The sequence below is a fragment of the Paraburkholderia sp. J94 genome (assembly GCF_905220285.1).
GTDB lineage: Bacteria > Pseudomonadota > Gammaproteobacteria > Burkholderiales > Burkholderiaceae > Paraburkholderia > Paraburkholderia tropica_A.
Window position 1 is genome coordinate 1 of the sequence record NZ_CAJMZH010000029.1, and the last position, 40,672, is coordinate 40,672.

Annotated in this window: 39 protein-coding genes; 22 read left to right on the plus strand and 17 right to left on the minus strand. The window is 57.7% G+C overall.

Annotated elements, in window-relative coordinates; all coding sequences use genetic code 11:
- From U4Y88_RS36705 to U4Y88_RS36725, 5 genes are all read left to right on the plus strand, one after another.
- On the plus strand, nucleotides 1-1,161 hold a 1,161-nt coding region (locus U4Y88_RS36705), incomplete at its 5' end, for a DUF2254 domain-containing protein (RefSeq protein WP_321789883.1).
- A gap of 254 nt (nucleotides 1,162-1,415) precedes the next feature.
- Nucleotides 1,416-2,837: a DUF2252 domain-containing protein gene (locus U4Y88_RS36710; RefSeq protein WP_321789885.1), complete on the plus strand. Its 1,422-nt coding sequence runs from the start codon at nucleotides 1,416-1,418 to the stop codon at nucleotides 2,835-2,837.
- A 127-nt stretch (nucleotides 2,838-2,964) separates the two neighbouring features.
- Nucleotides 2,965-4,755: a SulP family inorganic anion transporter gene (locus U4Y88_RS36715; RefSeq protein ID WP_321789887.1), complete on the plus strand. Its 1,791-nt coding sequence runs from the start codon at nucleotides 2,965-2,967 to the stop codon at nucleotides 4,753-4,755.
- Between the two features lie 247 nt (nucleotides 4,756-5,002).
- Complete coding sequence (locus tag U4Y88_RS36720; RefSeq protein WP_321789952.1) at nucleotides 5,003-6,160, plus strand: AI-2E family transporter; 1,158 nt, start codon at nucleotides 5,003-5,005, stop codon at nucleotides 6,158-6,160.
- Nucleotides 6,161-6,588: 428 nt separating this feature from the next.
- Nucleotides 6,589-7,626 carry a zinc-dependent alcohol dehydrogenase family protein gene (locus U4Y88_RS36725; protein WP_321789889.1) on the plus strand — a complete coding sequence of 346 codons (1,038 nt, stop codon included), beginning with the start codon at nucleotides 6,589-6,591 and terminating at the stop codon, nucleotides 7,624-7,626.
- Between the two features lie 591 nt (nucleotides 7,627-8,217).
- Here the strand turns inward: U4Y88_RS36725 and U4Y88_RS36730 are convergent.
- Both U4Y88_RS36730 and U4Y88_RS36735 read right to left on the minus strand, forming a co-directional pair.
- On the minus strand, nucleotides 8,218-8,910 hold the full coding sequence (locus U4Y88_RS36730) for a potassium channel family protein (RefSeq protein ID WP_321789891.1): 693 nt from the start codon (nucleotides 8,908-8,910) through the stop codon (nucleotides 8,218-8,220).
- 1,016 nt (nucleotides 8,911-9,926) lie between these two features.
- On the minus strand, nucleotides 9,927-10,838 hold the full coding sequence (locus U4Y88_RS36735) for a universal stress protein (protein WP_321789893.1): 912 nt from the start codon (nucleotides 10,836-10,838) through the stop codon (nucleotides 9,927-9,929).
- Nucleotides 10,839-11,277: 439 nt separating this feature from the next.
- Between U4Y88_RS36735 and U4Y88_RS36740 the strand changes: the two genes are divergently transcribed.
- Nucleotides 11,278-11,802: a Spy/CpxP family protein refolding chaperone gene (locus U4Y88_RS36740; protein ID WP_321789895.1), complete on the plus strand. Its 525-nt coding sequence runs from the start codon at nucleotides 11,278-11,280 to the stop codon at nucleotides 11,800-11,802.
- Nucleotides 11,803-11,934: 132 nt separating this feature from the next.
- A complete protein-coding gene (locus U4Y88_RS36745) occupies nucleotides 11,935-12,228 on the plus strand; it encodes a phage tail protein (RefSeq protein WP_321789897.1) in 294 nt (97 codons plus the stop codon).
- 418 nt (nucleotides 12,229-12,646) lie between these two features.
- On the opposite strand, the gene U4Y88_RS36755 is transcribed toward U4Y88_RS36745, so the two are convergent.
- From U4Y88_RS36755 to U4Y88_RS36765, 3 genes are all read right to left on the minus strand, one after another.
- On the minus strand, nucleotides 12,647-13,309 hold the full coding sequence (locus U4Y88_RS36755; RefSeq protein ID WP_321789899.1) for a winged helix-turn-helix domain-containing protein: 663 nt from the start codon (nucleotides 13,307-13,309) through the stop codon (nucleotides 12,647-12,649).
- 191 nt (nucleotides 13,310-13,500) lie between these two features.
- On the minus strand, nucleotides 13,501-14,022 hold the full coding sequence (locus U4Y88_RS36760; protein ID WP_321789900.1) for a hypothetical protein: 522 nt from the start codon (nucleotides 14,020-14,022) through the stop codon (nucleotides 13,501-13,503).
- Between the two features lie 1,050 nt (nucleotides 14,023-15,072).
- Nucleotides 15,073-16,767, minus strand: a complete 1,695-nt coding sequence (locus tag U4Y88_RS36765; protein WP_321789902.1) for a mechanosensitive ion channel family protein — start codon at nucleotides 16,765-16,767, stop codon at nucleotides 15,073-15,075.
- 555 nt (nucleotides 16,768-17,322) lie between these two features.
- Between U4Y88_RS36765 and U4Y88_RS36770 the strand changes: the two genes are divergently transcribed.
- The 6 genes from U4Y88_RS36770 (at nucleotide 17,323) to arsH (ending at nucleotide 20,822) form a co-directional block, all read left to right on the plus strand.
- Nucleotides 17,323-17,733 (plus strand): helix-turn-helix domain-containing protein, encoded by a 411-nt coding sequence (locus U4Y88_RS36770; RefSeq protein ID WP_321789904.1) that lies wholly within the window; start codon nucleotides 17,323-17,325, stop codon nucleotides 17,731-17,733.
- Nucleotides 17,734-17,796: 63 nt separating this feature from the next.
- Entirely contained in the window at nucleotides 17,797-18,144 is a 348-nt protein-coding gene (locus tag U4Y88_RS36775) for a hypothetical protein (protein ID WP_321789906.1), read from the plus strand.
- A 113-nt stretch (nucleotides 18,145-18,257) separates the two neighbouring features.
- Nucleotides 18,258-18,581 (plus strand): metalloregulator ArsR/SmtB family transcription factor, encoded by a 324-nt coding sequence (locus U4Y88_RS36780; RefSeq protein ID WP_321789953.1) that lies wholly within the window; start codon nucleotides 18,258-18,260, stop codon nucleotides 18,579-18,581.
- Entirely contained in the window at nucleotides 18,575-19,654 is a 1,080-nt protein-coding gene (gene arsB / locus U4Y88_RS36785) for an ACR3 family arsenite efflux transporter (protein ID WP_321789908.1), read from the plus strand. Before U4Y88_RS36780 ends, arsB begins: the two co-directional genes overlap by 7 nt.
- An 18-nt stretch (nucleotides 19,655-19,672) precedes the next feature.
- Complete coding sequence (gene arsC, locus U4Y88_RS36790; RefSeq protein ID WP_321789910.1) at nucleotides 19,673-20,107, plus strand: arsenate reductase (glutaredoxin); 435 nt, start codon at nucleotides 19,673-19,675, stop codon at nucleotides 20,105-20,107.
- Nucleotides 20,073-20,822: an arsenical resistance protein ArsH gene (arsH, locus tag U4Y88_RS36795; RefSeq protein ID WP_321789912.1), complete on the plus strand. Its 750-nt coding sequence runs from the start codon at nucleotides 20,073-20,075 to the stop codon at nucleotides 20,820-20,822. Before arsC ends, arsH begins: the two co-directional genes overlap by 35 nt.
- 154 nt (nucleotides 20,823-20,976) lie before the next feature.
- Here arsH and U4Y88_RS36800 read toward each other — a convergent pair whose 3' ends face one another.
- Nucleotides 20,977-21,804 carry a class I SAM-dependent methyltransferase gene (locus U4Y88_RS36800; protein WP_321789914.1) on the minus strand — a complete coding sequence of 276 codons (828 nt, stop codon included), beginning with the start codon at nucleotides 21,802-21,804 and terminating at the stop codon, nucleotides 20,977-20,979.
- Between the two features lie 201 nt (nucleotides 21,805-22,005).
- Nucleotides 22,006-22,914, minus strand: coding sequence for an ammonia-dependent NAD(+) synthetase (gene nadE, locus U4Y88_RS36805; protein ID WP_321789916.1), 909 nt, complete (start codon nucleotides 22,912-22,914; stop codon nucleotides 22,006-22,008).
- Between the two features lie 384 nt (nucleotides 22,915-23,298).
- Here nadE and U4Y88_RS36810 point away from each other — a divergent pair, with 384 nt between their 5' ends.
- Entirely contained in the window at nucleotides 23,299-24,252 is a 954-nt protein-coding gene (locus U4Y88_RS36810; RefSeq protein WP_321789918.1) for an energy transducer TonB, read from the plus strand.
- Between the two features lie 243 nt (nucleotides 24,253-24,495).
- Here U4Y88_RS36810 and U4Y88_RS36815 read toward each other — a convergent pair whose 3' ends face one another.
- Nucleotides 24,496-24,819: a hypothetical protein gene (locus U4Y88_RS36815; protein WP_321789920.1), complete on the minus strand. Its 324-nt coding sequence runs from the start codon at nucleotides 24,817-24,819 to the stop codon at nucleotides 24,496-24,498.
- 398 nt (nucleotides 24,820-25,217) lie between these two features.
- On the opposite strand from U4Y88_RS36815, the gene U4Y88_RS36820 reads away from it, so the two are divergent.
- The 4 genes from U4Y88_RS36820 to U4Y88_RS36835 all read left to right on the plus strand — a co-directional run bounded on the left by U4Y88_RS36820 (nucleotide 25,218) and on the right by U4Y88_RS36835 (nucleotide 29,370).
- Nucleotides 25,218-26,252 carry a LysR family transcriptional regulator gene (locus U4Y88_RS36820; protein ID WP_321789921.1) on the plus strand — a complete coding sequence of 345 codons (1,035 nt, stop codon included), beginning with the start codon at nucleotides 25,218-25,220 and terminating at the stop codon, nucleotides 26,250-26,252.
- A 161-nt stretch (nucleotides 26,253-26,413) separates the two neighbouring features.
- Nucleotides 26,414-26,788: a response regulator transcription factor gene (locus tag U4Y88_RS36825; protein ID WP_321789923.1), complete on the plus strand. Its 375-nt coding sequence runs from the start codon at nucleotides 26,414-26,416 to the stop codon at nucleotides 26,786-26,788.
- Between the two features lie 162 nt (nucleotides 26,789-26,950).
- Nucleotides 26,951-28,729 (plus strand): PAS domain S-box protein, encoded by a 1,779-nt coding sequence (locus U4Y88_RS36830; protein ID WP_321789925.1) that lies wholly within the window; start codon nucleotides 26,951-26,953, stop codon nucleotides 28,727-28,729.
- The gene (locus U4Y88_RS36835; protein WP_321789926.1) at nucleotides 28,726-29,370 is read left to right on the plus strand and encodes a response regulator transcription factor; all 645 of its coding nucleotides are present in this window, start codon (nucleotides 28,726-28,728) and stop codon (nucleotides 29,368-29,370) included. The genes U4Y88_RS36830 and U4Y88_RS36835 overlap by 4 nt, the downstream gene beginning before the upstream one ends.
- 84 nt (nucleotides 29,371-29,454) lie before the next feature.
- On the opposite strand, the gene U4Y88_RS36840 is transcribed toward U4Y88_RS36835, so the two are convergent.
- The 7 genes from U4Y88_RS36840 to U4Y88_RS36865 form a co-directional block, all read right to left on the minus strand.
- Entirely contained in the window at nucleotides 29,455-30,780 is a 1,326-nt protein-coding gene (locus U4Y88_RS36840) for an MFS transporter (protein WP_415774556.1), read from the minus strand.
- A gap of 142 nt (nucleotides 30,781-30,922) precedes the next feature.
- Nucleotides 30,923-31,573, minus strand: a complete 651-nt coding sequence (locus U4Y88_RS36845) for a response regulator transcription factor (RefSeq protein ID WP_321789930.1) — start codon at nucleotides 31,571-31,573, stop codon at nucleotides 30,923-30,925.
- A gap of 243 nt (nucleotides 31,574-31,816) precedes the next feature.
- Entirely contained in the window at nucleotides 31,817-32,353 is a 537-nt protein-coding gene (locus U4Y88_RS36850) for a carboxymuconolactone decarboxylase family protein (RefSeq protein WP_321789932.1), read from the minus strand.
- A gap of 93 nt (nucleotides 32,354-32,446) precedes the next feature.
- The gene (locus U4Y88_RS36855; protein ID WP_321789934.1) at nucleotides 32,447-33,475 is read right to left on the minus strand and encodes an alpha/beta hydrolase; all 1,029 of its coding nucleotides are present in this window, start codon (nucleotides 33,473-33,475) and stop codon (nucleotides 32,447-32,449) included.
- Between the two features lie 75 nt (nucleotides 33,476-33,550).
- Nucleotides 33,551-33,961, minus strand: a complete 411-nt coding sequence (locus tag U4Y88_RS37830) for a DUF3331 domain-containing protein (protein ID WP_408583375.1) — start codon at nucleotides 33,959-33,961, stop codon at nucleotides 33,551-33,553.
- A 41-nt stretch (nucleotides 33,962-34,002) separates the two neighbouring features.
- A complete protein-coding gene (locus U4Y88_RS36860) occupies nucleotides 34,003-35,028 on the minus strand; it encodes a LysR family transcriptional regulator (RefSeq protein ID WP_321789936.1) in 1,026 nt (341 codons plus the stop codon).
- 194 nt (nucleotides 35,029-35,222) lie between these two features.
- A complete protein-coding gene (locus U4Y88_RS36865) occupies nucleotides 35,223-35,582 on the minus strand; it encodes a response regulator transcription factor (protein WP_321789937.1) in 360 nt (119 codons plus the stop codon).
- A 214-nt stretch (nucleotides 35,583-35,796) separates the two neighbouring features.
- On the opposite strand from U4Y88_RS36865, the gene U4Y88_RS36870 reads away from it, so the two are divergent.
- Nucleotides 35,797-37,053 (plus strand): sensor histidine kinase, encoded by a 1,257-nt coding sequence (locus U4Y88_RS36870; protein WP_321789940.1) that lies wholly within the window; start codon nucleotides 35,797-35,799, stop codon nucleotides 37,051-37,053.
- Nucleotides 37,054-37,101: 48 nt separating this feature from the next.
- On the opposite strand, the gene U4Y88_RS36875 is transcribed toward U4Y88_RS36870, so the two are convergent.
- Both U4Y88_RS36875 and U4Y88_RS36880 read right to left on the minus strand, forming a co-directional pair.
- Nucleotides 37,102-37,512 carry a hypothetical protein gene (locus tag U4Y88_RS36875; RefSeq protein WP_321789942.1) on the minus strand — a complete coding sequence of 137 codons (411 nt, stop codon included), beginning with the start codon at nucleotides 37,510-37,512 and terminating at the stop codon, nucleotides 37,102-37,104.
- Nucleotides 37,513-37,604: 92 nt separating this feature from the next.
- Nucleotides 37,605-37,973: a BON domain-containing protein gene (locus U4Y88_RS36880; RefSeq protein ID WP_321789944.1), complete on the minus strand. Its 369-nt coding sequence runs from the start codon at nucleotides 37,971-37,973 to the stop codon at nucleotides 37,605-37,607.
- Between the two features lie 440 nt (nucleotides 37,974-38,413).
- On the opposite strand from U4Y88_RS36880, the gene U4Y88_RS36885 reads away from it, so the two are divergent.
- From U4Y88_RS36885 to U4Y88_RS36895, 3 genes are all read left to right on the plus strand, one after another.
- A complete protein-coding gene (locus tag U4Y88_RS36885; RefSeq protein WP_321789946.1) occupies nucleotides 38,414-39,214 on the plus strand; it encodes an SDR family oxidoreductase in 801 nt (266 codons plus the stop codon).
- 237 nt (nucleotides 39,215-39,451) lie between these two features.
- Entirely contained in the window at nucleotides 39,452-40,288 is an 837-nt protein-coding gene (locus U4Y88_RS36890) for an alpha/beta hydrolase (protein ID WP_321789948.1), read from the plus strand.
- Nucleotides 40,289-40,354: 66 nt separating this feature from the next.
- Nucleotides 40,355-40,672: catalase (locus U4Y88_RS36895; protein WP_321789950.1), on the plus strand; the 318-nt coding region annotated here is incomplete at its 3' end.

The window sequence follows — 40,672 nt, forward strand, 5'->3', positions numbered from 1 at the left end:
GTGTTTACGTTCAGTTCCTTACTCGTAGCGATCCAGATCGCGGGCGGGCAATATACGCCACGGATCATTGCGACAACGCTGCTTCGCAATAACGTGATCCGCTGGGTTGTGGGGCTCTTCGTTTTCTCGATGCTCTGGACCCACAGAACGATGACCGAACTCGGGCAGAGCGCCGTCATACCGCAACTGCAGGTCGCGCTCGCGACGGCGATCGGACTCGCTTCACTCGTCGCATTCATTCTTCTGATCGACTATTCGGCACGGCTTTTGAGACCCGTCAGTCTTGTCGGCCGGGTCGCGGAGCAAGGATTCGCCGTGATCCGCAACGTATATCCTGGTCAGCCAGCAGATCGGGGAGACTTCGTTTGCCTGGACGATGCTGTAATGGCTGAAGTGAGCACGATTCGGGCGAGGTGTGAGCCGGCCGATCGTGTGGTGTCTCTCCACAGTAAATCTGGCGTCGTGCTGGCGGTTAATCTGCCGCGGCTTGTGCATGAAGCGCATCGTGCCGACTGCTTTATCGAATTTGCGGTCCAGGTCGGCGATTTTGTGGCAACCGATGAACCGCTTTTTTACTTGTACGGCGACTCCCGGGCGTTAAGCGATCGTCGGCTGCGGAGCCTCGTCGCGCTCGGTTCGGAGCGGACGATGGAGCAGGATCCCATGTTTGCATTCCGCATCGAGGTGGACATAGCGCTGAAAGCGCTTTCGCCTGCCATCAATGACCCGACGACTGCTGTGCTGGCGATCGATCAGTTGCACAGGCTGTTACGCATGGTCGGAAAGCGATCGCTGGCGAATCGTGAGATCTACGACGAGGAGGGACAACCCCGCGTGGCCTTTTATACGCCCGACTGGGAAGACTATGTACATATCTGCTTCAGCGAAATCCGCATGGCTGGAGTCCGGAGCATCCAGATCGACAGACGCCTTCGCGCCATGATCGACAACCTCACGATGACACTGCCAGCGTCACATCATGCTGCGTTGCGCAGCGAACTGGCGTTGCTCGATGCAGCGATCGAGTGCGAGAACTTCATGAAGGAAGACGCGTTACTGGCGCGTATCGGAGACACGCAGGGGATCGGAGGGGGCTATCGAGGCCAGAGGCCGGTCGTCATGGGCGGTCAGCATTCGTCCCAAACGGCGGTCGGGCGTTAGCCGTGATTGTGGACCAGCGGGATACACCGAATAGGTCTGGCACAGGTAGGGCCGGTTGATCTGCGTCAATCCAGTGAGTGCGCTCCCGACTATCGTGAGTCAAATCACCCATCTGTTCGGGTTGATCGTCGCCTGATTCCCTGAACGCAATCAGGGGCTCGGCGAATGGCATGGCAGCGCTTCGGGACCGATGGAGCGTGTGCCATTTGTGCAAGGCACCGTGCGATAGCGATGCGAAGCAACGAGGTGGTGACATGGACAAAGCCGTTTCACGCAGGGCGACAGGCGCATCAGCAGAAAGCGAAGGGACTTACCGCACGCCAGATGAGCGCGCTGCGGACGGCAGGATCATCCGCGATCGGGTTCCGCGTTCATCGCAGGCGGGCTGGGTGGCGCCAGCGAATCGCCGCAATATCCTCGACATTCTGAATGAATCCAGTGAAGGGCGAATTCCCCATTTGATACCGATTCGCCACGGCCGGATGGCGGAGTCACCGTTCGCCTTCTATCGGGGCGCCGCAGCGATCATGGCTGGCGATCTGGCCACGGCGCCCACGAGCGGCATACGTGTCCAGGCATGTGGCGACGCGCACCTGATGAACTTCGGTGGTTTCGCGACGCCTGAGCGCAACGTGATCTTCGATATCAATGATCTCGACGAGACGCTTCCCGCTCCGTTCGAATGGGATCTGAAGCGCCTCGCGGCGAGTGTCGCGATTGCCGGCCAGCATCTGGAATTGCCGTCCAGCGATACCGTACGTATCGTCGTGGATCTTGTACGGGAGTATCGGGAACGGATGAACGACTATGCGTCCATGCGTGCGCTCGACGTCTGGTATGACCGGATCGACCTGCAAAAGTACCAGGATCGTACGGGAGACCCGGAAATCGTCGAGGCGGCGCGCAAACGTATTGCCCAGCGCATCGAAACCGAACGCCAAAAGAGCATTCCTGACCATCTGTATCCGAAGCTCGTCTCGGAAGAGGGCCAACATCCGCGCATCAAGGACGAGCCGCCCCTCATGTTTCATCCCTCTGAAGATGTAGCTCCTGGCCTGCAGTCGGGTTACATGGAGGCCATTGCATCCTATCGGCAGAGCCTCCCCGAACACGTGCGCATCCTGTTCGACCGTTTTCGATACGTCGATCTGGCCATGAAGGTTGTGGGGGTAGGGAGCGTCGGCACGATGTGCGGCGTCGGTCTGTTCATGGCGTCCGACAACGATCCTCTGTTCCTGCAGGTGAAGGAAGCACGCGCATCGGTGCTCGAGCCGTACGCAGGCAAGAGCCTGCATGCGAATCACGGCGAGCGCGTCGTCGCCGGACAGCGAATCATGCAGTCCGCAAGCGATGTTTTCCTCGGCTGGACACGCGGAAAGAACGGGCGGGACTTTTACATCCGGCAGCTTCGTGACATGAAACTCTCCGTCGTTATCGAGGCGCTCGATTCCGGCATGCTCCGCCAGTATGCACGCATGTGCGCGCATGCCCTCGCGCGTGCCCATGCGCGCTCGGGCGATGCGGCGACGATGGCCGGCTATATGGGTTCGGGCCAGACCTTTGATGATGCGATCGGTGAATTCGCCATCGAGTACCGCGCACAAAACCGGCTCGACTACCGCACGTTCATCCAGGCAATCCGGGAAAGCCGGATTCAGGCGGCCACCGACGCATAGCCGGACGCTGGCCTGTTAAACACGCCAGCGCAGGTGGCGGATTCATGACCTGCGGAGAGCCCGCATAGGGCGCACGAGCAATAGAGAGCAGTATCCCATCCGGTCAGATACCGGAGAGGAGAGCGTGATGGATGAGAACCCTGTCCCCATGGATGGAAAGCCGGTAAGAGTCCCCGCCAAAGGTTGGCGCGCGATAGTCGGACCCGCGCAATGGCTGCCGAGCTACAGGATGCAGTGGCTTTCGTCCGATATCGTTGCCGGGGTGACGCTGGCTGCCTATGGCATACCGGTCTCGCTCGCGTACGCGACGCTCGCTGGTCTGCCGGCGCAATACGGCATTTATTGTTATCTGGTCGGCGGACTCTTCTACGCACTGTTTGGTACATCGCGCCAACTGGCCATTGGGCCGACGTCGGCCATTTCGATGCTCGTGGGGGTCACAGTCGTGGACATGGCTGGCGGCGACCCTGAGCGATTCGCTTCCATCGCCGCGTTGACGGCGGTCCTTATTGCAGTGATGTGCTTGCTGGGCTGGATTCTGCGGCTAAGCTCGCTCGTCAACTTCATCAGTGAAACGATCCTGCTTGGCTTCAAGGCAGGCGCTGCGCTGACTATTGCGCTGACCCAGTTGCCCAAGCTTTTCGGGGTGAAGGGAGGCGGGGAACAGTTCTTTGAACGGATCTCGGTACTGGCCGGACAGCTTCCCGACACTCAGCTTGTCGTGCTGGCTTTCGGAATTGGCGCTATCGTCCTCCTGATGCTCGGCGAAAAATACTTGCCGGGGCGCCCGGTCGCGTTGTTTGTGGTCGCACTCTCTATCGTCCTGTTGTCGCTGACACCATTGGGCGCGATGGGGTTCAAGGTCGTAGGCGCATTGCCGCGGGGACTGCCGGTTCTCCACCTGCCCTTGTTGCGGGTCCGGGACGTGGACGGCATCGTCCCGTTGGCGTTCGCCTGTCTGCTGCTGTCTTATGTGGAGAGCGTGTCGGCCGCTCGCGCGATCGCCAAGAAGAACGGCTACGCAATCGATGCGCGTCAGGAACTGCTCGGGCTTGGTGCGGCAAATCTGGCCGCGGGACTGTTCCAGGGGTATCCCGTTGCCGGCGGCTTGTCGCAGTCGTCGGTCAACGACAAGGCGGGCGCGAAGACTCCGCTCGCGTTGATTTTTGCCTCTGTCACGATCGGGCTGTGCCTGATGTTTCTTACGGGACTGCTGACCAACCTGCCCAATGTGGTACTCGCGGCCATCGTACTGGTGGCCGTGAAGGGACTCATCGATATTCGCGAGTTGCGCCATTTATGGAAAGTCAGTCGCTATGAATTCATGGTATCGATGGTCGCGTTCGTTGCCGTCCTGCTGCTGGGTATTCTCAAAGGCGTGATCTTCGCCGTACTGGCATCCATGCTCGTACTCATCAGGCGCGCCGCACATCCGCACGTGGCCATACTCGGACGCATTCCTGGCACGCGTCGCTATTCGGATATAGAACGCCACGCCGACAATGAGCAAATTCCGGGCGTGCTGATGTTCCGCGTTGAGGCGTCGCTGCTTTACTTTAATGCCGACCATGTGCGCTCGGCGATCACAGATAGAATCGTGGCGACCGCTTCTCCCATCAATCTGGTGATACTGGATCTCTCGAACGCCCCCGCCGTGGACATCGCAGGCGCGAGAATGCTCGCCTCGTTGCACGCGGAACTTGTCGGTAGGGGAGCTCTGCTGCGCGTCGTTGCTGCGCATGGCAACGCCCGCGATATTTTGCGCGCTGAAGGCGTAGAGCAACTCGTTGGCGATATCGGCCGCAAGGCCTCGGTGGATGCTTCGATCGAAGCATATTTGCGAGAGGCCGGCGCGATCGCCATCGATGCCGGTGATCTCGCACCGGGAACTCAACCGGGCTTCGGAGAGACGGTTTAACGCCAGAGTATGTCCGCAAGACTAATCGGGCCTTGCAGCCTGGTCAGCGCGAACTATTCGGTCGGGCCTCCCTGAGGCTCGCCCGATCCTTGCGGGTCGGCTGCGTCCACCCGGTTGCGGGCGCTCCTCGATTCAGTGCCGCATCTGGCGCATGCGGTTGGCTCTTTACACCCTGCAATTGCCAAATTGCAGACTTCGCGTAATGCAATGCGCCGTTGATTACCGTGCGCAGTATTGGGGCAATGTGATGTCAACAATCGTCACTTCAGAAGCGACTTCTCAAGGTTCGCTCTCCAGACAACTGCTCGACGCGTTGATTCGCGCCGGGTTGATCGCGGTCCTGGCCGCCTTCTGTTATCGCGTCTGCGCACCCTTCATCAACCTTATGATGTGGGCGCTCATTCTCGCGGTCACGCTCTATCCATTGCACGCGCGTGTGCAACTTCGTTTTCCTGAGCGACGTGGCACGATTGCGGCACTCATCATCCTGATTGTGTTTGCCGCCATTCTGGGACCGATGGCGCTGTTGGGTTTTGCCTTCAACGACTCCATTCAGCACGCGATGGAGGCCCTTCGCGGTGGGGGAATTCACATTCCGCCACCGGACGAATCAGTGAGCCGATGGCCGGCGGTGGGTCCGCGCGTCTACGGATTCTGGCAGGAAGCCTCAACCGACGTGAATGGCCTCATGCAGAAGTTCGCGCCGAATCTCAAGCAAGCCGGCCTTGCGCTTCTTGGCTTACTGACTGGCTTCGGTAAAGACGTGCTGATATTTTTCGGGGCGATCGTGATTGCGGGCGTGATTATGGCGCATGGAGAGCGTGGTCACGCTAGCGCGCTTCAGATTGCGTCGCGCATTTCCGGACCGGCTGTCGGCCTGCAAATCACGGATCTTTGCACCGCGACGGTTCGCGCAGTCGCGTTGGGCGTCGTTGGCGTCGCGTTTATCCAGATGATACTGATCAGTATAGGCTTTGTGGTCATGGGCGTCCCGGCGTCGGGTCTGCTTGCCGTGGCTATCTTGCTCATCGGAATCATGCAATTGCCCGCTACGCTGATCACCGTTCCAGTAATCGTATTCATGATGGTGACCCGCGGTTTCGGTACGGCGACCATCGTTTTCTCGATCTACGTGTTTGTCGCTGGACTAGTCGATAATCTGATCAAGCCTTTTTTGCTCGGCCGCGGCGTCGCGGTTCCAATGCCCGTGGTCTTGTTTGGCGCGCTCGGTGGCATGGTGTCGGCAGGTGTCATCGGGCTGTTCATGGGGCCGGTGATTCTCGCGGTGGGCTACCAGATATTCTGGCGTTGGGTGAGGGATCAGCCGATGATCGACAGGCTGGTTGCAAACGTCGATGCGAAAGAAAGCCGGTCAGCGCAGACCGGCGCCGAACGAATTCCCTGATATGGCAGAGGAAAGGACGGCCGTTCGCGCTTAAGGCAAATCGAGTCCGAGCGCCACCACGATCGATGTTCACGTTGTGCCCACTTGGGTCGAGCGAGACCTTCACAGCTTCCGCGAGCGCGGTGACGCTATCTACCAGGCTCTGGCGCGCGGCCTGATGGAATACGAGGGACTTGCCGGTCAGGATGCGCCTCGCTGTCGGTGAGCCGTTGTAATGCGGCGAGGCGCAACGCCGTGCGCCCTTGCCCGCGTGTGCGTCTCCAATTGCTTAACGTCGCGACGTTTGGGGCTTGGCCTGAATCAATCGGGATTGAGCAGGGCGCTTTTGATCGAAGTCAATCGTGCCTGGCATCGGCGGCGCATGATGAGAGCCCGCTCGCGCTGGCGCGTACGTCGCCAGCTCAGTTCCGAACACCGATGGGGGAATCATGAAAGCACTCGTCTACAACGGTCCGGGCCATTTCGCAGTCGAAACGCGCCCGAAACCCGAATTGCAGGCGCCCGGCGACGCCATCGTCATGATGTCGAAGACAACGATCTGCGGCACAGATTTGCACATCCTCAAGGGCGACGTGCCGACCTGCACGCCGGGGCGCATTCTCGGTCACGAAGGCGTGGGCGTCGTGCAGCAGGTTGGTGGCGGCGTGAGCACGCTTAAGCCCGGTGACCACGTGCTGGTGTCCTGCATATCGAGTTGCGGGCAATGCGAATACTGCCGCCGTGGCATGTACTCGCACTGCAAGTCGGGCGGTTGGGTCCTCGGCAACCGCATCGACGGCACCCAGGCCGAATACGTGCGCACGCCCCATGCTCAAACGAGCCTTTACAAGATTCCCGCAGGCCTCGACGAAGCGGCACTCGTGATGCTCTCGGATATCCTGCCCACGGGTTTCGAGTGCGGCGTGCTCAACGGCAAGGTCGAGCCGGGCAGCACGATTGCCATCGTCGGCGCGGGCCCGATCGGGTTGGCGGCGCTCTTGACCGCACAGTTCTACTCGCCCGCGCAGATCATCATGATCGACATGGACGCAAACCGCCTCGAATGCGCGAAGCGCTTCGGCGCCACGGCGTGCGTCGATCCGCGAGCCTCGGATGCGCACGACGCGGTCATGAGCCTCACGGACGGCGTGGGCGTGGATTGCGCCATCGAGGCGGTCGGCGTGCCAGCGACGTTCGAGCTGTGCGAGCAACTCGTGGCGCCGGGCGGTACGATCGCGAACATCGGCGTGCATGGCGTGAGCGCGTCGATCTTCCTCGACAAGCTCTGGGACCGCAATGTGTCGATCACGACGCGCCTCGTCGACACGGTGAGCACGCCCATGCTGCTCAAGACCGTATGCGCGGGTCGGATCGATCCGACCCGGCTCATCACGCATCGTTTCGCCTTCGGCGACGTGCTCAAGGCTTACGAGACGTTTTCGCACGCGCCCAGCACCCAGGCGCTGAAAGTCATCATTGAAATGTGACTGGAGTCGGCGCGGTGGACTTCGAGGTTGTCCACCGCTGCGCTTTAACCGGGATCGACGGTTTGACGAAGTCGGTGTTGGGGCGCAGTGAAGCAGTTGTTCGAGCGGTCGAGTCATGAGTTCGCCTCGGACCGTGAAGATGAGCAATCGTGCAGCGAATAGGGAAGCGCACGCCGATATCATGCGCGCAGCCGTCGTGGGGATGTGCGGGGGGCGCGCGCATTCAGTCGCAGCGGCCAGAAGAGCCGACGAGGCAGTAGGGGCGCGCCGCCGGCAACGACAGCCGCTGCAGCGCGCCGCGGCTCGCGACAAGAGCCGCGGCGGCGGCGCTCACGACGGTCGAAGTCGTTTTCTACAAGGAGACTCTCGATCATCGCGGGTTTCCCCGCCGGTGTGAACTGATGCGCGTGACCGGCGAGTCCGTTGAACGCGACGACGCTATTGCGCGTGCCATCTTCGAATTCGAAAAACAGACACAATGTGTGAGCCACTGGAACATCGCGGCGGATGGCTACTAGGTTAAAAATCGATCCTCCGTTAGCTCGCTGCCAAAGTCGCCAAATGCCAAGGCGGCGCACGCGGTGGCTGAATTCAAGCCTTGTCGGCACCGGAATTCGCAAGGTGCAACGAAACAAGGCGTGCCAGCACGATAGCCGGATAAAGCTGGCCAATGAGTCCTTCCAGATTCGCAATTGATCTCGCCTGGCGAGCAATGGGCACGATGTCGCCATATCCTGCGGTCGTCAAAGTGACGAAACTGAAATATATCCACGTTGACGGATTCTCCTTATCCGTGCCGATCGTGACACCAGAAAACGCATTGGGAACCCGTAAATTAATGAGCTGATAAGCGTAGGCGCAAATCATGCCAATCAGGATGTAAAGGGCGATTGCTCCGTCTATCCGGCCAAATGTGACTTTCCCCGGGCCGAATACAGTCATTCCAATCGTCGTGCCGATCAGCGCGACTGCCGCGAGTGCGGTTTCGTCACGTATCGCCAGCGTGTAATCCCCTGGAAACAGCCAACTCGCGCAGCGCACCGCGATGGCAGTGAACGCACCGAATGCGATCAGCGGAAAGGAGCCAGGTCGTTCTGTCGAAGTCACGACTCCGGCCATCAGAATCAACGAAAAGAGAGCGTCCTGCGTTACTCGGCCAGCGAAACTGCCTGGTTCGGTGAGGAGCGGGACCCCGAATACGGACATAACGAGGAGCCCTAAAAGCGCTGCCAGGCTGCCCTTGCGTAGCCATGCGAAACAGTCTGCTATTTGCAAGTACGACATAGCTTCTTCCATCAGGCAAAAATTGGTGCAGGGGCCGGTCAGTAGAGTGCAAACGCATCAAGCGAACTTAATGGTGCAGTGCATTGAGACTAGCCCCATATCGGGTGGTTGGTGCAGCCGGCTGACTTTGTGATTATCCGCTTGTGAGGGTATTTCTCCACGCCATTCGGTCCATAGCTCGCCGGCCGATGCCAGCCAACCAATCAGCGTCCTCCGACGTCGTTGCCAACGCCCCCAACAATTGCCATGGGGCCAACCACTGTGACACAAGGCGGCGCGTGACTTGATACTTTCTGGCGCGAGAACATGATCCGCAATGCCAAGAAAGCCGCTCCTTCGCGATATCACACACTGGTGTCTCTGGCGGGAGTTGACACAAGTCAACGAGACACGCCGTGCGCGGCCGGCCAGCTATACCGTCGCAGTTCACATTCCGATGTTCGCAGCCACTTTGCGTTCCGTACTCGTCGGCTGGCCTCTGATGCTCGCGCCGCTCCGTACCGTCCTTCTGCGCAGCTGATCGATCCCGTCAGCCCGGTTGTGTTCGATAACGAACCCGAACGGGGGAACGTCATGCGTGCGCCACCACGCCCCATCCGCGCGCGGCTGCTATCGAACCGCTCACTCGCACAGGGGGAGCGTAGCCGGTACTTTCACCGCATTGGCAGTGCAGGGCGTCTACGCTGGCCGTCTGAGCGTGCCCTAGCAACAGCCGCTCGCCCTTACGCTTGCCTTTGTGACACCCGTTCTGGGTGACGTAGTATTGGTCTTTGTCATCCGCGCGTTGCCCCAACCGGAAAGGGTGTTCCGTACTCAACACCGGAATCGCTATCCCTGGATTGTTATCGGCGTAACCGGCGTGGTGCTTCTGGTGTCAATGACATTTTCCGCCGTACCTCGGCTGTTTCGGCGGGTAGCGGTGTTTGGCTTTAACGCGGACGTATAAGACGCGAAGCTGTTGCCATCGGTATTCATAGTTTCCACAGCTCCAGGTGGCCAAGTTTAACCGCAAGCATTCAGGAACCCTCCCTATTGACGAGCAGGATCGGTGTTCTAGTGGTGAGTAGAACTCGGTGCGCGACACTGCCAAACGCGAAACGTTTAAGGCCGTGCCGGGTGTGCGTGCCCATGACGAGCAGGTCCGCATCCCACTTGACAGCTTCGCAAACCAGGGCATCTGCGATGTCTGCCGCTGTTTCCGATGGACCGATCGTGCTCGTTGTCGTGCATGTGCCTGCGCCCAGCAACTCCCTTGCGGCCTCCAATGCCATCGCGCCTTCGTCTTGTTGTCCGTCCCTCCGTTCGCCGGGCCACCAAACGCTTCGGCCAATGACGTACACCGCTCGAAAACGGGATGCGGCGGTTGCGAAGCGGACGCCCAATCGCACGCACCTCTGCGTGTCGGCGACGGAACCCACAGCAAAAAGAATCCGATATGGACCATGGGCCATATCGGCGCTACGTTGCGGCACTATCAGTATCGGCAGTGCGCAAAGTTTGACCAGCGGCTCCGACACATTGCGTTTCAGATAGCGAAGTAGCGAGTGACGCTGGTGTGCTCCAACGACGACGATGTCTGCATTCCACGATGCGGCGGCGTCGACAATTGCATGAACCACATCGCGACGCTTCACGGAAAGTGCAATCGTGGCGGTTTCAGGTTCAAAGCCTGCTCGTATGAAGAGTGCATTGGCGGAGGAGAGCGCTTGCGCGGCACTCCGTGTTGAATCTTCGTTTGTCGTCGAGGCGTGTCCAGAAGGAGCAATCGATTGCGTGAGCGGAACGACACTTACGATACGGATAACACTGTCTGGTGGGGCAAGTTCGCACGCGAATCTCACAGCACAAAGCGACGCCTCCGAATGATCCGCGGCGATGAGTATCTTGAGTGGACTGTTCGCGCTTCGTCCTGATTTCGAGTTTTCCATAACGATATCTTCCCGTTCAGCGCTTCGTTCAGGTTGCACGCTTGCGCTCTCTGACTTTCCGTGTTGGGGAAAAATTCTGATGACTCTACATTCGTCGGAATCTCTCCGACGAAAACCTATCTCGGATCTCGCATTCGCTGGGCAAGGCGAGATGCGCGGCTGCAAAAATACCAGTATCGGACACCTGCTTGATGTCGTTACCCGTTTAGCGCAATTTCAAGGTCATCTCTGACATCACAGTAGGCAAGGACGCTTGTGAACGCTTGATATGTGTCAATCACGAACCTGCACGAAATCGCGTCGTGATAGGCCTTTTCCGGCTTGCAGTTAAGAGCATTTCGTTCGTCGTGAGTTGACACAAGTCAACGGGCCTTATCCGACGTCATTTAGGCTAAGTTTGCAGCTATTTGGAGTACTTTTCGATTGGTTGGCGAGGAACATGATGAACCCCAGGACTTCTTTTTTGCGTTCGTTGCGGTATTACATCGTGGCGATGCTCGTCGTTTCCCCTATCGCATTCTCCTTTGCGCAGCAGAGGGATGCATTGCCTTTAGAAGGCAACGGATCATACCGAGGCCACACCGGTATGATGGCCGATTGCGACGAAGATTGCATGGGCGAAGGGATGGGTGGCACGCACATGATGAGCGGTTACGGATGTGGCGCCGAGCATGTCGGCTGGGACCCTGGATTGAAACTGTCACACGACCAGCAAATCCGCATGAACGCGATCGTCGAAAAGTCGCGTAAGGCCCTTTGGCAGTTGATGGGCAAGATTCTCGATGAACAGTCGACACTTCGCTCACTTTATGCGTCTTCAACGCACGATCAGACAGCCATCGATACCAGTTACGCCGCTATGCGCGACCTTCGCAAGCAGATGCGTGGGATCTCTTTGGATGAACACAAGCGCATCAATGAACTGTTGACCCGCGAACAGCGGGAGCGGTTGCGCGACTACTAACGCAATGTGGCGCCGTGCGCGTAAATTCGCCGTTGGCGCATGTGCTCGCATCCCAGTCGCTGCTCGGTGGGTGCTGGTTGCGCGGAGCAGATCGACAAAACATTGACGTGGCGAGCGGAGTAATAGAACAGGTTGCAGAAATTTCCCGGACCCTTGGCGCTCTTGCGCTCTTGCGCTCTTGCGCGCTTCGCACAAGCTGTCGATATCGTGCTGATCCTGCGCTGGGTCCGTCAGGTACACGATGTGGAGACGCGCCCGAAAAATCTCACCGTATTCATCGACTCGGGACTGTTCGCCGCCGCTGTCGGCCGATCGCGGTCGTTTGAATACCACTACACGCTGATTGTGCTGCTGCTTGACGCGCAAACGCGGACCTCGCGAACCGCGCGGACATGTTTGCGAAGCTGCGGACGGCTCGATGCATGACGCCCGAAGCAACGCGGGACCGCCTTGCGTTCGGCTTAGCTGGCTGCGTCGTGCGAATCGCGCGCGTTCACCGGATCGGCGAGTACAGGCGCGCTGCGGTGCCATCAATCTAACGGTGTCCGCGTGTCCTGAGTTACAAGGGCAACTCCACGCTGGAATCGATGCCGTCGGCGCAACCTCGGTCAGCGCTGCATCGATCTTTACGGGGAGTAGAGCAACGGGATCGTATTCACCCGCGTGCAGCGCACGGCGCCATTTGAACACCGGGTTAGTGTTCAGTCCGTGTTCCATGCCAGGCGCGCGACCGAAATCCCGAGCTCACAGGGGATTGGGGTGTTTGGGGTAGCGACGGGAAATTTCGAGCCTGCTGAGCTGAACTCCCACTGAGCGCTCGGGAGTAAGTTGAGTTCGCCGGACATTAGTGGCGTCGCGCCAGCTTGTATCCCTTGCCTCGCACAGTTATGAGCCTTTCGGAGCCGATTTTTCGGCGCAAATTTGAGATGTGCGATTCAATCGTGTTGCTGCCAACTTTATCGCGCGCGCCATATAGTTTGTATTCAAGAGCCAAACGGGAGAACACGTGGCCCGGCGCTTCGATCAATGTATGGAGCAGGCGAAATTCTTTTGGCGGAAGGAGCAACGGCTCATTGCCGAGCGTTACCTCATGGCGGACAGGGTTTAGCGTGAGGTCCTCGAATGTGTACACCAGGTTTAGCTTCCCGCCTTGGCGGCGTAGAAGCGCGCGAACTCGCGCAGCCATTTCATCAATGTGGAACGGCTTGACCAGACAGTCGTCGGCGCCAGCGTCTAGCGCAGCAATTCTGTCTTCTACAGAGGTTCGGGGCATTAGGGTGACCACTGACGCGCTACCTCCACGTTGGCGGTAGCCCAGTAGTAGGTCGAGACCTTGCGCGTTTGGAGTGCCCAAACTCAACAAGATTAGGTCATAGTTATCGCATTGAACTGACGACTCAAACTCGCGCTCATTACGGGCCCAATCGACCGAATAACCTGCCTGCCACATCTCCTCAAGGACGGTGACGCTGGCGAGTTCATCGTCCTCAACTAACAGCAAGCGCATGACGGAAAACTCCGCGTCATTGTTGTGCGAATGCTGCCTTGTGACGTCATTGCATTTCGTCAGGCATAGCGAGACCGCGAACTCGTTGCCGTGGCAGCATCGGGGACTAGTCGCTGTCGGTCGGACTGTTGTAGGGACGGTGAGTTGGTGGGGAGTATGTCCGTACGCCGCCTGGAGATTGACGGAAGGGGTCATGGCGCGCTGACGACTCGATCTACCATTTGTGACAGGATGCCCGTTTGTAGCATTCGATTTTTTACCGGGGCTTCGTGGTAATGCGCGGTGGCAACGATTCGTCCGTATTGCATCGTGTCTAGATTAATAATAGACCAGTAAATTGCGGGATTGTTAGTGCCCGATTTATTGGCATACTCGACAACGACGTTATACAAAAGGCGCGTTTCGCAGACGCCGGGAGCTGATCCTGGGCTATAAACTTCAGAAACGACACCGCGATTTTGCAATGCTTGTCGTAGGGATGGAAGGAAGCGATCATCGGCGACCTTCGTGTTCAGGTCAATACATACATAATGCGTCACTGCGCGAGGACCATTAATGTAGATCAGCGGGATCTGCACGGCCGTGCACCCGGTCACTGCGGTGAGCGCGACGGCAGCAGTCGCTAGCATGGAGGTTTTGAGGCCGGATCGAAAGCGACGACCGATCTGCGGGGTGCGTATGAACTGACGGAGATTCACGCGGTGGGCGGGCATACAGAACTCAGACGCACTATCGCACTGGGAGCGTTCGCTCACGGTTGTGGGTCACGCGTGCGCTTGAAGATGTCGGGGACAAAGCGGCAGGGATTTTAGCGATTTGTCCTTGGCTGTAGCTTAAGCGCTACTTGCATTGAGCCAACAAATATTTCCGACTATTTCATCGTGCGCATATTATTAATAATGATTCGCAGTACCCAAACAATCTATGTGTAGGCGGTGCGCAAGGTTGGGCGCACATGGAGGCAGGTTTCACCGATTAAAAAAGGCCGGGTTAAATCGGCCAGAAACACATGCGTCGGTTTAGAAGTGCCGCCGCACCTTGCGTATAGTTTACGTCAACGGGAATTTTAAATTCATAATATAAATTCATAAAGTCGGAGTTAGGTGAAGTAGGCCGGTTCGTTTGCAGGCGGATGCCTGGAAAGGCTTGGGGAGTTCGCCGTGGTTTGCTGCTCACGTTTGATTGCCGTGACGCCCATCTGGTCTTGCATGAGCTGGCCTTCGAGGCGTTTAAGGCGTAATGCCGCGATGGCCCAGGGCGGAATCGCCGTTTCGCCATCGAGCTAGCGTTGGACGGTACGCTCATGCCGGTTGAGCATCCGGCAGAGATGCTTCGCAGGGATGCCGGGGGCCCTTTGATTTCCGAGCGATTTTCCGGCTACCCCGCGCTAGGGCTGGAGAGGTCTCTTCTTTCGGGCCTATATAAATCTTCTTTCTAATCAGATATCTGCTGAGTCCCTCTCTCGGACAGCCATACCCTTGGCGCCGGCGAGTTCGCTGCAGCGCCGTGCCTTCGTTTAGGGTGGGCGCAGGCGCAGTTCTGGTCGGTAAGGCGAGAGTCGTTTCATGAGCGGCCGCGGATGAGGCGAGAGGCCCATTCGACCCACTGCTGCCGGTCGTGCCGTACGAGATTGAAGGGCAGCTATCAAAAGTCGAGCAGTCACTTGGTGCGCTGGATCAAAGACGAATGGTCGGCCGGAATACGATCGGCTGCGCAGGGTTGGCCTTCGTTACATCTGCATTCTTTGCGCCTGTGCGCCGCTATCACGCGCCTTTATGCGTGTTCTCCGTTATGGGACGATGGTTAGCCGTCACCCCGCCCTCCTTTTGATCGGACGATGCCGGTGCCGCATACCAATGCGCCTGCGGCACAACCTTCGGTTCGTCGGGGTCGCCCTCGTAAGCAGGAGTCATGATCTGCACGCCGTACTCGTTGAAAACATCGAGGATGTGCCGGTGCAGGTCCGCATTGATCCCGGCGATCACATGCGGGTCACGGATATAGACATTCAGTTCGTAGGTGACCGCGAAGTCCCCCAGCTTGATCAGCAGGATGAATGGCTGCGGCTCCCGTAGCACTGCCGAAGTTCGTTCTGCGGCCACGCGCAGCATCGCCTCCACCTGTCGCCAAGGGGTCTCGTACCCGATTCCAACCGTGGTGTGGAGGATCAGTCCCCGGGTACCGGCCATGGAGCTGAAGTTTGTTACGTCGCCGTTCAGGATCTGGGAATTGGGAATTGTGACCTCTTCATTCTTGACGGTCCGCAGGTGGGTCACCTGGAGGCGGATGGAGATCACCTCGCCGGTCACGTCCCCCACCTTCACCCGGTCTCCGACCTTGAACACCCTTCGATAAGTCATCAGGTAGCCGGCAATAAGATTGGAAATCGCTGTCGAAGAGCCGAGAGAGAGCACCAGACCGATGAAGATGGAAATCCCTTTGAAGGCGCCGGACTCGGAGCCGGGGATGTACGGGTACGCGACAATAAGCGCGAAGGCCAGGATCAAAACCCGGACAAGCTTGTACGTCGGGAGGGCCCATTCCGGCTCGAATTGGGTAAAGGCGACCCGCTTCTGTTCCACTGCGTCGAAGAAGTACCGGATCCGACCCAGGACGAACCGGGACAGGTAGTAGATGACGGCCAGAACAAGAATGTCGGGGATCGTGGCCCCCACGGATTTCCCCATATGCTCAACTGCGTCAGAGGCGAGGGCGAACAGGCCGTTGGAGATGGATCGGGTCCAGGGAAACAGCGCAAGTACGTAGTGCAGGTAGGCATACACTGATGCAACAATCGTCGCGACGCCAATCACACGCATCAGGCCATGAAATACCCTCCAGATCGTCTCGGAACGGAGGATCTCAAAAGACTGGATGCCGATGGCGTGGACACGACTCTTCAGAAGTTGGGAGAGCGCTTTGTCCAACCACTTGTTGAGCATGAGCAGAACTGCGATCACCAGCGCTAGCAGGACCGTAGCTCCAGCGCCATACATCACAGCTTTGAGCAGGACGTCGCTTCTACGGGACTGCCGGTATTCGTCGATGGCCCGGCGGATGCGCATCATAATTAATGTGACGAGATGGTCGCGGCTCGTGTGTTCCAACTGGGCGTCCGCTTCGCTCACAATCATTAGCGTGGCTTGCCCCGCCATGATCATCGTGACGTTCTCTACAACTTCAGCGCTCAAACCGTCGCTCGGGAATGAGGGGTCCGCCGCAACCTTTTCTATTCGTCCCCTGATAGCCTCCGCGCGCTCCGAGGCGGGAAGAGCCGAAACCCCCCGGACCCTGAACAGGAGCTGGCCGTCGATCTCAATCGGGGCCGTTTCCAGCGCCGACTCAAGGACGAGGGGCGTTTCCGGTCGCGCTTCCTCACTTGCAGCCTGAAGCGGAGCGGCCAGTATCATGAGCAACACCGCCAACACCGCCGCGAGAACGGGAAATCGGAAGGTCATTGTTCCCTCTTCTGCCAAAAAAAGCCGTCATCGGCCGTGTCTGATTCAGAGGCTCCTCGCCGGTCTTCAATCTCACTTGATGTGCGTCAATCGCTTCTTGCGCTACGCTCAGGGTTTGTACTGTGGCGGTGGAGATTTAAGTGGCGGCCACTAAACGGAACGGCCGCTTGTCGCTGCAAATGCGACGCCAAAGTGACCTACCCGCGGTGCGAGCGAATGACGCAACGTGGCCGGCTACCGACTCATGCGTAGCGCAGGAGCGCGCTGCGGCGGCGGACCGGCTACTCAGCGCGACCCGTTGCCGTCCTTCGCACTCTTGACGCGAACGTCTGCTAATTGCGCCGAAACTGCCGTTGGATCGCGCTCGCAAAATCGGTCGGTTGAGCTTCCGCTTTGAAGTCGTGCTGCAGGGTCCAAGGGAGGCGGTGAAGCTAGATGGCCTCGACTTCCCGGGCACGCGTGAACTCGCGTGGTTACCTCAGATTCGGTCCGATCCCGATAGCGCGGTCATTGGGAATGGTGAATCATTAGGGGAGGTTCAGGGAGAGAGCGACGATGAGCGCCAACAACATTATGAACGGCCCGCGGTGGTCGGGCCGCCGCGCGCGTGCTGCGCGAATGCTCGCGGCAGGAGTTAACATGACGCGTGTCGCCGCCGCGCTCGGGCTGAGCCCGGCGACGGCACGACGCTACGAAAGCGTTTTTGCGGCGGGTGGGGTGGATGCATTGCTGGCGCTTGGCGACGTCGGACGGCAGCGCCGCCTCGGAATGGATAGCCTCGCGCGGCTTATTTGTTCCGTCAGGCAGACGCCGGCCAGCGTAGGGCTCGCGGGAGAGTCCTGGACGAACTCGCTCGTTCAGCAGTTTATTGAGCGGGAGTTCAGTGTGACCTACTCGCTTTCCCACATCAATCGCCTGATTCGCGACAATGGGCTACAGCACTGGCTACGTCAAAGCCCGAAGTGAAGCAGTGAGCGCGTTGGGCATGGAAACTACGCAGGCGTGCAGAACTGCGGAGGAGCGGGTTCTATGGATGGGGAAGCGAAAGCCGAGCTGCTTACGTTCCTTGTCGTTGGTCAGTTGCTTGCGCGTGTGCGAAGCGGTGAGTGGTTGCGAACCGATCATCTGATCGAATCCTGTCAGATCTGGCTGTCGTCGAACGGAGCACGTTGCGACTGGCTGGAGCGGGCAAAACTGGTGGAGGCTTCCAGGCACCTCGCCGACGAAGCATACGCTTCGCCGTTTCCTCGTGATGAAGCGGACCTGGTCAAACTCTTCAATCTGGATGGTGGTTGGTTTCTCGACTACAGATCCTGCGTCGTACGGGAAATGCACGGTTTGTGCGTCGCATATCTTGGACTCGCTAACAGCCGATGACCGAGTGTGACCCTGGGCGGCCACTTGAGCTGGATTCCCTGTTGACTGCTCCCAAGTTGGGAGGTGGGCTGAGCTATCTTGCCGCGCTCCATTATTTCGAATATATTGGAAATATGGAAGAAAAAGATATCGTTCGTGCCCTGGCGGCGCTCGCCCATGACATGCGCCTGCGCGTGTTCCGGATGCTGGTCGTCGCCGGTCCAGAAGGGCTGACGCCCGGCACCATCGCTGCGCAGCTCGACGTGCCCAATGCGACACTCTCCTTTCACCTCAAGGAGCTAATGAACGCAGGGCTGGTCACGCAGGAGCGTGATGGGCGCACGCTGATCTATCGGGCCGCCTACGACCAGATGAATGCCGTCCTCGGTTTCCTCACCGAGAACTGTTGCAAGGGCCAGCCCTGCCTGAGCCCGGGCGCAGGTTCGTGCCAATGCTGAACGAGAACGCCCCCAGCATCGCCACTGCGCGCCAAAGCGCGTCAAAACCGGCCATCGGCTTCTTCGAGCGCTACCTGACCGTCTGGGTCGCGTTGTGCATCGTCGCGGGTATCCTGCTCGGCCAGACGCTGCCGGGTGCTTTTCAGGCGATCGGCCGCATGCAATATGCTCAGGTCAATCTGCCGGTCGGATTGCTGATCTGGGTGATGATCGTGCCGATGCTCGTGAAGGTCGATTTCGGCGCGCTGCATGAGGTGCGTCAGCACATCAAGGGCATCGGCGTCACGCTCGTTGTCAACTGGCTCGTCAAGCCGTTCACGATGGCGTTCCTCGCTTGGCTTTTCATCAAACACCTGTTCGCACCGATGCTGCCCGCCGCGCAACTCGACAGCTATGTGGCCGGGCTGATCCTGCTGGCCGCTGCGCCCTGCACGGCAATGGTGTTCGTCTGGAGCCGCCTGACCGGCGGCGATCCGCTCTTTACGCTGTCGCAGGTGGCGCTCAACGACAGCATCATGGTGGTCGCATTTGCGCCGCTGGTTGGCTTTCTGCTCGGCATCTCGGCGATCACCGTGCCGTGGGCGACGTTGCTGACCTCGGTCGCGCTGTACATCGTCATCCCCGTGATCCTTGCGCAGATCCTGCGCAAGATGCTGCTTGCGCGCGGTGCGGCGGCATTCGAAGCGGCAATGGCGAAGATCGGCCCGTGGTCGATCACTGCGCTGCTCGCCACGCTGGTGCTGCTGTTTGCCTTCCAGGGCGAGGCCATCCTGAAGCAGCCGCTCGTGATCGTGCTGCTCGCCGTGCCGATCCTGATCCAGGTGTTCTTCAATTCGGCGCTGGCTTACTGGCTCAATCGCGCGGTCGGCGAGAAGCACAGCATCGCCTGTCCATCCGCGCTGATCGGCGCGTCGAACTTCTTCGAGCTGGCCGTCGCAACCGCAATCGGCCTGTTCGGTTTCAACTCCGGCGCGGCGCTCGCGACGGTCGTGGGCGTGCTGATCGAAGTGCCGGTCATGCTGCTTGTGGTGCGTATCGTCAACCGTTCGAAGAACTGGTACGAGTGCGCCTGAACGTTTGGGAAACATGCAATGAGCGAAGTTACCATCTACCACAACCCGGACTGCGGCACCTCGCGTAACGCGCTTGCGATGATCCGTAACGCGGGTATCGAACCCGTCGTCATCGATTATCTTAAGAACCCGCCGTCGCGCGAGAAGCTCGTTGAACTGATCGCGAAATCGGGGCTGAGCGTGCGTGACGTGCTGCGCGAGAAAGGCACGCCGTACGCCGACCTGCATCTGGACAACCCGGCGCTGACCGACGACCAGTTGCTCGACGCGATGATGGCGCATCCCATTCTCATCAACCGTCCCTTCGTGGCGACGTCGATAGGCGTGCGCCTGTGCCGTCCGTCCGAAGTCGTGCTCGAGATCCTGCCCGACGCGCAACGCGGCGCGTTCGCGAAGGAAGACGGCGAAGTGGTGATCGATGCGGAGGGCAAACGTGTCCGCTCCGGTAACTGATCTCGCCACTGAGCTTCCGCAAGTCGATGCGGCGCTGTTTCGCGTACCCGATATCCAGCGCCTTCAGGCAACGAAGGCCTCCGCGCAGGCGCCCCGTATCCTTCTGCTTTACGGTTCGCTACGCGAGCGCTCGTTCAGCAGGCTGCTGAGCGAAGAGGCGGCGCGTCTGCTCACGGCCATGGGCGCCGAAGTCCGCACCTTCAATCCGAGCGGCCTGCCGCTGCCCGACGACGCACCCGACACGCATCCCAAGGTGGCTGAACTGCGCGAACGGGTGCTATGGTCCGAAGGCATGGTCTGGTGCTCGCCGGAGCGTCACGGCGCGATGACTGGCATCATGAAATCGCAGATCGACTGGATTCCGCTTTCGGTGGGCGCAGTGCGGCCGACGCAGGGCAAGACGCTCGCGGTGATGCAGGTGAGCGGCGGCTCGCAGTCATTCAACGCCGTCAACCAGATGCGCGTGCTCGGGCGCTGGATGCGCATGCTGACCATCCCGAACCAGTCGTCGGTGGCCAAGGCGTTCATGGAGTTCGATGAAGCCGGCCGCATGAAGCCTTCGGCCTATTTCGATCGTGTCGTGGATGTGATGGAAGAGCTGGTGAAGTTCACCTTACTCACGCGCGATATCGGTCCGTATCTGGTCGATCGCTACAGCGAGCGCAAGGAAAGCGCGGAAGAACTAATGAAGCGCGTGAACCAGTCCGGTATCTGAGCCGCGCCATTGGCCGCGATCGAGTACGGAGCGGTCATTGAGCGTTGCGATGTCGATGTCCGGAATTGGCCGGCTACCGACTCATACGACGCAGACGCGAGCTGCGGCGGCTGCTCGTTCAATGTGACCTCGACGCCGTCCTTTAATCTCGCAGCTAAGCAGCAGTGGCCTGGACAAGGCGCAGCCCCCATCCTGTCTGCAACTTGCCGTCTTCGCCTTGCATCGGCGCAAACGCCGCCAATAGCTCGCTCTTGAACTGCGTGCGTGCCGTCTCCGGCAGCCGGTCAGCATCGTAGGTGTCCAACATGTCTAACCAGAGCTGCTCGGGTGTGGGCGTCCAGCTGATTTCGATGTCTTCAAAAGCGACATCAACAAAGTCAGCCTTTAGTAACTCTTGCCAACCCACTTCACTGCGTGTACGCACGTCACCGAGTCGTAACTGTTCGAGCTGTGTCTGCGCAATCGGCTTGAATATATCCGAAAAGACCTCCCCGACCTTTCCAGTCAAAAAGGTCCTCCCGACGATAGCAGCAAAGCTGCCGCCATCACTCAAGACGCGGCGAATCTCTCGAACAACTTGTTCAATATCATCCATCAGCATGAGAGCCATGTGCGACAGCACGTAGTCCACCGAGCCGCATTCGAGCGATATTTCCTGCGCACGCTCATTGAGCAATCGTATTTCGCGCGGCAATATTCTCCGAGCCGAGCTCAACTCCCCATCGCTCATGTCTATGCCGATCAGCCTCGTTGCCGAATGGCCTCTGTCGTTCAGAATCTTCAGCAGTGGTCCATCACCACATGCCAGGTCCAGAACGGTTCGCGACATCGCGTCATTCGGCACACGATTCGCCAGTGCGTGATAGGAGGAGGGGTATGCTGCCTGCACGGATCGTGCGGGCTGATTGCCAAAAGCTCGACGCGTTGCTCCTGCCCGACGCCGGTGAAAATCTTTCAAATAGATTTCTGCGTGCGAGGTCATTCTTGCGCCATTTGATAGTTAGTTGGTTGGTGCACTCGTGACGTTCGTATCCCGAACCCGACGGGGATTGTCGACGAACTAGACCACTATGTCGAATGTCTCAAAATGGCCGCGCACGGACTCATGCGGTTTGTATCGATATGTCAGCGCCGGCCGACCGGCTCAACGCGACTCGGCGGTCCGGGTGCTCATTCGCTCGTCTCAAGACGAAGGGCGCGTCTGAACCGCATCGGTCGGCTTGCCACAGTGCAAAGCCTTCTCTGGCCAATCAAATGGGGTATAGGGCAAGGCTCGCTTGTGTCGTGTCGCTTCATGGAAGCGCAGCACCGTGTCGTAGATCGCAGTGCTCACAGGCTTGCATTCCAGGAAGTCGTCGATCGAGTCGTAGGGAATGCCGTAGGCATCCTCGTCTGGCCGTTGCGGGCGTAGCATCTCAAGATCAGCCGTCGGAACCTTGTGCGCGATTGCCTCGGTAGCGCCGAGGGCGATGGCGAGTGCGCGCACTCTTCGTTTGTTCAGGCCCGCGAGCGGCAAAACGTCGGCACCACCGTCGCCGAATTTGGTAAAAAATCCCATCACCGATTCAGCGGCGTGGTCAGTGCCGATCACCACGCCTTCGTGCGCACTCGCAATCGCGTACTGCGCGGTCATCCGTTGACGCGCCTTGATGTTTCCGTGGACGAAATCCTGGTGCTTCTCGTCGGTGAACACCGTGCCGCTTTTGACCAGCGATTCAAGCATTGCGTCGGCGGCGGGTTTGACATCAACAGTTAGCGTGTGATCGGCGCGTATGAATTTGAGTGCCTGTTGAGCATCTGCCTCGTCCCGTTGAACGCCGTAAGGCAGGCGTACGGCGATAAACCTCGCATCATAGCCATTGGAGCGAAGACGTTCGACCGCAAGTTGCGCGAGCCGACCCGCCGTCGTGGAGTCAACGCCACCGCTAATGCCGAGCACATAACTGCTCAGGCGATTTTCGCGCAAGAATTCCGTAAGAAACGAGACACGCTGCTCGATTTCCCGTTGCACATCGAAAAACTCTGCAACGTGTAGCGCGGCGGCTATACACCGTTGAACGTGGGCTCGATCAATGAGGTCGGGTTGGTCCATCGGCAGATCCTCCGCAAGGGATTGTATTCACTCGGCTTGCCGGATGATAGCGCGCAGAAAATCAGTGTGCGCAAGCAAAGAGTCGAGGTAACGGCGCCGTGATGCCTCTGGCACTCCCGATTGTCGACGATCGCCACTGCGACCTCGAACGTCTCAAATTGGTTGAATCCGCCGATTGTAAGCAGTCGCACGAGACAGCCACTTACGGCCGCTGGACGGCAAACGCTGAGTGCGCAAATGCGATGAGAGTCAAGATCCGTCAGTCGCTCCACGAAGGTGCGCCCGGCGCCCAGATAGCCGCGTACCGGAAGTGTTATCTTGACGAGGTCCGCGCATATTCCTCTGCGTGGATCGTCAGTGCCTGATGGGAACAGGGTGAATATCGTGAAACGAACGATCCTCGCAGCCGCGCTGGTGCTTGCTGTAGTGGCGACCCACGCTCAATCCGTCGTTACCCAGCACGGAAACCTCGTCTACGTGAGCGCATCCGGTGCGACCGAACTGCTCACAGAAACGGGCGCTGACGGTAGTCCGGTTATATCCCCGGATCGCACCCAAGTCGCTTTCACGCGCCTGCGTCCTCGCGAAAATACAGATTCGAATGATCTTAACAGCGGCTCTCTAAGCGACGTGTACGTGATTCGCATATCGGACCATGCGCTCACGAAGATCGTTACAGCGGCACATTCGGCGCATCCGGAGAACGAGCTATCTGGCATCAACTCACTTAAGTTTTCTCCGGATGGCTCGACGCTCTATTTCAGCACAGCAGCATGGGTGACATCTGGGGCGATTCACGCCGTCCCGGTTCAGGGCGGTCACGAGCGGTTCGTCACAAACGGCAATGGATTCGCGGTTGTCCAGCACGGCAAATACGCAGGCTATCTCGTGGCGAACCAACATCGATATATGGAAGGTCATGGATCGTGGGATCCCTACGTCTTGATAAGCCCAGAAGGCAAGGAAATCAAGGTGCTAGGGGAATTCGACGGCGACCAAACACGCGCCGAGATGGCGGCGCTTCAGAGCGTTGAGGGGAATAGTGCCGCACTTCGGCCGGCCGCAGATGCCGCAGGTTCTGGCTACTCGGAAAAGGTTCAGCGGCGCGTTCGCCCGAATATCGTCTGGGCCGGCGAAACGCAGAACCTCGAAACTATCCTGGAAGTCCATTGTGCGCCATCGGGCACGCTGCTTTCCGTAACGATCACGCGTAGCAGCGGCAATTCCAAGTGGGACGACGCTGCGTTGCGCGCCGTTAAGCGGTCGGACCCGATGCCACAAGATTCCTATGGAAAAACGCCTGCGAGTTTCACGATCATGCTTCGCCCGGCAGGCTAGGGCGTGGCCGCCCGGTGACGGCCATCGCGCTTCGCATGCTGAAAAATCACTGTTCGCAGTGCTGAGAGACTGGGCGCGACTGACCCGATCCGACCCTGTATAGCGGTCAGCCGAACAAACGCGTGGCAAATGACCGAAACGCCATTTAGAGCTGCCGTTGTGGTGTGGCATGCCCTCTGCCATGTCCACGTCTTGACGGTGTTGGCCGCCGGGACTAGACGTCTCAGATACTGGAGCGCTTTTTCAACCGCATTGCGCTAAAGAGGCAGCCGAGTAGCGCACGCCCCCACCAAGGCACAACGCCATGTGCGCTCCTGAGACGGGCCACCAGTGGAAGCACTGGGCGACCAGCCCCGCCCCAAGGGTCCGCCCCATCAGCCGGGAGATCGCGACGATGGCGCTGGCTCCGCCGCTGCGCGCCCCGGTCGCTCCGCTCATGATTTCGCGCATGTTCGGCGACTGAAACAACCCGAACGTGACCACGCGTTCTTTCAACGAAATCCAGCGGGCGTTCATTCCGGCGCAGGGGCGGTTTGTGGTCGAGGGGAGATTTTCTGCGAATTGCATATCCAAGTCGTGCAGCGGGCGAAGGCTGGTCGGTGGCACGTGATCCGACGGCGACCGCTCTACTTGCGATTTTGGTTAACCTCTTCTAGCCCTTCAACGGTCGTGCGGGTTATGACCTCTAGGCCGGCACAAGATGCAAACTGAGGAAGTTGCTTCTACAAAGCCAGCAGACTGGCATTGCAATTCATCCGCTCGCTTGCTGCTATCCGTTGGTTTTCACGGAATTGGAACCGTACGAAGTCTGGAAAGTCCTATCGTCGAAGAGGCTGGTCGACGGCTGCGCCTCATTGGCTAACACCATCGTATAGGGCGTGCTTCCGAGTATCTGATATTACGCGCCGAGTGACTTCATTAGACTGTTTCCGACATCTCTTCACGCTACGATCTCGGAGAACGCTATGGATCGCACTTTGCACGCTATGTCGGTGTTTAGCCACGTCGCACGTACTGGTAGCTTCACGGCCGCAGCAGAAACTCTCGGCATCAGTGCGGCTTCCGCCAGTACGCTTATACGGCAGCTGGAAGGGCACCTCGGTGTGACCCTGCTCCAGCGTTCGACGCGTTGCGTACGCACGACGACGGAAGGCGATGAGTATCAGGAACACTGTGAGCGAATCCTGGGCGAGATCGAAGAGATGGCGCAGCACCTCAACGGAGCTGGCAAGGTCGCACGGGGGCGACTAGCGGTTGACGTTGATCAGGAAGTTGCCGACAGCATCCTGCCTCTCATGCCCACATTCCGATCAGCTTATCCAGAGGTCGGGCTGCGGCTGGATGTCGGCGGTGAAGCAGAGGGTTTGATCGCGAATGGAGTTGATTGTGCAGTAGTGGTCGGTAATCTTTCAGATTCGTCGCTGCGTAGCCGGCGCGTGGGCGAGTTTCATGCCGTAACGGTCGCGAGTCCAGCATATCTGGCAACAGTCCAGCTTCCGAGAAAACCAGAGGATCTTCAACACCTCGAGGTTATCCATTACAGTCCGCGTCGCTTCGGACCTGCCCGCGAGTTTCGCTACTTGCAACACGGAGTTGAAACCAGAATCCGGCTGTCCGAGAAGATATCGGTTGCGGATGCGCGCTCTGCTGTGAGATATGCCGTCGAGGGTTTCGGCATTGCGCAGGTTTGCGAGAGGATGGTGGCAGAGGATCTTGCGGCTGGACGACTCATCAGCATTCTCGACAGCTACGCACCATCGCCGTTGCCAATTTCGGTGCTGTATGCCGATCGGCGACAAGTGCCGATGTCGATTCGCGCGTTCATTGACTGGATCCAGGGAAAGCTTCAACAGAGACAGGAGGCTGAAGTGCGTGTCGCCTCTGTAGTGGACGCACCGGGCATGGGCAAGCCGTACTGGAGCGCAGAAAGCCACCGTGTCTCAATGCGAGTGCCGTCGAGAGCACCGGAGCGCGTCAGCACGTTCGTCGCGAATGCGTAAGCCTGTGGACTATCGCCTAAACCTGACTCGCAGCATAGGTGTGCTTATACACAAGTATAGTTTTCGCGCGCACGTTGGGGGCATAGGATCGCGCTCGGACCTTGGCCTTGCACGCGCTCATGTTTGATATCGAAAGGACTATTGCTCAAGGACCGTGTTGTATGCCGAATCCAAGTGTTGTTTCGATTGTCGACGATGACCAGTCGTTGCGCAACGCTACTAGAAGCTTGCTCAGATCGTTGGGATGGGATGTTCGCGCCTACGAATCAGGAGAGGCGTTTCTGGACGCAGACACGGTCGTGGACGTTACCTGCATTGTTTCAGACGTGCAAATGGGAGGTATCACTGGGCTGGAGATGTATGAAATCCTTCTCCAGCGCGGTCCTGCCCCACCCATCATCTTCATAACGGCGTTTCCGTCTGAGGAAACGTTTAGACAGGCCCAAAAACTTGGCGCGATCTGCGTGTTCAGCAAGCCGATAGACCCCGCCAGGATTCAACAGTGTTTGGACGAACTCGTTTCGGACGACGACTGATGACTTGATAAACCAATTCGCCACCATTTACCAGGCTAGCCTATGGATGATGATCGTCAGCGGAGCCGTTTGCGCACACTGCGAGCCGGTGCCAATAGAGTGCAGTCCAATTGCGCCGATGATGGTCGCGTCATGTCCGTTAGCGTAACCGAGCGAGCGGCGATGAAACGACAACGACTGATCTATTCGATCGCAATCGTGCTTGGCGTCGTAGTGTTTGCGATCGACGTAACGATGCCTGTCAATGTTGAAGTCGCCGTCCTGTATGTCGTTGTAATATTGATGATTGCATCGGCAGCGTCACAGTTGTTGACGGTCGCAGCGGCTTGGACATGCGTTTCGCTCACGGTACTTGGATTTCTGCTGGCCCCAAGCGATCAGACTGCTCCTGCATCGCTCGCAAGGTGTGTGGTCAGCGTGCTTGCGATCATCACAGTGTCAGCGCTCGCGCTGCGCAATCAAAGCAGTAAGGGAACGCTGCAGAAGCAGATTGATCTTTTGAACCTTACTCACGACGCAATCGTTGCCTATGACCTTGAGGGTCGCATTACATTCTGGAGTCAGGGCGCACAGCGCCTGTATGGGTGGCATGAATCGGAAGTATTGGGAAAGGATATCCATGAGCTGACGCGGACTGATTCTGCGCTTCCCGTTGCGGAACTAGTGAAGGGCGCTCTGGAAAGCAGTGGCTGGAAAGGTGAGCTAACCAGGAGAGCAAAAGATGGACGCTCCGTCGTGGTATCTAGTCGCTGGAACGTTTCGCGTGACAAATGGGGGCAAGCTGTCGCGATTCTCTCAACGGACAGCGACATCACTCAGGCAAAGTCTCTTGAAAGTGAATTGCGACGTCAGACGGACGAGCTTGCTTCGATAGTCGATGCGATTCCCGCAATGGTCTGGAGTGCGTCGGATGCAGGTCGGCTGTTTTATCGCAATAGGCGATGGTCCGACTTTGGGGTAGACGTCGGTGCCGACGGAGTCGTATGGCGTGACATTCTGCATCCGGAAGATATCGACGCCTTCGAAACCGAGTGGCGAAATGCGCTGGCAACCGGTGAGAGTTTCGAGGTCAGCGCGAGGGTGCAACTCACTGGCGGAGAGTATCGCTACATGATTATCGGCGCCGCGCCGTTGCGAGATACCGATGGGCGGATTCTAAGATGGTACGGCGTAAATACGGATATTGAAGAGCGTCGTCGCGCCGAGCTTGCTTTGGAGAAATCTAGAGCCGAGCTCGCTCACGTTACACGCATCACAATGCTTGGGGAACTGGCTGCGTCCATCGCTCATGAGGTTACCCAGCCTCTGGCCGCAATCGTAACCGCAGGCGAAGCAGGTCTGCGATGGCTGAATCGCGAGGTGCCGGATCTCGAAGAAGTGCGCTATGGCATAGAGCAGATGACTCACGACGCGAAGCGCGCGACGGAAATTATTCGACAGATCAGGAGTATGGCAAAACGGCGCGACCCGGACACCGTCGTACTTGAACTCAATGCAGTCGTTGAACAGTCCGTGGGCCTTGTACGTCGAGAACTTAAGAGCCACAGCATCGAGGTGTCTCAGTCGTACGCGACAACGTTGCCGGTCTGCGGGGATCGCGTGCAACTTCAGCAGGTCATTATCAATCTCCTGATGAACGCGATTCAGGCGATGTCCAACGTGCACAACAGCGAGCGCAGGCTGGTTGTGTCAACACAGTTGCTGGACAACGGCATGGCTCAGGTCAGTATTGAGGACTCGGGCGATGGAATTCCTGAGGAGCATGGCGCGTCGTTGTTCGCGCCGTTCTTTACGACAAAGAAAGAAGGGATGGGAATGGGACTTTCGATTTGTCGCTCGATTGTTGAAACTCATAGAGGTCGGATCTGGGCTCTGTCACATAAAGGAAGAGGTGCATTGATGCAGTTCGTACTACCCTTGCGAGATGAGGCCGCCAAATGACCCTGCGTACAGATCACAGTGCGGGGAGCACGATCGTATATGTGGTCGACGACGACGACTCCATTCGCACCGCACTTTCAATGCTGTTCCGATCGGTCGGTCAGAGGGTAGAACTATTTGCGTCGACGCAAGAATTTTTGAATTTCGAACGCCCCAATGTGCCGAGCTGCCTGATTCTTGATGTTCGACTAAAAGGGCAAAGCGGGCTTGCGCTACAGGAGCAGATAGTCGGTGCTGACGTCGAACTGCCAATCATTTTTATTACCGCCCACGGCGACATAGCGATGTCAGTGAAGGCGATGAAAAACGGTGCATTTGATTTCCTCGCAAAGCCATTCCGTGACCAGGATATGCTGGACGCGATACAAAGCGCGTTGTTGAGAGACGAGGCAATGCGCAAATCTCATAGCAGAACAGCAGATATTCGACGTCGCTACGAAACGCTTACGCCACGTGAGCAAGAGGTCATGAAATACGTTGTCTGCGGACTGTTGAACAAGCAGATCGCGGCTGAGATGGGATTAAGCGAGATCACGGTAAAAATTCATCGTGGTCAAGCGATGCGAAAAATGGAAGCACGCTCTCTTCCTGAACTCGTGCTTAGTGCAAATGCGCTTGGACTACATCCCCGGGAGGAATAGTCGGGAATTTTCGTTGTGGCGACATAGAAGGGAGATGACGTCAAAATTGCGGTAGCCTGGCTGCTGGCGCCGCAACGGACGTTGTTACCGATTCACGAGTTGCTTGGGCAACAGCAACGTCAGGCAGAGGCCGGCGAGCAGGCAGGCGATCATGCACGAGACAGGAAGCGCGAAGCCGCCTGACGATTGTTTTAGAATCCCGACGACGTACGGTCCGAAAAACCCCCCGATGTTTCCGATAGCACTAATCCATGCAATCCCGCTAGCGGCCGTACTAGGTCCAAGGACAGCGGTTGGCATTCCCCAAAATACTGGGGGCATGGAAAGCAGTCCAGCATTCGCAATGCAAAGTGCTATAACTGTCAGCCAGAGGTTGTCGCGCCAAACCAGTGATAGCGCAAGGCCAGCGGCGGCGATCAGGAGCAGGGCAGCCGTTTGCAGTCGTCTTTCCCGACGGCGATCCGCATTGCGTCCCGCTGCAACCATTACGACGACGGCTGCCGCATTGGGCAGCGCGGCGATCAGGCCGATTGTGAAGTCGCCCTGCACGCCAAGCGATTTGATGATGGTCGGTGCCCAGAGGGTGTAGCCGTAGATCCCAAACACATCAAGAAAATAGATCAGCCCGAAGGCCCAGAAGACCCAGCTTGCGAACATCTCATTATGATTCGCTGTAGCGGCAAGCGCTCGGTCCTCGGCAAGTGCTTTGGCGAGATATGCCCTGTCTGCATCCGTCTGGTGTTGACTTGCCGTTACGTCATCTTCAAGATATGTCCAGCAAAGCCACGCCGCACCGAATGCTGGCAACGCTTCGACAATGAGCATCCACTTCCAGCCAGGCAGCGTCGCCACACCATCCAGATACTCCATGATGAATCCGCTTAGCGGGGATCCGATCAACCCAGCTAGTGGTAGCGCGGCGTAAAAGGCGGACAACGTTCTAGCGCGATGAAATCGTGGAAACGACTGTGAAATGTAGTAAACAATCCCAGGTACGAGGCCGGCCTCTGCTACGCCCAGAAGGTATCGCATTACATAGAATTGCTTCGGCGTCTGAATGAATGTTGTTAAGACCGAAACGACTGCCCATGACAGGATAATGCGCGTTAGCCACCGCTTGGCGCCGACCCGTTGCAGGATCATGTTGCTGGGTACTTCGAACACTACATAGCCCAGCGCAAAGGTGCCTGCCCCGAAGCCGAACACTGCATCTGTGAAACCCAGATCGACGCTCATCTGGAGCTTCGCGAAGCTCACGTTGATACGATCGACATACGCCGCGACATACGCAAACATGAAGATGGGGAGGATCCGAAGTGCAAGATGGCGGGAGATACGCTCTTCCCGAATCCCATCCTCCAATCTCCCCGTCTCCACGGAGCCGGTTGATCTCGTAGCGTTCAAATCCAAAGCGTTTCCCCGATCATTGAAACAACGAAAAGTATTCCCGTTTGTGAAAATATTCTGAAGCAGTTTTTGTGATAATTCTATTGCGGATGACGTGCCTGGAATCGTCGCAATCGCACCGACTGCGCTGCTGAATTTCTGGCGATCAGGTCTCTGGCATGATGGGCAATTCGATGCCAAGCGCCCCAGTTTTTCTCACGAGATCGGCGAGAGAAGACGCACTCATTTTTTTCATGACAGCGGCGCGGTGCAACTTCACTGTAATTATGCTCACGCCCAACCATGCAGCAATTTGCTTGTTCAGTGCTCCCCCTACAACGTACGAGAGAACCTCGCGCTCACGTCGGGTCAATTGCTCATACGCACGTGTGAGTACAGTTTGAGTCTGCATCTGTTCACGCCGTCTCTCATCGATGGATAGCGCGCCAGTGACTGCATCGATTACATCCTGGTCAGAAAATGGCTTCACCAGAAAATCGAGTGCACCGCCTTTCAGTGCCCGTTTGCACATATCAACATCGGCAAAACCGGTAATGAAAATAATAGGAATATCCGGTCGATCAGTGACTTGTTGCTGGAACGCCAAGCCGCTCTCTCCGCGTAGCCGGACGTCGAGTAAGAGGCAACAGGGAGCATCGGCCAATGGGGTCGCCCGAAACTCCGCGGTGCTCGAGAATGACTGGACATTTAGGCCGACAGAAAGAAGAAGATGTGAAAGTGAGCGTCGAATACCTTCGTCGTCGTCAACGAGATAAACAGTCGAGACGAATTCGAACCTTCCGGGACCGGATGACATTGCACAAACTCCACAGACGCATTCTTTGAAGATCGCGGAACGCGGGCGAGAGAAATTACGCAAGCACGGTGTGGTCCTGCGAAAGCGATTGAAACGTGCCAGCTCCACGGCCAGTTGATGGTACACGAATCATCATGTAGCCGGACTGTAATCCAGGGGCAATTGCACGACGAAAAGAGTCATGTTTTCGGCCAGGATGCGCAAGGGCGCCGTGAGTGGCACGATAGTGCGATGGTGCTTATATCAATCGATTTTCGGAAAATCGAGGGCGGTGTCGTTGACGCGGTTTAGCAGATTGGTAAAAGTGATCGAAGTAATGACCAGGATAATCTCGATCACCTGGCGCTCGCTGTAGCCAGCTGCAAGTAGGGCTTCCAGAACGTCTGCTGGGACGGTATCGCGGCTCGCAACAACGGTTCGTACGAATGCAAGCAGCGCATCGCGACGAGGGTCGCCTACAGCTTGGCCAGCTCGGATATTCTTCATGAGATCGGACGTGAGGCCTGCCTTCTTGCCAAGCATCGTGTGTGCGGCGAGACAATAGTTGCATCCGGACAGGGCACTCACGGCGAGGCGGATCACTTCGACGTCCGCAGCCTCAAGTGAACTCGCTGAGATCACAGCGTCGACGTTCAGCATCGCCGAAAGTCCTTGGGGGCTGTGCGTTCCGATGGTTGCATATGCGTTGGGGACCTTACCCAGGGCGGCCTTGATCCGGCCGAATATCGCAGCGGCCTCGCCGGTAGCCTCGCTAGGCTTTAGCGTTGTCAATCGTGTCATGAAAATCTCTCCGTGTTGTTGGAAGCAAGGCAGAATGGCCGGCTGAGTGGCGAGCGGCGGCGAAGCTGACGTCGCCGCTGTTGCGCTCGCACGTTACTTGTGAAGTTCTCGGCGCAGCATCGCGTTGGCTTGACGGATCGCTGCGCGCGCGGCCGGTGTATTTGACAGTGCATTGAGCATCACGAAGTCGTGAATGCTACCGAGATAACGCACCGCAGTAACGTCCACGCCAGCCTGCATGAGCTTGTGCGCGTAGGCCTCCCCTTCATCTCTCAGGACGTCGTTTTCGTCGGTAATTACGAGTGCGGGCGGCAGACCTTGAAGATCTGCAATTGTTGCCTGCAGCGGAGATGCCGTGACTTCGCTGCGCTTGGAGACATCGGGCAGATATGCGTCCCAGAACCACTTCATCGCGTTCTTTGTGAGCCATGGGCCCTGGGCGAACTCCTGGTACGAGCCGTCCTCGAAGTTCGCATCGGTGACCGGATAGAACAAAACCTGGAACCGGAACTTCGGGCCATGGCGTTGTTTGGCAAGAATGCTCACCGCTGCCACCATGTTGCCGCCGACGCTGTCGCCCGCGAGTGCCATCCGCTGAGGATCGACGCCCAGTTCTTTTCCGTGTTGCGCAACGTATGCAGTTGCTGCATACGCTTGCTCGATGGCGGTCGGGTAATGGGCCTCTGGCGAGCGGTCGTAATCGACGAAGACGACCGCCGCGTCCGAGCCGTTAGCGATTTCACGCACCAGCCTGTCATGCGTCGCAGCATCACCCAGCACCCAGCCGCCGCCGTGAAAGTACATTACGACGGGCACCCCCCCCGCGGACTTCTTTGCTGGCTTGATGATGCGGACCTTCACATCGCCGGTAGGTCCTACAGGAAAGGTGCGATCTTCGACTCGGGCAGGGAGCGTGGATACAGGGGTGCTTTGCGCACCCAGTAGAACGTTGCGTGCATCACTTGGCGACAACGTGTAAATCGGGGGCCCGCCTTTGGCCGTCAACGTATCGACGAATTCGCGGGTTCCCTGTTCCAGCACCGGATCAGCCCATGCCGTGGTCGCGGAGATTGAGCTGGCGAGTGCCAGGGCAAGTGGTAACGCAGAAATGAGTTGCTTCATCCGTTTTCCTTTGGTTGTACCAATTTAATTGGGTCGATGTTATGGAGTGTTGATTAGAAGATAAATTGACCTTCGCTAAAAACTGATTTTGCTCGCGAGTATCATTCGATCCCAGTTCGCAGGCAACGCGTTGCGCTTCACGCGCGGGCGGAAAACTTCGTCACCCTTAAAAATTGGGGTACCTGTCAAGACACAGAGAGCATTCCGCTTGGCGTAAGCAAGCCGCCATGTTTGTTCGCCGTAATGTCCGGAGCATGCGTCACTCCAAAGCACCGTCAGTGCGTGAGAGGATGGTCTATCGAGTACAGAGGCGCGGCACGGAGGCGTCTGGGTTGGCGTGACGGCAACTTTTCGTGATGAGGCTCTGCTCCGACGGACACGAATCGTGAGTTCACGGTCATAGGCATCATTGAATGTCGAGATGACGGTCGGCAATAGTAGTCTCACCAATGCCCGCTGGACGATGTGTTCTTGCGTTTCCTGCACCGTGTGCTCCTAAAAAGAGGCGACAACATGGTGAAGTTATGTCAGGCTGCGATTTCAGTTGCCGACGCGACGAAAGCCAATCGGCTGGTAGGCTGATCAGCTGATGCAATGTGGCACATCGGCCGTTGAGGTTTGTCAAGGCTAGAATCGGGAGGCGCAGTATTGTGGCGATGCGCGGGAGCCTTTAGGCTAGCGGCCGTCCAGTCCATGAACGCGTGTAGCGCCATTGACACATGTCGCTGATTTGCATAGACGCAGGATATCGGCGATGCCATTGGACGATGATGGACGAGTACTTCTTCTAGTTGTCCCGCGCGCAGGTGCGGTAACGCAATCGGCTCGGAGATCTGTGCGAGTCCCGCGCCGCTAAGCACGCATTGCAGGACAGCCGCAGCATCATTTAAGCAGAGTCGGTCAGACGCCTTGACCGTCACATCGCTTCTATCTCCCGCAAACCGGAGAGGTTTGGGATTACCAAAACGGCGAGGCGAGTAACGCACGACATCGTGATCTACGAGCGCCTCTGGACTGTTTGGGATAGCACGTCGTGCGAGGTAAGCAGGGCTGGCAACAGTAATTGTCCGCATGACGCCCACGTGGCGACATTTGAACGATGAATCGGAAAGGCTACCCACGACGATTGCACAGTCGACTCCGTTGCTAATCAAACCATCCGGGTCTCCTCCGACGGCGATCTTCAAGTCGACATTGGGATAGGCTGCGCTGAATTCGGTTATTTTTGGGAGCAGCACACAAGCGACCTCTTGATCAATGTCGACGCAAAGACGCCCTTGCGCGACATGCCGGGTGCTTCTCAGTTCTTGGGTCATGTCGTCAATCTCAGCGAGGACCCTTACGCAATGTTCGTAGTAACGTGCGCCTTCGGCCGTAACACGCAACGCGCGAGTTGAGCGATGCAGCAAAGCGACGTCGAGATGCGATTCGAGTTGACGAACGACTGTGCTGACAGACCCCGTGGCGACACCAAGCGCTTCTGCAGCAGAAGTGAAGCTACCTAAGCGGGCGACATGCACAAAAACCGACATCGCGTGTAGAAAACGATCCATTTTTTCTCCGCCGAAGGTAAACCTGAATTTGATTCACTCATTTTATTTGGCGGGCTTTGGAAATTCTATTGGACCGGTGGCAATGTCTGCTTATACCTTTGTATGAATATGTCGACCGCGAGGCGACCAATCGAAATCGGCATGTAAATTGAAATTCAGCTGTGAGGGCGGTGATGTGATATGGTTTTGAGGACCTATCTCAATATGCTGACGACAAGGGCAACGAGATCTTCGGGATCTATCGGCTTTTCGAGGAGCGCCACGCCGTATCGGGCAGCAATCGACCGGTCATGGGGTGTCGCATTGCCAGAGACGAAGATGAAGGGCGTGCGAGACCCTGCCATCCGTAACTGCGTGAGCAGGGCTGTCCCGGACATTCCGCGCATTTGAACGTCGCACACGATGCAGTCGGCTTTAGGCTCGATCTCGAAGGTCAGGAAGGCTTCGGCGGAGTCAAAAGCATGGGCGTCGTGACCAAGCGAACGTACTAGCGTCATGGTCGACAACCGGATCGAGGTTTCGTCATCAATGACGCAGACGGTTTTTGGAGGCACGAATTTTCTCGCAGACGCCCACCTCAGAATCAGATGCCGATTGGGCGAGGCTTCATATAGTGCAGACTAACTTGTGGCCGAGCGAGAAGGCACTATCCTAAGGTATAGTGGCGGCTCTACTTTGGTTCGGAGTATTCGATTCATCGAGTCGGAATTTACATGCTCCAGATTTAATTAATTCCATCGCCTGATATCTTTTTACCGGATGCCGAAGATGAATTTCTCTCACTCCCACGATGATGAGCGATTTGAGGAAGAGAGAGCGTTGCAATTCGATCTGTCCAACTATCAGCTCTTCCTTTCGGCACCGATTCCGATTATGGTTGAAGACTGGTCGCGCGTTTATCGGGCGATCATGGAATTGCGCCGCAGTGGCATAACGAATCTCGATGTGTGGTTCGATTCAAATCCACAAGCTGTGGCCGATTTGAGGGCGCTGCACTCTTTTGTCGAGGCCAATGATGCCGTCGTGGAGCTATTCGAAGCGGGAACGAGAGGTGCTTTTTTCGATCGCGCAAAACAATTGCTTCCCGCCGACCGTACTAGCAACATCGCCGTTTATCGGGCGATGTTCGAAGGGCGGGATGCGTGCCAAGGCGAGCGCACTCTGGTTACATTTTCTGGCAAGCGGGTGCCGATCGTGTGGCGATGTTCCCTTCCCAGGCATGAGGACGGTTATCGTCGGCTCTGTTTCTATGGGTTTGACGTAACCGCGCAAACGGAAAGCAACGATCGCATGCAGGCAATGCGAGCGGAAATGGCGCGATCGGCGCGCGTCTCGTTGTTCGGGGAAGTGGCGGCCTCAATCCTGCACGAAATCAGCCAACCGCTTTCGGCTACACGCACTTCTGCAGACGCCGCGTTGCGGTGGCTGCAAAATGACTCTCCAAATATCGAACAGGCGACCGAAGCTATCCGGGATTCAGCACGTTGGGCCCGAGATGCGACCGAAATCTGCAGAAAGATCCGTGGTTTTCTCGGGAAGGTTCCAGTTCATTCCGTCGTGTCATCAGCAAGTGGCGTCGTCGAAGCGGCGGCTTTTTTGATTTCGCCGGAGGCAAATTCAAAAGCCATCGCTTTCGACCGGCGCCTGGACGCAGATCTCTCGATCTTTGCTGATCCTCTCCAGATTCAGCAGGTTCTAGCGAATCTGCTGTTGAACGGCGTTCATGCGATCGACTCGGCCGACGGCGGCGAACGGCGACTTACTGTTGTCGCTAGCAGGACCAGTTCGGATGAGGCGCTGTTTGAAGTAAGAGATTCGGGAGCTGGCATGACTGAGGAAACGCTATCCTCGCTCTTTCAGCCGTTCTTTACAACCAAGGCGTCCGGCATGGGAATGGGCCTTGTTGTTGCGCGTTCTATCGTCGAAGCCCATGGAGGCCGCATCTGGGTGGAGAGCAATCCCGGTTTCGGGACCAGCTTCTTCTTCACGCTGCCCATATCCGAATCGCTCTACGCGACCCGTTAGCCGTCGGGTCAACCGCGTGCAAGCAATAGTTCTGGGACTTTCCTTCCGCTATCGCATCTCGTGATCGGGTGCCCGTCGAAGGAATCGTCGCGAGCTCAGTGCGTCAACCGATGCAAAGATCCCTTGAGGAAAGAACGCCCGGGCGACATATCCTGCGAACATCGCATAGATAAAAAAGTCGAAAAACTCGACGGTGTTCGCCAGAGCGAGACCGACAATGTTCGCCGAAGTGAGACGTGCCTCGGGATGCTTGCTGACGCTGTGATACTCACGTTCAGTTGTCGGGTCGGTCTGGGGAAGGTAAGCACTCCTACTTTGCGGTTCGGGAGCGTGAGTCATTGGGGGACTGATACCGCCTCCAGGTTGTGGGAGCAGTACCGGAATGATAAAGGCTAATTCCGGGATAAGCGCGATCAGATTCTCAAAAAACTGCGAAAACAGTTTCTTCGAGATCTGCATTCTCAACCATCTTGCCGGACTGGATGGTATGCGAAGTTTAGGGAGGGGCGTGTGCGCACTCGCACACGCGATGCCCCCGCCATTCACCTCCTTTAATGTCCTGCTTCTCCCGGCACGAGATTGTTCGTCACCGACGTCACGCCAGCGATCTGCGTCGCGGTATTGCCTGCAAGTTGGACCTGCTCGGTATCCGGTACATGTCCGGACAAACTGATGACGCCATGGCGTGCCAGAACAGTGATGTTGACGGTCTGCAGCCCCTTCGTTTTCGTTAGTGCAGTGCGAACCTGTTTGGCAAGGGCACGATCGGCGGCGCGCTGAGCCTTCTTTTGGCTCTTCGCGCTGTCATGTTCCGCGACATGCGTTGCAATCGGCGCAGAGTAATTCTCTTCGGCAGCATGAGCCGGGATGCCGAACGCGAGATAGGTCACACACAGGATGGAAGCAAGCGACTTCTTCATTTGAGACTCCGATGTCTGAGGTGTAAATCTGAAAAGGCGGAGGGTGTTGATGCCCGACGAAATGGTACGCATGTCGATAAGTGCGCTCAATGGCTCATAGGCGAATACAGCATTCATAGATTTCGAGGTAGTAAATATAAATGCGTGCGTTTAAACCTGCCGACAGTTGCGCGGCGCCTCATGGGACATCACGCATGTTTCCCTGACGTCACATAAATACGGTTCCTCGTTGTGTTTGATGTCTCACCAGATTTTTCCAATGCAGCTTGAGTCTTCAGTGAGACTGAATTCTCTTTATGCCCGCGACCGGTTGATCCGCGCGGTCATGGGCCAATAGACTTCGAGGCATCAGACAAAACAGATCGGGTCGCCACGTCTCCCATGTCCAGCGTCCGCCCCGGGGCCGTCTATTGCACCTAACTCTCATGGAGAGAAAAATCATGGCACATGCACAACTAGGTACCGCGCTGATCACGGGCGCATCGTCAGGGATTGGCGCTGTTTACGCAGAGCGTCTCGCCCAACGCGGCTACGACCTTATTCTCGTTGCACGCAATCGCGACAGGCTCGACCGGCTTGCACAGCGCATTGGCAATGAAACTGGGCGAACGATCGAGACGATCGTGGCAGACCTCGGTGATCGGAGCGCACTCGCGGTTGTCGAGACGAAGCTCAAAGAAGACGCGAACATTAACCTGCTCGTGAACAATGCTGGCGTTGGCACGCATAAACCGCTGCTCGACAGCGATGCCGATGCCATGACAAAGATGATCGGTCTCAACGTGACGGCGTTGACGCGTCTGACATACGCGGCCGCCCCGCAGTTCGCGGCCCGTGGCGCTGGAGCGATCATCAACATTGCATCCATTGCGGCCATAACGCCCGAACTGCTCAATGGCGTCTACGGCGGCAGCAAGGCGTTTGTTCTGGCGCTGAGCCAATCTCTGCATCACGAACTGGCCGGCAAAGGGGTGCGAGTTCAGGCGGTGCTGCCTGGCGCAACGGCAACGGAATTTTGGGAGACCGGTGGCCTTCCGCTGGAAAATCTTCCCAAGGAAATTGTTATGTCCGCGTCCGACATGGTGGATGCTGCTTTGACGGGCTTTGATCTCGGCGAACTTGTGACGCTTCCGTCGTTGCATACGATTGCGGCATGGGACCAGCTCGAGGCATCGCGCGGCGCGTTGGTGGCTCAGCTTTCCAACAACACGCCCGCTCCACGATATTCCGTCGAGCAATAACGCCAGTTGATCTTCATCGCCCGACCGATTTGTCTCCCGTGAGCTGCATGATCGGCTTAGAGCGGATGGAGTCGGCATGCTCGCGGATGAAGGGGGCAGGCAAAAACGCGCTCACGCAGCGGGTGCCCAGAGCACGTATGAGCATCGTGAGTCGCGACCATTTTAAGCCGGGCCGTTCGGGAATCTCCCGGAACGGCTGGCTGCGGTATCTCATTCGCACAGAGGAGATTGGGCGACGTGAGTCAAAATGAGTTCATTGGAAGCAGCGAATCGCAAGCGCTGCTCGAAGAGCTGGCGCGCCTTTTCATGGCCGTGAAGAGGAAGGCACCCGGGAGGCTTGCTCCGGACGTCGACACTTTCACGCTTAAAGTCCGCGCACCCCTGGATTGGCTGGACGGACCTGAGGTTGAGGTTCGGGTCCATCGCCGCGGCAAGGGCAAGCCGGCCTTGCTTGTACATGGCTGGCAGAGTCAGGCAGCAGAATTGGACGCTCTGTCAGGCGCTCTTGTACGCGCGGGTTTCGAAGTCTGGATGCCGGACTTGCCCGGACACGGATATTCGAGCGGCGCTCATCTGAGCTTGCCTCTTGCCACATCTACGCTCACCGAGGTTCAGACGCTTGTTGGCCCGTTTTCTTACGCGGTTGGGCATTCATACGGTGGCGCCAGTGTTGTGCATGCCGTGGGACAGCAACTTAAGGTCGACCGCGTCGCCGCACTGGCGCCGCCGATGCATTACGGCCATTTTGCGAGGAGTTTCGCTGTCAAAGCAGGACTTCCCGCGCCCTCGGTTGCTCTATGGCTTGACCAGCTATTCACGATGACTGGAACCCATCCTGACGAAATCAGCTTTGAGGGGCACGTCACGGAACTGTCGCAGCCAGCGCTTCTCCTGCATGGCACTGACGATCAAATTATTCCATACACCCAATCTGAGGCCGTGGCCTCTATCTGGCCGAAGGTGGTCTGGATACCGCTCCCTGGTGTTGGGCACTTCGATTTACCGAGAGATCCGAAAGCACTCGACTATGTGATCGACTTCGGACTTGGGAAGCCTCTCAATTTCACGGAATAACGCGCGCAATCGCGCACACCAGCAGAATTCTGGTTCGCTGGCCCCACAAATGCAAAGTTCGAAAAAATGACGGATAAGATACTTACGAATGGTGCCGGCGCTCCGGTAATCGATAACCAGAATTCGCAGACTGCCGGCCCGCGCGGCCCCGTGATGCTCCAGGACGTCTGGCTGCTCGAAAAGCTCGCGCACTTCGACCGCGAAGTGATCCCCGAGCGCCGCGTGCACGCCAAGGGCTCGGGCGCGTTCGGCACGCTCATGGTCACGCACGACATCTCGCGCTTCACCAAAGCCAAGGTGTTCGGCGAAGTCGGCAAGGAAACGCCGATGTTCATGCGCTTTTCGACGGTCGCGGGCGAGCGCGGCGCCGCCGACGCCGAGCGA

What these genes read in the sequence shown, in the direction of transcription:
- U4Y88_RS36720 (WP_321789952.1), top strand. Translation starts at nt 5,003, where the DNA reads ATGTCAACAATCGTCACTTCAGAAGCGACTTCTCAAGGTTCGCTCTCC.
- U4Y88_RS36845 (WP_321789930.1), bottom strand. Translation starts at nt 31,573, where the DNA reads ATGTCATCCGGTCCCGGAAGGTTCGAATTCGTCTCGACTGTTTATCTC.
- U4Y88_RS36710 (WP_321789885.1), top strand. Translation starts at nt 1,416, where the DNA reads ATGGACAAAGCCGTTTCACGCAGGGCGACAGGCGCATCAGCAGAAAGC.
- U4Y88_RS36830 (WP_321789925.1), top strand. Translation starts at nt 26,951, where the DNA reads ATGAAACGACAACGACTGATCTATTCGATCGCAATCGTGCTTGGCGTC.
- arsC (WP_321789910.1), top strand. Translation starts at nt 19,673, where the DNA reads ATGAGCGAAGTTACCATCTACCACAACCCGGACTGCGGCACCTCGCGT.
- U4Y88_RS36740 (WP_321789895.1), top strand. Translation starts at nt 11,278, where the DNA reads ATGATGAACCCCAGGACTTCTTTTTTGCGTTCGTTGCGGTATTACATC.
- U4Y88_RS36755 (WP_321789899.1), bottom strand. Translation starts at nt 13,309, where the DNA reads ATGCGCTTGCTGTTAGTTGAGGACGATGAACTCGCCAGCGTCACCGTC.
- arsH (WP_321789912.1), top strand. Translation starts at nt 20,073, where the DNA reads ATGCGGAGGGCAAACGTGTCCGCTCCGGTAACTGATCTCGCCACTGAG.
- U4Y88_RS36775 (WP_321789906.1), top strand. Translation starts at nt 17,797, where the DNA reads ATGGATGGGGAAGCGAAAGCCGAGCTGCTTACGTTCCTTGTCGTTGGT.
- U4Y88_RS36835 (WP_321789926.1), top strand. Translation starts at nt 28,726, where the DNA reads ATGACCCTGCGTACAGATCACAGTGCGGGGAGCACGATCGTATATGTG.
- U4Y88_RS36880 (WP_321789944.1), bottom strand. Translation starts at nt 37,973, where the DNA reads ATGAAGAAGTCGCTTGCTTCCATCCTGTGTGTGACCTATCTCGCGTTC.
- U4Y88_RS36735 (WP_321789893.1), bottom strand. Translation starts at nt 10,838, where the DNA reads ATGGAAAACTCGAAATCAGGACGAAGCGCGAACAGTCCACTCAAGATA.
- U4Y88_RS36870 (WP_321789940.1), top strand. Translation starts at nt 35,797, where the DNA reads ATGAATTTCTCTCACTCCCACGATGATGAGCGATTTGAGGAAGAGAGA.
- U4Y88_RS36800 (WP_321789914.1), bottom strand. Translation starts at nt 21,804, where the DNA reads ATGACCTCGCACGCAGAAATCTATTTGAAAGATTTTCACCGGCGTCGG.
- U4Y88_RS36715 (WP_321789887.1), top strand. Translation starts at nt 2,965, where the DNA reads ATGGATGAGAACCCTGTCCCCATGGATGGAAAGCCGGTAAGAGTCCCC.
- U4Y88_RS36760 (WP_321789900.1), bottom strand. Translation starts at nt 14,022, where the DNA reads ATGCCCGCCCACCGCGTGAATCTCCGTCAGTTCATACGCACCCCGCAG.
- nadE (WP_321789916.1), bottom strand. Translation starts at nt 22,914, where the DNA reads ATGGACCAACCCGACCTCATTGATCGAGCCCACGTTCAACGGTGTATA.
- U4Y88_RS36855 (WP_321789934.1), bottom strand. Translation starts at nt 33,475, where the DNA reads ATGAAGCAACTCATTTCTGCGTTACCACTTGCCCTGGCACTCGCCAGC.
- U4Y88_RS36725 (WP_321789889.1), top strand. Translation starts at nt 6,589, where the DNA reads ATGAAAGCACTCGTCTACAACGGTCCGGGCCATTTCGCAGTCGAAACG.
- U4Y88_RS36850 (WP_321789932.1), bottom strand. Translation starts at nt 32,353, where the DNA reads ATGACACGATTGACAACGCTAAAGCCTAGCGAGGCTACCGGCGAGGCC.
- arsB (WP_321789908.1), top strand. Translation starts at nt 18,575, where the DNA reads ATGCTGAACGAGAACGCCCCCAGCATCGCCACTGCGCGCCAAAGCGCG.
- U4Y88_RS36825 (WP_321789923.1), top strand. Translation starts at nt 26,414, where the DNA reads ATGCCGAATCCAAGTGTTGTTTCGATTGTCGACGATGACCAGTCGTTG.
- U4Y88_RS36820 (WP_321789921.1), top strand. Translation starts at nt 25,218, where the DNA reads ATGGATCGCACTTTGCACGCTATGTCGGTGTTTAGCCACGTCGCACGT.
- U4Y88_RS36875 (WP_321789942.1), bottom strand. Translation starts at nt 37,512, where the DNA reads ATGCAGATCTCGAAGAAACTGTTTTCGCAGTTTTTTGAGAATCTGATC.
- U4Y88_RS36730 (WP_321789891.1), bottom strand. Translation starts at nt 8,910, where the DNA reads ATGTCGTACTTGCAAATAGCAGACTGTTTCGCATGGCTACGCAAGGGC.
- U4Y88_RS36770 (WP_321789904.1), top strand. Translation starts at nt 17,323, where the DNA reads ATGAGCGCCAACAACATTATGAACGGCCCGCGGTGGTCGGGCCGCCGC.
- U4Y88_RS36860 (WP_321789936.1), bottom strand. Translation starts at nt 35,028, where the DNA reads ATGGATCGTTTTCTACACGCGATGTCGGTTTTTGTGCATGTCGCCCGC.
- U4Y88_RS36780 (WP_321789953.1), top strand. Translation starts at nt 18,258, where the DNA reads ATGGAAGAAAAAGATATCGTTCGTGCCCTGGCGGCGCTCGCCCATGAC.
- U4Y88_RS36815 (WP_321789920.1), bottom strand. Translation starts at nt 24,819, where the DNA reads ATGCAATTCGCAGAAAATCTCCCCTCGACCACAAACCGCCCCTGCGCC.
- U4Y88_RS36765 (WP_321789902.1), bottom strand. Translation starts at nt 16,767, where the DNA reads ATGACCTTCCGATTTCCCGTTCTCGCGGCGGTGTTGGCGGTGTTGCTC.
- U4Y88_RS36885 (WP_321789946.1), top strand. Translation starts at nt 38,414, where the DNA reads ATGGCACATGCACAACTAGGTACCGCGCTGATCACGGGCGCATCGTCA.